General features: G+C 73.2%; 46 protein-coding genes and 2 riboswitches. Of the genes, 22 read left to right on the top strand and 24 right to left on the bottom strand.

From position 1 onward, the window contains the following. Positions 1-189: 189 nt before the first annotated feature. Positions 190-273: riboswitch (cobalamin riboswitch) on the bottom strand. A gap of 70 nt (positions 274-343) precedes the next feature. Genes ACFU74_RS10195 through ACFU74_RS10175 form a run of 5 tightly spaced genes read right to left on the bottom strand, consistent with a single transcriptional unit; the run spans position 344 to position 5,497 of the window. Further along, positions 344-1,093, bottom strand: coding sequence for a class I SAM-dependent methyltransferase (locus ACFU74_RS10195; protein WP_380754645.1), 750 nt, complete (start codon positions 1,091-1,093; stop codon positions 344-346). Continuing rightward, positions 1,062-2,339, bottom strand: a complete 1,278-nt coding sequence (locus ACFU74_RS10190) for an MFS transporter (RefSeq protein WP_380754643.1) — start codon at positions 2,337-2,339, stop codon at positions 1,062-1,064. Before ACFU74_RS10190 ends, ACFU74_RS10195 begins: the two co-directional genes overlap by 32 nt. After that, positions 2,332-3,582, bottom strand: coding sequence for an ATP-grasp domain-containing protein (locus ACFU74_RS10185; protein WP_380754641.1), 1,251 nt, complete (start codon positions 3,580-3,582; stop codon positions 2,332-2,334). Before ACFU74_RS10185 ends, ACFU74_RS10190 begins: the two co-directional genes overlap by 8 nt. After that, positions 3,579-4,601: a cysteine synthase family protein gene (locus ACFU74_RS10180; protein WP_380754639.1), complete on the bottom strand. Its 1,023-nt coding sequence runs from the start codon at positions 4,599-4,601 to the stop codon at positions 3,579-3,581. Before ACFU74_RS10180 ends, ACFU74_RS10185 begins: the two co-directional genes overlap by 4 nt. After that, complete coding sequence (locus ACFU74_RS10175) at positions 4,598-5,497, bottom strand: hypothetical protein (protein ID WP_380754637.1); 900 nt, start codon at positions 5,495-5,497, stop codon at positions 4,598-4,600. Before ACFU74_RS10175 ends, ACFU74_RS10180 begins: the two co-directional genes overlap by 4 nt. 200 nt (positions 5,498-5,697) lie before the next feature. Continuing rightward, a riboswitch (cobalamin riboswitch) is annotated at positions 5,698-5,853 on the bottom strand. Positions 5,854-6,136: 283 nt separating this feature from the next. On the opposite strand from ACFU74_RS10175, the gene ACFU74_RS10170 reads away from it, so the two are divergent. Then, complete coding sequence (locus ACFU74_RS10170; protein WP_380754635.1) at positions 6,137-7,123, top strand: ferric reductase-like transmembrane domain-containing protein; 987 nt, start codon at positions 6,137-6,139, stop codon at positions 7,121-7,123. A 136-nt stretch (positions 7,124-7,259) separates the two neighbouring features. Here the strand turns inward: ACFU74_RS10170 and hisD are convergent, their stop codons facing one another. Both hisD and ACFU74_RS10160 read right to left on the bottom strand, forming a co-directional pair. Then, complete coding sequence (hisD, locus tag ACFU74_RS10165; protein WP_380754633.1) at positions 7,260-8,582, bottom strand: histidinol dehydrogenase; 1,323 nt, start codon at positions 8,580-8,582, stop codon at positions 7,260-7,262. 133 nt (positions 8,583-8,715) lie between these two features. Next, positions 8,716-9,684: a LacI family DNA-binding transcriptional regulator gene (locus ACFU74_RS10160; RefSeq protein WP_380754630.1), complete on the bottom strand. Its 969-nt coding sequence runs from the start codon at positions 9,682-9,684 to the stop codon at positions 8,716-8,718. Between the two features lie 314 nt (positions 9,685-9,998). Between ACFU74_RS10160 and ACFU74_RS10155 the strand changes: the two genes are divergently transcribed. The 10 genes from ACFU74_RS10155 to aceB all read left to right on the top strand — a co-directional run bounded on the left by ACFU74_RS10155 (position 9,999) and on the right by aceB (position 20,743). Next, the gene (locus ACFU74_RS10155) at positions 9,999-10,916 is read left to right on the top strand and encodes an ABC transporter permease (protein WP_380754628.1); all 918 of its coding nucleotides are present in this window, start codon (positions 9,999-10,001) and stop codon (positions 10,914-10,916) included. Between the two features lie 82 nt (positions 10,917-10,998). Next, the gene (locus ACFU74_RS10150; protein ID WP_380754625.1) at positions 10,999-11,796 is read left to right on the top strand and encodes an ABC transporter permease; all 798 of its coding nucleotides are present in this window, start codon (positions 10,999-11,001) and stop codon (positions 11,794-11,796) included. A gap of 21 nt (positions 11,797-11,817) precedes the next feature. Then, positions 11,818-12,771: an ABC transporter ATP-binding protein gene (locus ACFU74_RS10145; protein ID WP_380754623.1), complete on the top strand. Its 954-nt coding sequence runs from the start codon at positions 11,818-11,820 to the stop codon at positions 12,769-12,771. Continuing rightward, a complete protein-coding gene (locus tag ACFU74_RS10140) occupies positions 12,768-13,598 on the top strand; it encodes an ATP-binding cassette domain-containing protein (RefSeq protein ID WP_380754620.1) in 831 nt (276 codons plus the stop codon). Before ACFU74_RS10145 ends, ACFU74_RS10140 begins: the two co-directional genes overlap by 4 nt. A gap of 68 nt (positions 13,599-13,666) precedes the next feature. Next, entirely contained in the window at positions 13,667-15,202 is a 1,536-nt protein-coding gene (locus ACFU74_RS10135; RefSeq protein WP_380754618.1) for an ABC transporter substrate-binding protein, read from the top strand. A 69-nt stretch (positions 15,203-15,271) separates the two neighbouring features. Beyond that, complete coding sequence (locus tag ACFU74_RS10130; protein ID WP_380754615.1) at positions 15,272-16,084, top strand: IclR family transcriptional regulator; 813 nt, start codon at positions 15,272-15,274, stop codon at positions 16,082-16,084. Then, entirely contained in the window at positions 16,081-17,226 is a 1,146-nt protein-coding gene (locus ACFU74_RS10125; protein WP_380754612.1) for an NAD(P)/FAD-dependent oxidoreductase, read from the top strand. The genes ACFU74_RS10130 and ACFU74_RS10125 overlap by 4 nt, the downstream gene beginning before the upstream one ends. Beyond that, positions 17,226-18,203, top strand: a complete 978-nt coding sequence (locus tag ACFU74_RS10120; RefSeq protein ID WP_380754609.1) for an alpha/beta fold hydrolase — start codon at positions 17,226-17,228, stop codon at positions 18,201-18,203. Before ACFU74_RS10125 ends, ACFU74_RS10120 begins: the two co-directional genes overlap by 1 nt. Before the next feature lie 147 nt (positions 18,204-18,350). Then, entirely contained in the window at positions 18,351-18,953 is a 603-nt protein-coding gene (locus ACFU74_RS10115) for an isochorismatase family protein (RefSeq protein WP_380754606.1), read from the top strand. 137 nt (positions 18,954-19,090) lie between these two features. After that, entirely contained in the window at positions 19,091-20,743 is a 1,653-nt protein-coding gene (aceB, locus tag ACFU74_RS10110; RefSeq protein ID WP_380754603.1) for a malate synthase A, read from the top strand. A gap of 260 nt (positions 20,744-21,003) precedes the next feature. On the opposite strand, the gene ACFU74_RS10105 is transcribed toward aceB, so the two are convergent. Next, positions 21,004-21,168, bottom strand: a complete 165-nt coding sequence (locus tag ACFU74_RS10105) for a hypothetical protein (RefSeq protein WP_380754600.1) — start codon at positions 21,166-21,168, stop codon at positions 21,004-21,006. A gap of 265 nt (positions 21,169-21,433) precedes the next feature. Between ACFU74_RS10105 and ACFU74_RS10100 the strand changes: the two genes are divergently transcribed. Continuing rightward, positions 21,434-22,150 (top strand): hypothetical protein, encoded by a 717-nt coding sequence (locus tag ACFU74_RS10100; protein WP_380754597.1) that lies wholly within the window; start codon positions 21,434-21,436, stop codon positions 22,148-22,150. A gap of 17 nt (positions 22,151-22,167) precedes the next feature. On the opposite strand, the gene ACFU74_RS10095 is transcribed toward ACFU74_RS10100, so the two are convergent. The 4 genes from ACFU74_RS10095 to ACFU74_RS10080 form a co-directional block, all read right to left on the bottom strand. Further along, positions 22,168-23,541 carry an erythromycin esterase family protein gene (locus ACFU74_RS10095; protein WP_380754594.1) on the bottom strand — a complete coding sequence of 458 codons (1,374 nt, stop codon included), beginning with the start codon at positions 23,539-23,541 and terminating at the stop codon, positions 22,168-22,170. A gap of 156 nt (positions 23,542-23,697) precedes the next feature. Continuing rightward, the gene (locus ACFU74_RS10090) at positions 23,698-24,945 is read right to left on the bottom strand and encodes an ATP-grasp domain-containing protein (RefSeq protein ID WP_380754591.1); all 1,248 of its coding nucleotides are present in this window, start codon (positions 24,943-24,945) and stop codon (positions 23,698-23,700) included. An 11-nt stretch (positions 24,946-24,956) separates the two neighbouring features. Further along, positions 24,957-26,267 carry a hypothetical protein gene (locus ACFU74_RS10085; RefSeq protein ID WP_380754588.1) on the bottom strand — a complete coding sequence of 437 codons (1,311 nt, stop codon included), beginning with the start codon at positions 26,265-26,267 and terminating at the stop codon, positions 24,957-24,959. Positions 26,268-26,313: 46 nt separating this feature from the next. After that, positions 26,314-26,700: a hypothetical protein gene (locus tag ACFU74_RS10080; protein ID WP_380754585.1), complete on the bottom strand. Its 387-nt coding sequence runs from the start codon at positions 26,698-26,700 to the stop codon at positions 26,314-26,316. A 49-nt stretch (positions 26,701-26,749) separates the two neighbouring features. Between ACFU74_RS10080 and ACFU74_RS10075 the strand changes: the two genes are divergently transcribed. Beyond that, positions 26,750-27,166 (top strand): hypothetical protein, encoded by a 417-nt coding sequence (locus ACFU74_RS10075; RefSeq protein WP_380754582.1) that lies wholly within the window; start codon positions 26,750-26,752, stop codon positions 27,164-27,166. 34 nt (positions 27,167-27,200) lie between these two features. On the opposite strand, the gene ACFU74_RS10070 is transcribed toward ACFU74_RS10075, so the two are convergent. Then, a complete protein-coding gene (locus ACFU74_RS10070; RefSeq protein ID WP_380754579.1) occupies positions 27,201-27,845 on the bottom strand; it encodes a hypothetical protein in 645 nt (214 codons plus the stop codon). Between the two features lie 295 nt (positions 27,846-28,140). Here ACFU74_RS10070 and ACFU74_RS10065 point away from each other — a divergent pair, with 295 nt between their 5' ends. After that, on the top strand, positions 28,141-28,308 hold the full coding sequence (locus ACFU74_RS10065) for a hypothetical protein (protein ID WP_380754576.1): 168 nt from the start codon (positions 28,141-28,143) through the stop codon (positions 28,306-28,308). 10 nt (positions 28,309-28,318) lie between these two features. Here the strand turns inward: ACFU74_RS10065 and ACFU74_RS10060 are convergent, their stop codons facing one another. After that, entirely contained in the window at positions 28,319-29,377 is a 1,059-nt protein-coding gene (locus ACFU74_RS10060; protein ID WP_380754573.1) for an ArsR/SmtB family transcription factor, read from the bottom strand. A 203-nt stretch (positions 29,378-29,580) separates the two neighbouring features. Between ACFU74_RS10060 and ACFU74_RS10055 the strand changes: the two genes are divergently transcribed. Further along, positions 29,581-29,991, top strand: coding sequence for a hypothetical protein (locus tag ACFU74_RS10055; protein WP_380754570.1), 411 nt, complete (start codon positions 29,581-29,583; stop codon positions 29,989-29,991). Between the two features lie 126 nt (positions 29,992-30,117). Here the strand turns inward: ACFU74_RS10055 and ACFU74_RS10050 are convergent, their stop codons facing one another. The 10 genes from ACFU74_RS10050 to ACFU74_RS10005 form a co-directional block, all read right to left on the bottom strand. Further along, complete coding sequence (locus ACFU74_RS10050; protein ID WP_380754568.1) at positions 30,118-31,122, bottom strand: substrate-binding domain-containing protein; 1,005 nt, start codon at positions 31,120-31,122, stop codon at positions 30,118-30,120. Positions 31,123-31,522: 400 nt separating this feature from the next. Next, entirely contained in the window at positions 31,523-33,589 is a 2,067-nt protein-coding gene (locus tag ACFU74_RS10045) for an iron ABC transporter permease (protein ID WP_380754566.1), read from the bottom strand. A gap of 4 nt (positions 33,590-33,593) precedes the next feature. After that, positions 33,594-34,571, bottom strand: a complete 978-nt coding sequence (locus ACFU74_RS10040) for an ABC transporter substrate-binding protein (protein ID WP_380754563.1) — start codon at positions 34,569-34,571, stop codon at positions 33,594-33,596. Then, on the bottom strand, positions 34,568-35,428 hold the full coding sequence (locus ACFU74_RS10035; protein ID WP_380754561.1) for an ABC transporter ATP-binding protein: 861 nt from the start codon (positions 35,426-35,428) through the stop codon (positions 34,568-34,570). Before ACFU74_RS10035 ends, ACFU74_RS10040 begins: the two co-directional genes overlap by 4 nt. A gap of 85 nt (positions 35,429-35,513) precedes the next feature. Continuing rightward, on the bottom strand, positions 35,514-36,542 hold the full coding sequence (locus ACFU74_RS10030; protein ID WP_380754558.1) for a hypothetical protein: 1,029 nt from the start codon (positions 36,540-36,542) through the stop codon (positions 35,514-35,516). Next, on the bottom strand, positions 36,539-36,955 hold the full coding sequence (locus ACFU74_RS10025; protein WP_380754556.1) for a hypothetical protein: 417 nt from the start codon (positions 36,953-36,955) through the stop codon (positions 36,539-36,541). Before ACFU74_RS10025 ends, ACFU74_RS10030 begins: the two co-directional genes overlap by 4 nt. A gap of 58 nt (positions 36,956-37,013) precedes the next feature. Beyond that, positions 37,014-40,658: a CHAT domain-containing protein gene (locus tag ACFU74_RS10020; protein WP_380754553.1), complete on the bottom strand. Its 3,645-nt coding sequence runs from the start codon at positions 40,656-40,658 to the stop codon at positions 37,014-37,016. 105 nt (positions 40,659-40,763) lie between these two features. Next, entirely contained in the window at positions 40,764-42,119 is a 1,356-nt protein-coding gene (locus ACFU74_RS10015) for an MFS transporter (RefSeq protein WP_380754551.1), read from the bottom strand. A gap of 232 nt (positions 42,120-42,351) precedes the next feature. Next, positions 42,352-43,521: an acyl-CoA dehydrogenase family protein gene (locus ACFU74_RS10010; protein ID WP_380754550.1), complete on the bottom strand. Its 1,170-nt coding sequence runs from the start codon at positions 43,519-43,521 to the stop codon at positions 42,352-42,354. Between the two features lie 44 nt (positions 43,522-43,565). Continuing rightward, complete coding sequence (locus tag ACFU74_RS10005; protein ID WP_380754548.1) at positions 43,566-45,122, bottom strand: long-chain fatty acid--CoA ligase; 1,557 nt, start codon at positions 45,120-45,122, stop codon at positions 43,566-43,568. Positions 45,123-45,233: 111 nt separating this feature from the next. Here ACFU74_RS10005 and ACFU74_RS10000 point away from each other — a divergent pair, with 111 nt between their 5' ends. The 7 genes from ACFU74_RS10000 to ACFU74_RS09970 all read left to right on the top strand — a co-directional run bounded on the left by ACFU74_RS10000 (position 45,234) and on the right by ACFU74_RS09970 (position 53,937). Next, positions 45,234-45,866: a TetR/AcrR family transcriptional regulator gene (locus ACFU74_RS10000; protein WP_380754546.1), complete on the top strand. Its 633-nt coding sequence runs from the start codon at positions 45,234-45,236 to the stop codon at positions 45,864-45,866. A 107-nt stretch (positions 45,867-45,973) separates the two neighbouring features. Then, the gene (locus ACFU74_RS09995) at positions 45,974-47,185 is read left to right on the top strand and encodes a serine hydrolase domain-containing protein (RefSeq protein WP_380754544.1); all 1,212 of its coding nucleotides are present in this window, start codon (positions 45,974-45,976) and stop codon (positions 47,183-47,185) included. 404 nt (positions 47,186-47,589) lie between these two features. Further along, positions 47,590-49,254 carry a PxKF domain-containing protein gene (locus ACFU74_RS09990; RefSeq protein WP_380754542.1) on the top strand — a complete coding sequence of 555 codons (1,665 nt, stop codon included), beginning with the start codon at positions 47,590-47,592 and terminating at the stop codon, positions 49,252-49,254. A gap of 490 nt (positions 49,255-49,744) precedes the next feature. Continuing rightward, on the top strand, positions 49,745-50,104 hold the full coding sequence (locus ACFU74_RS09985; protein WP_380754540.1) for a hypothetical protein: 360 nt from the start codon (positions 49,745-49,747) through the stop codon (positions 50,102-50,104). Continuing rightward, the gene (locus ACFU74_RS09980; protein WP_380754538.1) at positions 50,101-51,213 is read left to right on the top strand and encodes a hypothetical protein; all 1,113 of its coding nucleotides are present in this window, start codon (positions 50,101-50,103) and stop codon (positions 51,211-51,213) included. Before ACFU74_RS09985 ends, ACFU74_RS09980 begins: the two co-directional genes overlap by 4 nt. Further along, the gene (locus tag ACFU74_RS09975; RefSeq protein WP_380754536.1) at positions 51,185-52,978 is read left to right on the top strand and encodes a hypothetical protein; all 1,794 of its coding nucleotides are present in this window, start codon (positions 51,185-51,187) and stop codon (positions 52,976-52,978) included. Before ACFU74_RS09980 ends, ACFU74_RS09975 begins: the two co-directional genes overlap by 29 nt. Then, positions 52,864-53,937, top strand: coding sequence for a tetratricopeptide repeat protein (locus tag ACFU74_RS09970; RefSeq protein ID WP_380754647.1), 1,074 nt, complete (start codon positions 52,864-52,866; stop codon positions 53,935-53,937). Before ACFU74_RS09975 ends, ACFU74_RS09970 begins: the two co-directional genes overlap by 115 nt. Positions 53,938-54,059: the final 122 nt, after the last annotated feature.

Raw genomic sequence — 54,059 nt, 5'->3', positions numbered from 1 at the left:
GGGCCGGGGCGCCGCAGCCGGCGGCCGGCAGCGCGGTCAGCAGCGCGGCCAGGGCGAGGGCCGCGGCGGAGCGCCCGGCGCGGCGTGCGCGGGCCGGCCGCGCGGGGCGGTCGGGACGGGTGGAACGGTCGTCGTGCACAGCAAGCCTCCTGGGGAGTCCGCGCTCCTCGGAACGGGCCCGCGACGGGCCAGTGTCCTGACTCCCGGAGCGGCGCGCAGCTCCCTCCCCGGTCACAGTGGCGGGACCGTGCCGGACTCGCACCGGCTTCCTGTCCCCGTCGCGGCGGTGTCGTGGTGGTGGTGCCCGGTCGGGGCCGGGAAGCGCGCGCCCCCGGCCGCGCCGTCACGCCGGGCGGAACGCCCGCAGCACCAACCGCTCGGCGTCCTCGTCGTACGGGCGGCCGTCGAAGCCGCCGAACACCTCGATCCGCTCGAACCCCGCCTCCTCGGCCATCCGGCGCAGCTCCACCGCGCTGTAGACGAACCACACCAGGGTCGCCCGGGTGACGCGCTCGCCGCGCACCATCACCCAGTCACTGCGCAGCCGTGCCCAGTCGTCCAGCACCGTGTCGGTCTGGACGACGAGGTCCTCGCCGCGCCGGACCACCTTCGGCGGGGTGACCCGGCGGGCCAGCAACTCCTTGCCGGCCAGGTCGAGGACGAGCGTGCCGCCGGGCGTCAGGCTGTCGTGCATGGTGCGCAGCACCCGGGCGTTGTCGGCGGGGTCCTCGAAGTATCCGAAGGAGGTGAACATGTTGAGGACCACGTCGAACTCGCCCGGCGCCTCGTACGCGCGCGCGTCGGCCTGCACGAAGGTCGCCTTGGCGCCGGTCGCGTCGGCCAGTTGCCGGGCCCGTTCCAGCATCGGCCGGCTGAGGTCGACGCCGGTCACGGCGTGGCCGCGCCGCGCCAGCGGGACGCTGAACACGCCGGGTCCGCAGCACAGGTCGAGCACCCGGGAGCCGGCCGGGAAGTCCAGCAGCGGGGAGGAGCCGAGCAGTTCCTCGGCCTGCGCGTGGCGCTGCTCGGAGAACAGGAAGTCGTGGAACCCGGTCCAGAAGTCATCGTCCTGGAACCCGCCCGTTCGTGTCATGCGGCCTCAGTGCTCCTTCGTCGTCGTGCGGTTGGGGGTGGTGGGGCCCGGCGGCGCGGGAGCGCAGCGCGAGCAGCAGCGGGGGCAGCAACAGGCACTGCGCGGCGGCCAGCAGCCAGAACAGCCCGGTGTGGCCGCCCCGTTCGGAGAGTCCGTAGAGCTGTCCGCCGAGGACGCCGCTGGCGCAGGCGCCGATTCCGGCGCCGAGCCGCTGCTGCCCGAAGACCACGGCGTCCGAGCGCGGGCTGCGCGCCAGCGCCTCCAGGTCGTTCTTGAGGAACAGCACGATGTCGCCCAGGGTGATCAGCGCCCCGCCCGCCAGCAGCGCGGGCCGGGTGCCGAGGGCGAGCACGGCGAGCCCGGCGGCGAGCCCGGCGAAGCCGGCCGCCAGGGCGACCGGGTAGGGCATCCGCCGGATCGCGTCGGAGGCGAGCGGCTGCACCACGACGACCAGCGTGAAGCAGAGCAGCAGCACCAGGCTGTAGAAGGTGCCCGAGGCCCGCTCGACCGCGTACATCGCCAGGAAGTGCTGGAAGTGGAAGTAGAGGTAGAAGGCGAGTGCGTTGGCCGCGAACGGCAGGACCGCGGTCCCGGCCAGCAGGCCCCGCCCGGCCCCCGGTCCCTCCGGCCCCTCCGCCCGCTCCGGCGCGGCCCCGGCGGGCAGCCCCGCGTGGCCGGCGGTGACCAGCACGAACAGCGCCGTGGCGGCGAGGAACAGGTAGCCGGGCGAGGAGAGCACGAACGGGCCGGCGATCAGCGGTCCCACCGCCATGCCCGCGTTGAGGGCGGCGTTGCCCGCCGACAGGAACGCCGGGCGGCGCGCGTCGTCGACGCCCCGCACCAGGTACGCCTTGTTGGCGGGCAGGTACAGCGCGGCCCCGCAGCAGGTCAGCACGAGCGCGCCGACCGCCAGCGGCGGCCAGCGCAGCGCGAGCAGCAGGCCGACGAAGCCGGCCGTGCGGACGGTCAGCGCCCACAGCATGGTGCGCCGCAGCCCGATCCGCTCGGCCAGCGCGCCGCCCGCGATCCCGCCGGAGAACTGCACCAGGGAGGCCGCCGCCAGTACGACGCCGACCGTGCCGAGGCCCATGCCGAGCCGCTCGTGCAGGAAGACCGACATGAACGGCAGCACCATGAAGCTGCCGAGCGGGATCAGGAACGAGCTGAGCAGCAGGAACCGCAGCGGCCCGTCGAGTGTTCCGAGCGCGGCCCGCAGCCCCGCCGGGCCGGCGGGGCGGTCAGCCACCGTCGGCCCCGGACGCGGATGGTGCGACCGGTACGGTGAGCACCCGCAGGGCGTTGGCGGCGGCGACCGCGTGGTGGGTGGCCAGTTCGGCGGTCTCGCCCTCCGCGTAGACGATGCCCGCGTAGCCGCGGCTGTCGGCCAGGTGCTCGACCAGGTCGCCCGCCGACCTGACCGGGTACCAGGCGGGCGAGCCGGGCAGGCCGGCCAGCCGTTCCAGCCCGGCGACGCCGGTGAACACCCCGGGCGCGGCCGGGTAGCCGAGGACGAAGGCGACGGCCGGGCCGCCGGGCGGTTCGGCGTCCATCAGGGCGGGACGGCGGCCGAGCGCGGCCTCGACCAGCGCCTCGTACACGTTGACGCCGAGCGCGCGGCACAGGCCCTCGCCGACCAGCGCGCCGCCGATCCGCGGGTTGATCTCGACGACCTCCGGGCCGTCGGCGGTCAGCACGAACTCCACGTGCGCGAAGCGGTCGGTGTAGCCGACGGCGGCGAGGACGTCGCCGAGCCACCGCTCCAGCGCGGCGCGGCGCGGCTGCGGGAACGCCACCGGGAACGCCGTGATCTCCTCCCGGAAGTACGGCTCGGGGGACATCAGCCTGCTGGAGACGCCCAGCAGCCTGGTCCGGCCGTCCCAGCCGAGCGTCTCGGCGCTGTACACCGGCCCGCCGAAGTACGGTTCGGCGAACAGCCGGCCGCGCAACTCCCGCCCGGCGGCCTCGGCGAGGACGGCGTCCAGCTCGGCCGGGTCGCGCACCAGCCAGACGTTCTGGCTGCCGGTGCCCGCGGTGTCCTTGAGGACGGCGGGCAGGCCGGGCTCCTTGAGGAGTGCCGCCACCGCCTCCGGGCCGGCTCCGGTGACCGGCACCGCCCGGCCGCGGCTCAGCCCGGCCTCGCACAGCCGGCGGCGCACCGCCGACTTGTCGCGGGTCAGCCGCAGTACGGCCGGGTCGAGACCGGGCAGGCCGAGCCGTTCGGCGAGTTCGGCGGCGACCAGCGTCCAGGTGTCGGTGGAGCTGATCAGGCCGCGCGGCCGGGGGGAGCGCTCCAGCAGCGCGGTGAGCCCGTCCACGTCGAAGGTGTCGGTCTCCACGACGTCCAGCGCGTGCGCCGGCAGCCGTTCCAACTCGTAGGCGTAGTAGGACCGGTCGCGGGTGAGCAGGGTCAGCCGCTCGCCGAGCGCGTCGGCGGCCCGCACCAGGTGGCCGAGGCCGAAGGTGAGCGATTCCAGGCAGACGACGCTCATGCCGCCCGCTCGTTCCCGTGCGGGGGGCACGCGGTGCGCCGCCAGGCCATCGTGGACCAGGGCATGGACATCTCCTCGGGGGCGGAGACCTCGACCGGTTTCAGCGCGGCCGGGTCGGGGGCTTCGGCGTGCCGGGCGAAGACGCGCTCGACGTAGCGGTGGCCGGTGTCGGCACCGATCACCAGGTGCAGGCGGTCGGGGTGGCGGCGCTTCTCGTAGCACGCGGCCAGGTAGCCGGCCCCGGTGGACAGCCCGGCGAAGACGGCGTGGTCGCGCAGCAGGGCGACGGTGCCCGCCATGGCGTGGGTGAAGTCCAGCCAGTGGATGCCGTCGTAGAGGTGGTGGCGGACGTTGTCGAAGGCGATGGACGAGCCGATCCCGGCGATGATCGCCTCCGGGTCGTGGTGTCCCTGGCTGCCGAAGGTGACGCTGCCGAAGGGCTGTACGCCGACCAGTCGCACCGACGGGTCGAAGGCGCGCAGCCGGGTCGCCACCCCGCCGGTCGAGGCACCGGAGCCGACGCCGCCGACGACGGTCAGCGCGGCGCCGGGGAAGGCGGCCGTGATCCGGTCGGCGACCTCGTGGTAGCCGAGGTAGTGGACGTCGTCGTGGTACTGCCGCATCCAGTGCCAGTCCGGGTGCGCGGCGAGCAGCTCGCGCACCCGCCGCACCCGCAGCTCCTGGTCCAGTTTGAGGTCGCGGGAGGGCACGACCTGCTCCACGGCGGCGCCGAGGATCTCCAACTGGGCGCGGGTGGTGGCGTCGACGGTGGTGGAGGCGACGATGTGGCAGCGCATGCCGTGCCGGTGGCAGGCGAGCGCCAGCGCGTAGGCGTAGATGCCGCTGGAACTGTCCACCAGGGTCTGCCCGGGGCGGACGGTGCCGCGCTCCAGCAGGTGGCGGACGGCGGCGAGCGCCGAGTAGATCTTCATCGACTCGAACCGGACCAGCACGAGGCCGTCGGCGAGCCGGACGAGATCGGGGACCTTCAGGGCGTCGGCGATGTGGGGGTGTATCACCTGTAGCCTCCTTGGGCGAAGGAACACTGGTGGCCGAGCGAGTGGAAGAACGCGGACAGGTCCGACTTGAGCGCGGCGTCGGGGCGTCCGGGGAGCAGGTAGCCGATCAGGCAGCCGGTGTGGGCGACGAAGATCCCGTCGGCGCCGAACTCCTCGCGGTGGGTGAGCAGCGCGTCGAACGTGGCCTTGGGGAGCACCTGTTGGGAGAGCGCGGCGCTCACCGTGGCCGTCCGCGCGACGGCGGCCGGGTCGCCCGCGGCGAAGCCCTTCAGCAGGCCGGCCAGGCAGCGCCGGTACTCCTCGCCGTGGCGCCGGTAGTGCCCGAGCAGCAGGTCGGTGACGGCGGCGGTGTCCACCGTCCCGGGCTCGGTGATGTACGCGGTGTGGAAGCCGATGTCGGTGCCCAGCCGCCGCACCACCCGGTGCCGGCCGCTCAGGTGCAGGGCGAACTCGTCGAGGAAGACGCTGTCGGCCCGCTCGATCTCGCGCAGCACGGCGAGCACCACCCCGGTGTCGTACGGCAGCGCGAAGATCCGGAACAGGCAGCGCAGCGTCGCCACGATGTCGGCGGTCGAACTCGCCATCCCCACCCCGACGGTGAGGTCGGAGTGCACGCACCAGCGGCCCGGCGGCAGGGTCAGCCCGAAGCGCTCCAGGAACAGCCGGGCCGCCGTCGCGGCCTTCGTCCCGAGCGGCAGCGGGCCCGGCGGGTCCGTCCCCGGGGTGAAGTGCACCCAGGAGTGGCGGTCGACGGGGAACGACACCACCGCGATGTCGGGGCGGGAGGATGCGCACAGCGGTCCCTGGTACAGCTCGCCCAGGGTGCCGTGGCAGACACCGGAGACCGTGCCGCCCGGCGGCGGGGCGGGCCGGGCCCCTCCGGTGGGGGTCACCATCGCGCCGGTCGGCGCCCGGTGCGGGCGGGTGGAACTCGCGCGGTCACGGACACGTCCTCCTCCTCGTTCCGAGCCCCGCGTCACGACCCGGAGGAGGAGGGCACGGCGCGTCGTCGCACGCCGCGCAGCCGTCCGTACCGCCGACCCAGTCCACGAGGTCACCGTGCACAGCCCGCACGTGGGGGTGCGGGCGCAGCGGCAGGTCTTCGGACTCGTGGGCCGGTGCGCCGGGGACGGCACACACCTACCGGCCGTCGCTTCCCGGGCCGGGGCGGAGCCAGGCCCAGTGCTGTTGACGGCTTTCGTTCCCACTCACCGCTGCGGGACAGTCCCGGTTTCCCACCGGGTTCCCTCTTGCGTCGCGCCGCCGAAGTCCGGTCGGTCGGGAGGCGCGAACCGGCTGCGGGCATCAGCATACGGGGGCGTGCGCTCCGGTGGCAGGGCACGTGCGGACGGTTGTCCGAATGCCGTCGTTCGGCGGGCCGGGGCGTCGGGACGCTGCGGCGGAAGGGCCGTCGGTCCACGTGTCACTCTGGCCGGATACGGGCTCGGCAAGCCGGAACCCCTCCGCCACACTTGTTCGACCCATCGTCTGCTGTACACCGTCAAGCGGTGTCCCGCCGTTCCGGAAGGTCCACGATGCTGCCTGAGACGACACCGGGGGTCGACGGTCCGGACGCCCGGCCCGCCGCCGGGAGGCGGCCCGCCGAACGCATCGCCCTCCGCGCCGACCTGCGGGCCGCGCTGCCCGACGCGAGCGCGGCGGTCGGCGTCACCGCGGCGGTGTTCGTGCTGCTGTACGTCCGGATGGAGGCGGGCACCTCGGCGACGGTCGGGGTCATGCCGTTCATGGACGACGCCGGCACGTACTGGATGTACCTGCTGAGCCAGGCGTTCGGCTGGTCGGGGCTGCTGTGGGCCTGGGGGACGGTGGTGCTCGGGCTGCTGCTGTCCGGGCCGCGGCCCGGCCGGCTGCCGGTCGCCCGGCAGACCCTGGAGCGCTGGCACCGCACGACGAGCCTGACCACGACGGCCCTGATGTTCGCGCACGCGCTGATGTTCGCGGCCGAACTCGTGCGCTACGAGGCCGAGTCGGCGTGGGGCGACCGGCTCTGGTCGGGGTTCGCCGACACCTTCGTGCCCGGCTGGTACGACTCCGGCACCGGCCGGATCGCCATCCCGCTCGGGCAGGGTGCGCTCTACCTGGCCGTGCCGCTCGGCCTGCTGTTCTACGTGCGGCACCGGTTCGGGCCGAACACCTGGCGCCGACTGCACCGCTTCGTGCTCGTCGTCTACGTGCTGAGCGTCTGGCACACCCTGCTCTACGGGACCAACGTGTGGTTCGGCGAGTGGCCGCGCACCGTCCTGTGGCTGCTTCAAGTCCCGCTCGCCGTCCTGCTGTTGGTCCGTCTGATGCGGCCGGCCCGGCGGGCCGAGCGGCTGGGGGCGCCGGGGCGCGGCGGAGTCCGGTCGCTGCCGGCCTGGGTGGCGCGGGCGCTCGGACGGGTGGCCGTGGCGGCCGTCGTGGTCGGCCTGATCGCGGTGGCGGCGTCCCGTCACGACGGCGGGCGGGCGCGTCCGCCGGCGCCGCCGGCCTCGGCCGGGCAGGCCGACGGCACCGGGTGAGCCGCCGTCCGCGTGGGCGCCGCCGACCGGCGGGCCGGCGCGCGAGCCGGTTCGGCGGGCTCGGTTCGACGGGCCCGGACGTGCACGCTCGGCCGGCCCGGCCGAGGACGCGTAGGGCGGGGGAGCCGTTGGACGGTCAGGCGCGGTCCGCACCCGCGTAGTGGTCGGTCCACGCCAGCGGGGCGCCGGCGTACTTGGCGGCACGGACGTCGCCCGAGCGGGCGTGCCCCTCGAAGAGCTCGACGCGGGCGGCGCGGCCGCACAACTCCCCGAGCGCGGCTGACGACTTCGGGTCGCGGACCTCCTGGTACGTGACGGTGCGCAGGTACATGCCCACCCACAGCCCGCCGGTGTAGCGGGCCGCGCCGCGGGTCGGCAGGACGTGGTTGGTGCCGATGACCTTGTCCCCGTAGGACACGCAGGTGCCCTCTCCGAGGAAGAGGGCGCCGTAGGTGTGCATCCTGTCCAGGGCCTCGCGGGGGTTCTCGGTGAGGACCTGGACGTGCTCGTAGGCGAAGGCGTCGGCGATGCGGTAGGCCTCGTCGAGGTCCTCGGCCAGGATGATCTGGCCGTGGTCGCGCCAGGCGGGGCCGGCGATGTCGCCGGTCCCCAGCCCGGGCAGGATCTCCTCGATGTGCCGCTGCACGGCGGTGGCGACCCGTTCGCTGGTGGTGACCAGGACGGCGGGCGAGTCCGGGCCGTGCTCGGCCTGCGAGAGCAGGTCGACCGCCGCGATGAACGGGTCGGCCGTGTCGTCGGCGACGACGAGGATCTCGGTCGGACCGGCGAACAGGTCGATGCCGACCTCGCCGAACAGTTGGCGCTTGGCCTCGGCCACGTAGGCGTTGCCGGGGCCGGCCAGCATGTCGACGGGCGTCATGGTCCCGGTGCCGACGCTCATCGCGGCGATGGCCTGGACACCACCGAGGATGTGGATCTCGTCCGCGCCGGCGAGGTGCATCGCGGCGACGGTGGCGGCGGGAATCTCGCCGCGGATCGGCGGGGTGCAGGCGACCACGCGCGGGACGCCGGCCGCCTTGGCGGTCACGACGGTCATGTGCGCGGAGGCGGTCAGCGGGTAGCGGCCGCCGGGGACGTACGCGCCGACCGACCGGATCGGCACGTGGCGGTGGCCGAGGAAGACGCCGGGCTCGGTCTCGATCTCGATCTCGGACATCGAGGCGCGCTGGGCCTCGGCGAACCGGCGGACGTTGGCCTGGACGGTCCTGATGTCCTCGACGACCTGCGGGTCGAGTCCGTTCATGATCTCGGCGAGCTGGTCCTCGTCCAGCCGGAAGGACTCCGGCTCCCAGTGGTCGAAGCGCGCGGAGAGCTCACGGACCGCTTCGTCGCCGCGGCTGCGGACATCGGCGATCAGCTCGCGGACGGTCCGCGCGACGGCGTCGTCGTCCGAGGGGGCGGTGGACCGGGTGGCAGCGGCCTTGATGGTGCGGGACACGCCGAGCTCCTCAATCGTGAATGGATACGTATCCATTGGATACGTATCCACAGCATGGAAGGCGGATGACTCGATGGTCAAGGGGTGATTCATGGGCAGTTCGGAATCCGTTCACGCCCGAAGGGTGCGAACGTCAGGCGGGAGGCGCCGTGGTGGAGCGCTGGACGAACTCCACCGGCAGCACCTCGTGCCGGTGGGGCAGGTCCGGGTGCTCAAGCCGGTCCAGGAGCAGTTCCACGCCCGTGCGGGCGATCCGCTCCAGTGGCTGACGCACCGTCGTCAGGTCGATGCGCTCCCACGCGGACAGCGGCACGTCGTCGCAGCCCACCACGCTGAGCTCCGCCGGCACCGCGACGCCCGCCGCGGCGGCGGCGTTCAGTGCGGCGTACGCCATCACGTCGTTGTGGCAGAACAGCGCCGTGGGCGGCTCGGCGCTCGCCAGCAGGGCGCGCACCGCCTCGTACGCGGTGGCGTAGTCGTAGGCTCCGTCGACCTCCGTGAGGGCGACGCCCTCCGCCGCGACCGTCCGGCGGAAGGCGAGGGCGCGCTGCCGGGCGGTGCTCGTCCCGGCCGGGCCGCACACCATCGCGATCCGGCGGTGCCCCAGATCCAGCAGGTGCGCCGCCGCGAGTTCGCCGGCGGTCGTGTTGTCGGCCTCGACCTGGTCGGCCGGGAAGCCGTCGAGCGTGCGGTGGCACAGCACCACCGGGATCCCGTGCCCCACCATCCGGTGCGCGAGCGGCTCCCGTTCGACCGCCGAGGTGAACACCACGCCGTCGACGCCTTCGCGGCGCAGCAGCGCCAGCCCCTCCTCGGCCGACATCACATCGGTGACCAGCGACAGGCGCAGGCCGCGCTCGTGCAGGACGCGCTCCACGGCCTTGACCATCACCGGGTAGAACGGATTCGTCAGATCGCGGATCACCACGCCGATCAGACCGGACCGCGCGCCCACCAGGCTCCGCGCCGCCTGGCTGGGCTGGAAGTCGTACTTCGCGACCACGTCGAGTACTCTGCGCCGGGTCTCCGGGGCGACGCTCCCGCCGTTCAGCACGCGCGAGACCGTCGACTGCGCGACTCCCGCCTCCCGTGCGATCTGCACGCTCGTGACAGTGGGCCGTCGCGCCATGGGTTCCTACCTCCGGGTCAAGTCGAGCCAAGCATAGGGACGCCCGCCGGACGGCCGCTTCCACGGCCGGGCCCCGGGCGTGGGCGTGTCGTCCGGACCGTTGTTCAACTCCTGTGCCGCCATGGGGGGTTGAGGCCGGGTGTGGCGAGTCGGTGCCGGCGCTGCGGACTGCGGGTCCGGCCTTTCCGCATCGTGGAAAAGCATTGACGCATGATGGAAAAGCCTGCTAAACGTTTCCCCCCCGGCATCAAGCCGCTCACCACGATGTACCCGAATGAGGAGGATCGTTGGGCTACTATGTCGGACGACGTCTGCTTGAAGTCGTCCCCACCCTCTTCCTGATCGTGACGATCGTCTTCTTCCTCGTATACATCGTGGGGGATCCGGTCGCGCTGATGCTCGGCGAGAACGCCACGCCCGAGCGGATCGCGGCGATTCGCGACGCGATGGGGCTGGACGATCCGCTGCCGGTCCAGTACTGGCATTACATTGTTTCGGCCGTCACCGGCGACTTCGGCGACTCGTACCAATACCATGAGCCTGCTCTGGCAATCGTTCTGGAGCGCCTTCCCGCTACACTGACGCTCGCCTTCGGATCGATTGTCCTGGCGCTGGTCATCGCCATTCCGATGGGCGTTTGGGCGGCGATGCACCGGGGCGGTGCCGTCGACCACCTGGTCTCCTCGATATCGGTGGTCGCCAAGGCGGTGCCCACCTTCTGGCTGGGCATCATGCTGATCATGCTCGTCTCCGTGAACCTGGGCTGGCTCCCGGTTTCCGGCAGCGGCAGCTGGGCTCACCTGGTACTTCCCATGGTCACGCTCGGCACGGGCACCGCGGCCGAGATCACCCGGCTCGTGCGGTCGAGCATGGTGGAGATCCTCGGGCAGGACTACATCCGGACCGCTCACGGAAAAGGCCTGCGAGAATCCTTCGTCGTTTTCAAGCACGGCTTCAGCAACGCTTTCATTCCGGTCGCGTCGATCACCGTGCTCCAGTTCTCGGCACTGCTCGGCGGCGCGCTGGTCACCGAGTCCGTATTCGCTTGGCCGGGGCTCGGACAGCTCCTGGTCAAGGCAGTGACACAGCGGGACATGCCCATCGTGCAGGCGGCGGTATTCGTCGTGGCGGTGATGGTCATCGGGCTGAGCATTCTGTCCGACATTTCGTTCAAGCTCGTCGACAGGCGGATCAACCTTGACTGAGTCCATCGGCCTTCCGCGGGCGGGCACCCCCGCGCGGAGCAGAAAGGCCCTCCGGAGCATTCCCCTCCCGGCGATCGTCGGAATGGTTCTCCTGATCGTGCCGGCATTCGTCGCGATATTCGCACCGTGGATAATGCCGCACGACCCCGCGGCGATCGACCCGGCGCGGGCGCTCGTTCCGCCGCTCCCGTTCGAGGGAAGCGACCCGGCCCACCTGCTGGGCACCGACAACCTCGGCCGCGACATGCTCAGCCGCCTCATCGACGGTTCGCGCATCTCGCTGCTGGTCGGGGTGCTGGGCGTGGTCCTGGCCGGAACGATCGGCCTGGTGGCCGGCCTGCTCGCCGGCTACTACGGCCGGTTCGTCGACGCGGCGATCATGCGCCTGGTCGACGCGCTCCTCGCCATCCCCGGCATCCTGTTGATCCTCGTCATCCTCGGCGTGGTGAAGCCCGGTCTGACGACGCTCGTCGTCGTGCTCGGCCTGACGAACTGGGTGGTCTACGCCCGGCAGATCCGTGCGGAGGTGCTGGAGATCCGCGAGCGCCTGTTCGTCGAGGCGGCGAAGAACTTCGGGGTCCCGCACACCCGGATCCTCCTGCGGCACATCATGCCGAACGTCATGCCGACGTTCATCGTCCTCTCCACGCTGAGCGTGGCGACCATCATCATCACGGAGTCGTCGCTCAGCTTCCTGGGCCTGGGCGTGCAGCCCCCCGACGTCTCCTGGGGCCTGATGCTCACCAGCGGCCGCGACTACATCACCAACGCGTGGTGGCTCAGCACGCTGCCGGGTCTGGCGATCGCGGGCACGGTGCTCGGGATCCTCCTCCTCGGCGACTGGCTGAGGGACACGCTCGACCCGCGACTGGGGGTGTGAACCATGCACGGAAACGAACCCATGCTCAGCATCCGGGACCTCCGCGTGACGGCGGAGAAGCGTGACCTCACGCTCGTCGACGGCGTCTCGCTCGACATCCACGCCGGCGAACGGACGGCCCTGGTGGGCGAGTCCGGCTCCGGCAAGAGCCTCACCTGCATGTCGGTCATCAACCTGCTGGCGAGGGGCCTGCGGGTCTCGGGCGGCGAGATCCTCTGGCAGGGCGAGGACATCTCCCGGGTGTCCGCGGGCCGGATGCGGCAGCTGCGGGGCCGCGAGATCTCGATGATCTACCAGGAGCCGCTGACTTCGCTCAACCCGGTCCTCTCGATCGGGAACCAGCTGGGCGAGGCCGCCAAGCACGTCTCCGCCTCGCGAGCCGATGTGCTGTCGATGCTCGACCGGGTCGGATTCGACAAGCCGGAGCGGGTGCTGCGCCGGCGCCCCCACGAGCTGTCGGGCGGGATGCGCCAGCGCGTCATGATCGCGATGGCCCTGCTGGGCAGGCCCCGGCTGCTCCTCGCCGACGAACCGACGACGGCTCTCGACGTCACGGTCCAGGACCAGGTGCTGAAGCTCATCTACGACATCACCGTCGAGACGGGCACCGCCCTGCTGCTGGTGAGCCACGACCTGAACGTCGTGCGCCGGATCGCGGACACGGTCGCCGTGCTGTACACCGGGCGGATCGCCGAGAGCGGACCGACCGAGCGGGTGCTGTCCGAGCCCAGGCACCCGTACACCGACGCCCTGCTGCGCTCGGTCCCCTCCCTCGGGGTGAAGACCGACCGGCTCACCGCCATCCCCGGACGCGTGCCGACGCCCGACGAGTGGACCGACGGCTGCCGGTTCGCCTCGCGCTGCGGGTTCGCCACCGCCGCCTGCGTCGACAAGCCGCCGTTCGCGCAGTCCCGGGGGCAGGCCTCGGCCTGCTGGCACACCGACCGTCTGATCGAGTCGAAGGGCGCAAGATGACCGCCGACACCGCGCTGCCCGGCACCGCCCCGGACACGGCCGTCCGCGTCACGGCGCTGTGCAAGACCTTCCGGGTCGCCGACGGGTTCTTCGGACGCAAGAAGGACTTCGCCGCGGTGCGCGACGTCACCCTGTCCGTGCCCGAGGGGGCGACGCTGGGCATCATCGGGGAGTCCGGCTCCGGGAAGACGACGGTCGCCCGGATGCTGGCGGGCCTGCTGAGGCCGACGTCGGGCGACATCCTGATCACGGGCGCACCCGTCTTCGACGCCAAGGGACGCACGACGGCCGAGGGGCGCACCGCGGCGCAGATGGTGTTCCAGGACCCGTACTCCGCGCTGAACCCGCGGATGAACGTCCGCTCCATCCTCGCGGAGCCGCTGACCGTGGCGCCGCGCGCGAGCCGGCCGGAGATCGCCCGGCGGGTGGCCGAGCTCGCCGACCAGGTCGGCATGTCGGCCGCGGCGCTGGAGAAGTACCCGCACGAGTTCTCCGGCGGGCAGCGGCAGCGTCTGGTGATCGCCCGCGCACTGGCGAGGAAGCCCCAGGTGCTGATCTGCGACGAGCCGGTCTCCGCGCTCGACGTCTCGATCCAGAGCCAGATCCTCAACCTCCTCAAGGACCTCCAGGAGGAGATGGGCCTGACCTACGTCTTCATCGGCCACGGGCTGGAGAGCGTCCACTTCATGAGCGACCGGATCAGCGTCATGTACCAGGGCGCGGTCGTCGAGCACGGCACGGCGGACGACATCCTCCACCGCCCCGGCCACGCGTACACGCAGCGGCTCATCGAGTCGTCGCGGGCGCAGCCCTTCAAGTCGCGTTGACCGCCCGGCCGCAACCGGGTCCGCCGGCCCCGGCGGGAGCAGACGAACCGTTCGTGAAAGGACCGACCATGAAGAAGAGACTCACCGCGGCCATGGCTGTGGCGGCCCTGCCGCTGGCCGGGTGCATGCCCGTGTCGAGCGGTGCGGCGGAGGGCGGTGCGCAGAAGGACACCCTGGTGTTCGCGCAGAACGTCGATCCGCGCAACCTCGACCCGCAGAACGCCGTGCAGACGTCGGCGGACCGGGTCAACCGGAACATCTACGACCGCCTGTTCACCAGGGACGAGTCGATGAAGATCGTTCCTCAGCTGGTGACCGACTACCAGCAGGTGGACGACGAGACCTGGACGTTCCAGCTCCGCAAGGACGTCAAGTTCCAGGACGGGTCGCCGCTGACCGCCAAGGACGTCGTGTTCACCATCCACCGGCTGAAGGACCCCGCACTGCTGGAGGCCCGGTGGTTCGAGCAGATCGCCGACGCCACGGCGGTCGGCGACCACGAGGTCCGGATCACGACCAAGGGCGCGATGCCCACCCTGCTGGCGGTGCTGGCGAAGAGCGGCGCCGACATCGTCCCGTCGGCCTTCATCGAGAAGAACGGCATCGAGGAGTTCGTCAAGGCCCCCTTCGGTTCCGGGCCGTACAAGTTCGTGGAGTGGAAGCGCGACGACCGTGTCACCCTGGAGCGCAACGACGACTACTGGGGCGGCGCCCCGAAGTGGAAGCGCGTCGAGGTCCGCACCATTCCCGAGAACTCCACCCGGGTCTCCGAACTCCTCACCGGCGGCGTCGACATCGCGACCGAGGTCCCGGTGATCGACTGGAAGCGCGTCGACGCCGGCAGGACCGCGATGGAGCTCGGTGAGACGACCCGGGTGATGCTGCTCGTGCTGCGCCTGGACGACCAGTACGCGACGAAGGACCCCCGGATCCGCGAGGCGATAGACCTCGCGATCGACAAGAAGGCGATCGTCGACACGCTCTTCGGCGGCAAGGCGACGCCGGTGCGCACGCGCGCTCCCAAGACGGTGTTCGGCGGGGACCCGTCCCTCTACAACACCGCCGCGTACGACCCCGAGCGGGCGAAGGAACTGGTGAAGCAGGCCGTCGCGGACGGGCGCAGCGTGAAGCTGCACTACAGCGCCTCGCGCGGGACCTACCCGATGGACGCCGAGCTCGCGGAGATGGTGACCGCGATGCTCAAGAAGGCCGGCTTCAACGTCGAGCTGGAGATCCTCGAAGGCGGTGCCTTCGGCGACATCTACAGCAAGTACACCAACAAGGACGTCTACCAGGTCGCCTTCGCGGACGGCCTGATGGACTCCTCGTACGCGCTCCAGGGCTTCTCCACCGTGCTGGGCAAGCCCCGGATGGGATACAGCAACCCGAAGGTCGACGAGCTGCTCGCCCAGGCGAACCGGACGATGGACGAGGCCGCGCGCAGGACGGCGTACTTCGAGGTGCAGAAGATCATCGCCGACACGGACCGGCCGATGGTGTCCCTGTACACGCAGCCCGCGGCGTTCGGCGTCTCGAAGGACGTGAAGTTCACGCCGCGTGCCGACGACGGGTTCGTGTTCGACGACGTGGCGCTCGCGAAGTAGCGCGCGGGAGATCCGGGCGGCGCGGGTGCCGCCCGGACCCCGCCGAATCGATGGGAAGGAGGAATCACCATGGGGGCCGTTGATTCGAACGGTGGTGGGCAGCGGACAGCCGGTGCCGTGCAGTCGCTCCGCAGGGCGTTCACGGTCCTGGAGGCCGTGGTCGACAGCGACGACCCGATCGGGGTCTCCGAGCTGGCCCGGCGCAGCGATCTCCCGGTCGGAACGGTCCACCGCCTGGCGCAGACCCTCCACGAACTCGGCTACGTCCGCAAGGACGGGCACAGCAAGTACCTGCCGGGGCCGCGCCTGCTGAAGCTGGCCAAGAACAACCAGAAGGCGATCGCGGTCGTCGCGCAGCCCTACCTCGACCAACTCGCCAAGCGCTACGGGGAGTCGGTCGCCGTCGGGACGCTGAGCGGGGACTACGTCGTGTACCTGGCCAAGACGCCGGGGTCACGGTCGATCAGGATCTACACGAGCCTCGACGAGCCCGTGTACCCGCATTCCTCGGCCATCGGGAAGATGCTGCTCAGCGGGCTCCCCGACGAGCGGGTCCGCACCGTCCTCGACCACACCAGGATGCCGCGCTTCACCGATTCGACCCATACGGATCCGGACGGCCTGCTCGCCGAGCTGGCCGCGGTGCGTGAGCGCGGATTCGCCGTGAACGAGGGGGAGCAGGAAGCGGGGATGCGGTGCGTCTCGGTGGCCATCCCCCTCAAGGGGGAGCACCTCGGGTTCTCCCTCTCCGCCCCGACGCTGCGGATGTCCGACGCGGTGCTCGCCGAGACCGTCACGGGGCTGAAGCGGGCCGCCGTCGCCCTCGCCGCGGAACTGGACGGCACACGAGGCCTTTCACAGAAGGAGATCCACGGGAAGTGAACAACGTCAAGAACTCGTCCATCGCCGTCATCGGCGCAGGGATCGCCGGTGTGACCACCGCCTTCCACCTGGCGCGCCGCGGAGCCCGGGTCACCCTCGTCGACGACGGCGGGTTCGGCCAGGCGACCGCGGCCAGTGCGGGGATCATCGCGCCCTGGGTGTCGTCCTCCGAGGGCGGCTTCTACGAGGCCTACGCCGCCGGCGGCAACTACTACCCGGAGTTCCTGTCGCAGCTGGATGCGCTCGGGATCCCCGAACTCGGGTACCGCCGCTCGGGCGCGCTCATGGTGAGCGCGGACGCCGCCGAGGTCGACGCCGTCGAGGAGCGGACAGCCCGCCGCGTGCGCGACGCCGGACCGGTGGCGGGAACCCTCCAACGCGTGGACAGCGCCCGTGCACTGGAGCTCTTCCCGGCGCTCGCGCCCGGGCTGAGCGGGCTGCTCGTCTCGGGCGGCGGCCGCGTCGACGGCCGGGTGCTCCGCGACGCGGCCCTGAGCGGGGCGGTCGCGTACGGCGCCCGGCACGTGGTCGACGCGGTCGTCGGGCTCGACTCCTCGGGTACCGGCTGGCGGATCCGGACCACCACGGCGGATCTCGACGCCGACGCGGTCGTGGTGGCCGCGGGTGCGCGCGTCACCGACCTGCTCGGCCGGCTCGACCTCCGGGTCGGGGTCAGCCCGCAGCGCGGGCAGATAGTCCACCTGGAGCTGCGCGGCGTCAACACCTCGCCGTGGCCGACCCTCCACCCGTTCGCCGACCACTACATGACGCCCTTCGACGGCGGAAGGATCGCCGTCGGGGCCACCCGCGAGACCGGCAGCGGATTCGACGCGAGGGTGACCGCGGCCGGACAACTGTCGGTCCTGCGGAACGCCCTTGAGCTCGCACCGGGCCTCGCGGACGCGACCGTGCTGGAGACCAGGGTGGGCATCCGCCCCATGGCGGACGGCCAACTGCCGCTGGTCGGCCGGGTGCCCGGCGCCGACGGCCTCTGGCTGGTCGCCGGGTACGGCGCGGCCGGGCTCACCATGGCGCCGCTGCTCGGCGACGCCGTCGCCCGCGACGTGCTGGGCGAGGCGGCTCCCGAGCTCGCCGCCTTCACCGTGGCGGTCGAGCGGCGGTCCCGTGGGGGCGGGGCCTGATGACGGCCGCCTCCCACGAGTACCGGCGGTCCCGGGTCGAGGTCGCGGGCGGCCGGTCCACGGTCGGCGTGTGGGAGCCGGTGGCACCCCCGCCCGGGCCGGTCCCCACCGTCTGCGCGATCCACGGCATCACCTCGAACCACCTCTTCCTCGCCGGCCTCGCCGCCGCACTGCCGGGCGTCCGGGTCATCGCGCCCGACCTGCGCGGGCGGGCGGGTTCGCGCCACCTCGGGGCTCCGTACGGGATGCGGGCGCACGCACAGGACGTGCTGGCCGCGGTCGAGGCCTTCGCCGAGCCCGGGGAGGTGACCCTGGTCGGCCACTCCCTCGGGGGGTTCGTCGCGATGACCCTGGCGGGGCTCCTCGACGGGGACCGCGCGCCGGCGGAGCACCGCTTCCGCGGGCTCGTCCTCATCGACGGGGGGCTTCCCCGGCCGCCCCGGCCAGCCCGGCCGCCCCGGACCCCCGGGCCGGCCGACCCGGACGACCTGCTCGCCGCCGTGGGGCCGGCTGCCCGCCTCGCCATGGTGTTCGACGGCGTCGAGGAGTACCTGGACTTCTTCCGCGCCCACCCGGCGTTCGCCGACGGGGTCGACCCGGTGGCGGGGGAGAGCTTCCGCTACGACCTGGTCGCCGACGGGGCCGGCGGCTTCCGCGCCTCCACCTCGGCCGAGGCGATGCAGGCGGACTCCGACGACGTGTACGGCGCACCGGACTTCGGCCTCGGCGTCGAGCGCGTCATGGGCGATCCCGCACGCCGGCGCGACGTCCACCTGGTCGTCGCGGAAGGCGACCTGGTCGCCGCCCGTCCGGGCCTCTACACGGCCGGGATCCTCGACGAGTACCGGCGCCGGTGGCCCGGTGTGCGGATCACCGAGGTCGCGGACACCAACCACTACGACATCCTGCTCTCCGGCCACGGCATCCTCGCGTGCGCCGAAGCGGTGCTCGCCGCTCTCGGCTCCGACCGCCGCTGATCGCCCGGTCCCCACCGGGCGCCGCGGGCCCCGTCGCCGGCACGCCACGTCCGTGCCGGCCGGCCCCGCGCCCTCGCCCCGATCCTCCGGCGACACCCGCCGGAACACCGCGGCGGACAACGCCGCCCAGCCACAGGAAAGGCACACATGAAGCTCCTCGATCCCGCCACCACCGCCCTCGTCTGCATCGACCTCCAGGGCGCGAACCTCTCGCACGGCGCCGAGCCGTACTCCCCGGAGGAGGTGCTCGACCAGAGTCTGCGACTGCTGGAGGCCGCGCGCGACGCCGGATCGCTGGTGGTCCACGTCCGCACCTCCTTCCTCCCCGACGAGTCGGACTCGCTGCAGCCGCTGCGCATCGAGCAGATGCGCCCGGCGCGGCCCCACCGCGAGCCGGGCTGGGACGAGCTGCTTCCGCAGGTCGCGCCCCGGCCGAACGAGCCGGTGATCGCGAAGCGCAGCTGGAACGCGTTCCACGGGTCCGACCTGGACGTGCAGCTGCGCCGGCACGGCATCACCACGATCGTCCTGCTGGGGATGTCCACCAACTTCGGCGTCGAGGGCACCGGTCGGGCCGCGTACGAGAACTACTACAACGTGGTGTTCGCGAACGGGGCCATGTCCTCGGTCACGGCTGAGGGCCACGAGTTCTCGGTGGCGAACATCCTGCCGCTGATCGGCGTGGTGCGCTCGGTCGACGAGATCGCCGGGGCGTTCGCGGGCGCGCCGAACGACCGGGTCGCCGTCTGACCCCGACCCCCGCCGGTGCGGGCATCCCCTTCGGGGCCGCTCGCCGCTGACTGAGCCGCGCCCGGTCGACGCACCCCACCGGGCGCGGCTCGCCCCCTCCCTTCACCAGGCTCAACCGTCTTAGGAGTGTCCTGTTCATGGCTGCATACCAGGGGCCCGTCGGCTCCCCGCCCGTCGCTCCGGTCGTCACCGTCGCCGGTCCGCCCGTCCACCGCGGCGAGGAGGTGCTCACCCCGGAGGCGCTGGCCTTCGTCGCCGGCCTGCACCGCGCCTTCGAGGGCCGCCGGCAGGAGCTCCTCGCCGGGCGGAAGGCCCGCCGCGCCGAGATCGCCCGGACCGGCGTGCTGGACTTCCTCCCCGGGACGGCCGCCGTCCGCGCCGCCGAGTGGCGCGTCGCCGAGGCCCCCAGGGCGCTCCAGGACCGCCGGGTCGAGATCACCGGCCCCACCGACCGCAAGATGGTCATCAACGCGCTCAACTCCGGGGCCAGGATCTGGCTCGCCGACTTCGAGGACGCCACCTCGCCGACCTGGGAGAACGTGGTCGGCGGCCAGGTCAACCTGATCGACGCCTTCGAGGGCCGGATCGACTTCACCACCCCCGCCGGCCGGGCCTACACCCTGAAGCCCGCCGCCGAACTCGCCACCGTCGTGGTCCGCCCGCGCGGGTGGCACCTCGACGAGAACCACCTGCTGGTCGACGGCGTCCCGGTGGCCGGCGCGTTCGTCGACTTCGGCCTGTACTTCTTCCACAACGCGGCCCGGCTGCTCGCCAAGGGCGCCGAGGACCCGAACTCCGGTCCGTACTTCTACCTGCCGAAGACCGAGAGCCACCTCGAAGCCCGGCTGTGGAACGACGTGTTCACCCACGCCCAGGCCGAACTGGGCATCCCGCACGGCACCGTCCGCGCCACCGTGCTGATCGAGACCGTCACCGCGGCGTTCGAGATGGACGAGATCCTCTACGAGCTGCGCGACCACGCCGCCGGGCTCAACGCCGGGCGCTGGGACTACCTGTTCTCGATCGTCAAGAACTTCCGCGACGCCGGCGAGCAGTACGTCCTGCCGGACCGCAACACCGTCACCATGACCTCCCCGTTCATGGCCGCCTACACCCGGCTGCTGGTGCGGACCTGCCACCGGCGCGGCGCCCACGCCATCGGCGGCATGGCCGCGTTCGTCCCCAGCCGCAGGGACCCGGAGGCCAACGCCGCCGCCCTGGAGAAGGTCAGGGCCGACAAGGACCGCGAGGCCGGCCAGGGCTTCGACGGCTCGTGGGTCGCCCACCCGGACCTGGTGCCGGTCGCCCGCGCCTGCTTCGACGCGGTGCTCGGCGAGCGCCCGCACCAGAAGGACGATCCCGGAACGGCCGAACCGGTCACCGCCGCGCAACTGCTCGACATCGCCGGCGCCGGCGGCAGCTGCACCCGCACCGGGCTGCACAACGCCGTCCAGGTCGGCATCCGCTACCTGGAGGCGTGGCTGCGCGGGCTCGGCGCGGTCGGCATCTTCAACATGATGGAAGACGTCGCCACCGCCGAGATCTCCCGCTCGCAGGTCTGGCAGTGGGTCCACAACGGAGTCGTGCTCGCCGACACGGGCGAGCGGGCCACCGCCGAACTGGTCCGCACCCTGGTCGCCGCCGAGCTGGCGGAACTCCGCGCCGATCTGGGGGAGGAGGCGTACCGGGCCGGCCGCTGGCAGGAGGCCGCCCAGGTCTTCGAACAGGTGGTCCTGGCCGAGGACTTCGCGGACTTCCTGACCCTGCCGGCGCTTCCCCTGCTGGGCTGAGCAGCAACCGGCGCGCCCGGATGGCCCGCTCCAGTTCCCGCAGGAAGTCCCCGAGGAGGCCGGCGGAGGTGATCCCGGCGGCGAGGTCCACGGTGTGCACCAGCAGCTTCCGGGCGCGCAGGTAGGGGCTCTCGGACGCCGGCACCGTGCGGCCGTGCGCGGTGGCCACCGGGGCGCGCCAGGCCTCCTCGGACAGGGCCGACATCGCGGTGGCCAGGTCCGCGGCCGAGCCGGTGAACCACAGGGGCCGGGTGGCGGGGTCAGCGGGCGAAGCTCAGGAAGCCGATGATCGGACTCGCTCCTGCGACGAGGCAGACGAGGATCGCGGCCACCCATGTTCCGGGGCCGGCCGGCGGGCGCGCCTCGTCGGCCGGGCGCTCGGCCGGCCCGGCCAGCGGGGGGAGGCCGATCCGGGATGTTTCCATGACGGGGTCCTTCGAGGAGAGCACAGCGGGTGGTGACGTCTGCAATAGTTGCAGATGCACTATACCAATGCTCGCATGATAGTGGCGAACGAAAGAGTGGGGCGGTGGGCCCGGCTCCGCCCCACTTTCGCGAAGCCGCTTCCCCGCGGCGGACCGTTGGCGCATCCTGGTCCCACGGCCGAGCCGGTCCGGTCCGCGTGCGCCCGGACCGCCGCGGACCGCGGTGTCCGAAGCACCGACCCGCCGACGGCTGCCAGGAGTCGCCATGAACGCTCGGACCAGGGGGACCGGGCCCGCGGCCCGCCTCCGGTTCCTCCGACCGGTCGACCTCCCACTGGTGCCGTGCCTGCTCGTCCTGGCAGGCCTGGTCGGCACCGTGGTCGGCTTCGTCTGGTTCGCCGAGGCCGACATCCGGACCTACGCCTACCGAAAGGCCCCCGTGTGCGGCACGGCGGCGCACCGGCCCGGTGCGGACTGCGTGCGGCACGAGACGGGCACGGTGACGGCCAAGTTCCGCCACCGTGGCGCCGGTCCCGCCGCGGCCGACCCCACGGCCGGTCACGCGGTCACCGTGGCGCGTGTGGCCGCCCCGACCCGGGACTACGAGGTCGCCGAGGCGTTCTACAACAGGGTGAGGATCGGCGCGGACGTCGATCTGACGGTCTTCCGGGGGAGGGTGGCCGCGCTCACCTACGAGGGGCACCGGGTGGACAACCTGGACGTGTCCTTCGTCGTCTCCCTGGGAGTCCCCCTCCTGGTCGCCCTGGGATCGGCGCTCACCACCCACGGCCTGACCTGGTCACGGCTGGAACCGGAGGCCGCCCGCTCCGCCGTCGTCGGCGCGGTCGCCCTCGTCGTCGCGTTCATCTCCTCCCTCGTCCTCATGTCGCTGCCGATGCCGCCCGCCCTCCTCCTGGCCGTCGCCGTCCTCCTTTGGCTGGGGGTGACCGCCGCCTCCACGGCGGTCACCTGGAACCTCTGACACCCGGTGGAGCGGGCCTAGTTGAGCATGCGGGCCGCTTCGACCTGCTGGAGGTGGATGAGGACGTCATGGGTCTGGGTGAGGCGGATCTGCGGGGCGTCGGCGATGCCGGGGTAGGTGGCGCCGATGTTCTTGATCGTGTGCGGTGCGGCGAGCCAGCTGCGGGCCGCGGCCGGGGCGTCGCGCAGGTCGACGACGAAGTCGCGGTAGCGGACCTTGTCGAGGGTGTGCTCGGCGGTGCCGGGGGCCGCCGGGCCGGTGGTGAAGCGCTCCGGGGCGCCGTCGTGGTTGAAGGCGTTGAACGTGCCGTGGTCGAAGGCGAGGCCGATGCTCAGGTAGCCGGCGCCGAGCCGCTCGCGCAGGAATTCGCCCTGGACCTTCGGGTGGCTGGCGGGGGCGTAGGTCTTGAGGGCGACGTGGCCGTTGTGGGCGCCGACCAGGATCCTGTCGCCGGTCCGCTGCCGCCACCAGGCGACGTTCTCCGCCATGACCTGGTCGCGGTAGCGCATGGCGTCGGGGATGCTCTGCGGGTCGTCGAAGTCGAAGGCGTAGAGGGTGGTCATCTGGTGGATCGCGGTGGCGTGCTGGACGGCCCAGGCGTGCGCCTCGGCGTCGGCGCCGGGCCGCTGCTTCAGCAGCTCCACCGCCCGGCCGGTCCGCTCGGCGATCGCCTTGCGTTCGGTGATCGGCTTCGAGAGGTAGTCGTCGACGTACGTCGCGGCGTCGGTGGCGGGCCGCAGGCCCCGGTACAGCTCGCCGAGCTGCGGGGCGAGTTCGGGGCGGGCGGCGGCCGCGTAGGCGCCGACCTTGTCGTACAGCTCGGCCCCGGCGAACCCGTTGTCGTCGCCGACGAAGCGGACCGGGTCGCCGGGGTGGCCGACGTTGTAGGCGCGCATCCACTGGAGCAGGTCGCGGTACTCGGCGTTGTTCCACCACCGGTAGGTGCCCTGGAACTCCTCGTCCATGATCTGCTTCAAGTCGCCCTCGCCGCGCAGGAGGTAGGCGTCGATCCGCAGCCCGCTGCTCCAGGCGGCTTCGAGGGCGAAGGTCCGGAAGCCCTTCTCCTCCACCAGGTAGCGGAAGACGCGGTGCTTGACGGTGAAGAACTCGTGCGAGCTGTGGGTGGCCTCGCCCAGGCCCACCACGGTGGCGTCGCCGACCATCCGGCCGAGCGGACGCAGGTCGGCCAGGCCGCCGTACGGCTCGGTGGTGCGCAGCGGGTGCGCCACCCGGCCGAGGGCGGCGTCGGGGGAGTGGAACGCGGCGGCCTCGGCGGAGGCCGACGCGGACGGCGGGGCGGGCGGGGCGGCGGCGGAGGCGGCCGGGGCGAGGGCCAGGGTGGCGCCGAGCGGGACGAGCAGGGTGGTGAGCAGGAACTTTCGTGTGTTCATGGCCCCAACCCTCGCCGCCCCGGGGTTACTCGGACCATCCGCTGCGCCCCCCGATCGGCCCGGGGGTTTGCCTCACCCGCCGATGGGCGGGGCACCGGGACCACGGTCCCAGTCCGCGGTGGGCCCCGCGAGGCGGTCGGCCGGAGGGCGAACCCGTCAACCGGCCGCCGGGGTGATCTCGTACATCCCGGGGCCGTCCAGGTAGCGCACCGTGTTGAGGTCGCGCTGCAGGACGGCGTCCACCGGGTGGCTGAGCGTCAGGGTGGCCGGGTACTCGCGATCGTAGGTCGTCGCGGTGATCGCGTCGCCGGGCCTCACCAGTACGGTGAGGGAGCGGAAGCTCGCCAGCCGCTCGACCCGGTCCAGCGCGCGGTAGCACCGCAGCCGTCCCGAGGCCGGGGCGACCAGCGCCGCCCAGGCGAACGCGTGCCGCCGCCGGTAGGGCCGGCCGGCCCGGGCGCGGAACCGCTCGGGCCGGACGTAGGCGTCGACGGCCCACTCCAGTTGGCCCTCGCCCAGGACCTCGGCCGTGTAGTAGGGCAGCCCCGATACGCGGGCGCCCGCCTCGACCAGCCGTGGGCCGTCCGGCGTCAGCTTGATCTCCAGGTGTGCCGCGCCGTACCGGATGCCGAGGGCGTCCAGCACCCGGCGGCCGTAGTCGAAGAGCTCGCCGACCGGCTGGTCGTCGGAGCGCAGCAGCACCTGCGCGGTCATCAGGTCCCGCACCCCGTTGGCCTCGATCCGCTCGGTGCGCCAGGCGTCGGTCAGCTGGTGCACACCCGCGCAACTGACCGTGTTCACGATGTACTCGGCGCCCACCAGGTACTCCTGGGCGACGACCTCGGTGACCGGCTCGCCCAGCACCGCACGACGGCCGAGCAGCCTGCGCAGCGCGGCGGCCGAGTCCTGCGGCCGGTCGCAGAACGACACGCCGTCACCCCAGTAGCCGCGCAGGGGCTTGACGACCACGGTCCCGCCCACTTCCTCGTGCCAGGCGAGCAGTTCGGCCTCGTCACCGGTGCGCAGCTGCCGCATGCCGGGGACGCCCCGCGCCTTGACCGTCTCGATCTGCGCGTACTTGTCGCGCCGCGCGCTGCTCAGGGCCGTGCCGTTGGACGCCAGCCCCAGCCGCTCGGAGAGGGCGTCGGCGAGCTCCACCCCGGTCTCGCGACCGGCCAGGACCGCGACCGGTCCCAGTGCGGCGAGCCGGGCGGCCAGGACGTCCAACTCGCCGTCGTGGACCAGTACGTGACCGAAGGCCCGGTCGTCCACCGGGTCGACGCCGACCGGTGGGAGGGGCGTGCTCCGGACCTGGACCACCTCGCCGCCCAGCGCGCCGAACGCGCCGGTGAACCCGAACGACGAGCCGAACGCGTCGACGACCGCGACACGGAATGCTGACATCGTTTGCCTGCCTACTGGTTGGCCGGAGCGGAGCCGGGGTGGGCGAGGTCGGCGCGGAGCGCCAGGAGGCGGTACACCGCGTTGGTGAGCACGTGCCGGACGCTGAACCCCGACGTGCCGGGGTCCCGTCCGTCCAGGACGCCGTGCTCGCCGCCCTGCTCGCGGATGCCGCGACGGGTCAGCCCGGTCCGGTCCCGGAAGGCCTCGGGGAGCGCGTGCCGGGTGACGCCCAGGTGTGCCATCCGGAAGTCCACGAACCTGTCGATCACCCTGACCAGCCGGTCGCGGTCCGCGCGGTCGAGCACCAGCCGCCCGTCCCGCAGCCGCTGGTGCACGTTCGCCCCGCGGACGGAGTCGCCGCGCCACCGCGCGATGACGGGCCGGGACCACGAGGGGAAGTAGGACATCGACTGGTCCAGGAAGATGCCGTACTCCTCCGACGGCGGCAGCAGGGCCAGTTCGAGGAGGTGGACACTGGGCATGAACGCACCGCTCGCGCCGCGCGGGCCGCCGGGATGCCCCATGTGGTAGGGGCGGAACCGGTTGAACGCCTGCTGTGACAGCCTGCGGTACCTGGCCATGTACCGCGTGAACTCCACAAGGGACTCGGCGACGTCGTCGAGGACCGCGGCCGGTCGGGCGGCAGCCGCCGGCAGCAGCAGCGAACGCAGGCCGTAGGCGGCCGATCTGGCCCAGGGCTCGGACAGGTGGTGGCCGAGGTAGAAGTCCCGTTCGAGGGCGGCGTCCCGGCCCGCGGAGAACACCCGGACGTCCCCGCTGCGCCGGTACTCCTCGCAGTTGACGTCGATCAGGAGCTCGTAGCTCAGATGGGGGTCCAGGGCGGGGAACCTGCCGCACTGGGCGGACACCAGCCCGGTCAGGGCGAGGGGCGCGGCCTGCGGCCCCGCGGGCGCATAGCCGTTGAGCAGGAAGAGCAGGTCGAGCTGGAGGAGGCGCGCGGTCCCCTCGTCGTCCTCGGAGAGGCACCGCGGAGTGATGTCGCGGAGCATCTGTTCCTGAAAGTCTGCTAATTGATGATGTGTCAGGTTTCCGTTCGAGAGGTCGTCGAGGGCGGTGGGAAGGCTGTGCAGGACGTAGTCGCGCAGCGGTGAACCCGAGCGGCGCGGGATGGGAACGGTGGGCTGACGGCGGTGCGCGACACCGTCGAAGAGTCGGCTGCTGTCCACGTCCGCTCCGTTCGGCCGGTCCTCGTCCGCCGCCTGGCCGGTCAGGCCGCTGTTGGCGTGTCCGGCGTTGTCCACCACGGCCTCCGGTCGACCGAAGTCCTGGGCCGCGCCGGTGATTGACCACGTGTGAGTCATGTCAAGCCCTCGTGTGCTTGTGCTCTGTCGTGAGACCCGTCGATCATCACTGTCGGGTGCGGTGCATCCCTCTCGCATCAGTCATATGACGCTGAGTCCGTGACGGCGGCCGGGCCGGGAGCGGTGGCGGGGCGACGTACTCGGTGTGCGCGGTGGGGAAGGCCGGCCGCGACCCGTGCCGTTCGCGCACGACCGCGATCGCGTCCAGCGCCGTCCTGGTCGACGCGTCCCCGGCCTCCGGCCCGTGGGTGGAGCAGGCGTGCGGGAGACAGGGGGCCGGCATCCCGACGGCCGCGAGCTTCTCCGTGGCCGGCGAACCGACGAGGCCGCCGGTGATCCACTCGTCCGGCCCCGGTGTCGCCGCGTGCGCCGCGACGGCCCGGCAGACGTCCTCGGGGGAGCAGCGCGGCGGGGTCGGGAGGTCCCAGGCCACCGACGCCCCGCCCGGCGCGAGCAACGGAGTTCTCGCTCAGGAGGACGGCGTGACCGCGGCGCCCGGGCTGTACGTCCTCGGCCGCCCCGTCGGGCGAGCCCCGGTTCGCGACGTCTTCGCAGGTCGGGGAATCTCCCTCGTCGGGCTCGCCGGACTCCTCCTCGCCGGTCCGGTGCACTCGGGCACGGTCGCGGCGATCGCCGCGGTGAGTGCCGCACTGCTCGTACTGGGCTGGGGGATCGGCATGGCGTGGCCCCATCTGCTCACCAGGGTCCTGCAGTTGACGCCGGACGAGGACCAGGACCTCGCGGGCTCCTCGGTCACGACGGTCCAGCTCACCGCGACCGCGTTCGGATCGGCGCTCGCGGGGGCGGTCGCCAATGTCGTCGGGTTCTCCGACGGCGCGGGCACCGGGGACCTGCAGAGCACCGCACGCCGGATGTTCGCCCTGTATGCCCGCCGCTGACGCACCGGGCAGGCCCGCTTCGTTGCGCCCGCCGTCACGGTGCCGTCGGCTGCGGGCTCATCGGGCGCTCGTACAGCTTCTCCAGCGTCCGCTTGAGCAGTTCGGCGGCCTTCTTCCGCGACGCCTCCTCCGCCTTGTCGAGCGCGCCCGGGTAGTCTGCGGACATCCCCGAGCCCGCGCCGTAGTCGACACTGACCGTCAGGCGCAGGTTCCCGTCGCAAACACCCGAATCGAAGCTCAGTTGGTTGACCGGCCCGGGGATGGTGTCGGTGAGCGGGTGCCGGACCGACAACTGGTAGCCCTCCTGGCCGAGCCCCCCGCCGTCGGTCGTCTCGAACTTCCGCGTCTCGGTCGGCTTGGGACCGCCGAGCGGGGACCTGGCGCTGCTCGCCTCGACCGCCAGCCAGTGACAGCCACGGGCCGCCTTGAAGACCATCGCGCTGATGCCCACCCGCCAGTCCTCCGTGCCGGGACCGCCGGTGTAGCTGCAGCTGAACGCGTTGGACGGGTCGCTCGTGATCCCGTCGCTCGTCACCGGTGTGGTGCTCCTCAGCTCCCCCGGCAGGCCGGGGTCGCCCACCACCGCGCAGAGGTTGTCGACCGTGCGGTACCAGCCGACCTGTCTCGTCTTGCCGTCGCCGCCCCCGCAGGCGGTGAGGAGCACGAGGCCGGTGGCCACAACGGCAGCGGCGCCTGTTCGGGAGGTTCGAGTTCGACTCGTCACGGCGTCAGGCTAGAGCCCGTGTCCCGCCGGTGTCCGGGAGATGCAGAACCCCGATCTGCGACGGACCGGGGTTCTGCCGTGACCGATTCCTCGGCAGCTCCCCGCCCTCCCACGACGGCTCGCGGTCGGGCCGACTCCGGCCTCCCGCAGCTGCCCGCCGAGGTGCCCTGCCGGTCCCCCGCCCGGCCGTCGCGGGGGATCGGCGCGCGGCCGGGCCGCCCTGTCGGACCCGGCCGGTAGGTTCCTGGCCATGACCTCAGTGAACACCGTGGCCGCCAACATCCGGACCGGCCGTCGGGCCGCCGTCCCCGGGACCTCCGCCGAGAGCGCCTCGCGCGGCACCGCCGCCGTCGTCGAGGTGATCCCCCTGTGGGCCGCGCCCTCCGCGCCCGTGCTGCCGGTGACGCGCAGGCGGTGAGCCGGGTGCGTCAGCCGGGCCGGGCGCCGGGGCGGGCGCCGGGTCGGGCGGCAGTGGCAGCCCCGGGGCCTCGGGCGGCCGAGTCGAGCAGGTCGCTACCGAGCGGCGTGATGGTGTGCAGCACGGTGGAGCGCTGGCGGTGGCTGGTGAGCAGCCCCGCGCGGCGCAGTACGGCGGCGTGTTCGGACGCGGTGGCGAGCGAGACCCCGAGGGTGCGGGCGAGTGAGCCGGTGGTGGCGCCCGGGCCGGCGGCGACCTCCCGCAGCACCGCGGCCCGGGTGCGGCCCAGGACGGCGGCGAGGCCGCCGTCGTCCTGGCGCGGGGGCATGAACGGGTCGGTCCTGAGCGGGTCGTACGGCAGCGGGTAGGCGACGGTCGGCCGGTCGACCGGGTTGATCAGCGCGCGCGGGGCGGGCCCGCAGAAGAACAGTGGGACCAGTGCCAGGCCGCGTCCCTCCAGATGGGCGTCCCGCTCACCGGCGGAGGGCAGTTCGAGGACGGGCGGACGCCAGCGGACGCCCGGGTGCAGCTCCGCCAGCAGGGCGTCGACGCCCCGGGTGGCCATGGTGCGGGTCCGGGCCGCCCAGTCGGCCTCCAGGAGGGCCCGGATACCGCGTTCGTACGGGGCGACGGCGTGTGCGTGGTACGCGGTGAGCGCCCGGACGACGGCGTCGAGCGCGTCCCGGTCGCCGTCGGCCAGCCGCCGGGTCCAGGCGGGCGGGCGGGTGCCGGGGCGGCGGTGGCGGTGGTCGAGTCCGGCGAGGTCGGTGGCGATCCGGCGGGCCGGGGTCGCGGCGATCGCCTCGACGCCCTCCGGACCGGTCCGGTCGCGGAGCGGGGTGAGGAGGTCGGGCACCCAGTCGGCGGGCGGCACGAGCGCGCGGAGCAGGTGGAGTTCGGGGCCGCGCCGGCGGAGCACCCGCCGGCGCCAGTGGTCGAAGCGCAGCGGCTGGTCGGTGCGCCGGAGCAGTTGCAGGCTCAGCACGGTCTCGCCCAGCATCGGCCCGCCCGGCGGGATCAGGACCACCCGGGCCAGGTCCTCGGCGGTGAAGTGGATCCGCAGCACCATCCGACTCGTTCCCCTCCTCCGCCACATCTTGTTGCTCCGTCAACTGACGTGAACACCACATGGTTGAGGATTGTCGAATCGGATCAGTGGCGCTACCAGTGGGTTTCGGTTCTGGCCGAAACCTGGTGCGGGACGGGCAGGAGCTGACCAATAGTCGATTCGTCGCCCGAGTCACGGGCACTGACGACGAGGAGTCATTACCGATGGGCATCTTCGCAAAGGCCGGCCGGACGGCCGCCGCAGCCCTGATGGGCGCCGCGCTCTCCGCCGGTGTCGTCGGTCTCGGGGCCGGCAGTGCAGCCGCCGCGCCCCTCGACTTCACCACCCCGATCACCACCCCGACCTGGGCGACGGGCCCGAGCTACGGCACGAACATCGGCGGGAGCCCGGTCGGCGTGCTCTACGCCAACGCGAGCACCTACTCGTACTGCCAGGCCAAGGGCGAATCGTACCACGACCTCGGCTACTCGAACAACTGGTGGGTGAACACCGACGACGACTCCGGCAACGCCCGTGTCTGGGTGAGCGCGGTGTACTTCTCCGGCGGCCCGAACTGGGGCCCGATCCCCGGCCTGCCCTACTGCTGGCCGGGCGGCACGAACCCGGCCGGCTGACACCCGACGGGCCGTTGCCACGACGAGCCCCGTGAGGGCCCCCGGGCCGGCCGGCCGCCACTCGCGAGCGGTCGGCCGGCCCTGTTGCCGCGCCGTGGGAGGGGAAGGGCGTGCCCCGGTCACGGCTCAGAGGCTGATGCCCGTGGCGTAGACGGTGGTGCCGCAGTTGGGGGTCGTGAGGAACCCGTAGCCGGTGATCGCGGCCGGGTGGCCGCAGATCCAGCCGGTGGTGGCGGAGACGGGGCCGAAGATCTTGCGCAGGGCGATGCCGCGGGCGGTGGTGGCGGTGTAGTCGGCGGTGCGGAAGGCGTGCCACAGCACGCGACCGTGGACGGTGCCGGCGAAGGCGGGGTTGATGCTGTTCGTCGTGCTGTCGACGGGCGCGATTCCGTTGACGGCGCGGAGGGTGAGCGGGCCGGGCGAGTCCATCGCGGTGCCGTGGCCGCGGTACACCTGGTCGACGTAGGCGCCGACCGAGTACGGGAACACCACGTCGTCGTCGTTGAGCAGCGGGTCGGTGCCGCGGTCGTTGCGCGGACCGGAGGTCACGCAGGCGCCCGGGGTCACCGGCGTGCCGCCGCCGATGGCCTTCAGGAACGCGGCGCGGGTGTCCGAGTTCGCCTGCGGGAGCACCGGCCTGATGGTGGCGTTGATCCACGACGGGTCGAGCTGGTTCCAGGTGGTGGCGGTGCACTGGTAGATGCTATTGAGCTGGCTGGGGGTCAGGTTGGCCGGCGCGTGGCCGCCGGCCTTGGCCGCCCAGGTGACCGCGTCGCGCGCGAACGGTACGAAGATGTACGGCTGGGGGTTGGGGCCGGCCGCCGGCTGGCGTGCGGAGCGGACGTAGTCCACGGTCGAACCGGTGAGGAGCGCCAGCGCGTTGAACCCGGCCAGGCTGCCGTCGGGACGCGTGATGACCGCCGCTCCGGCCTTGGTCGTGATCGGGCTGGTCCCGATCGCGTCCCAGCTGTAGAGCCGCGGCTGCCCGGGCAGGACGGTGGCGTCGTAGTCGTCGGACGTCTGGTTCATGAACCCCTGCGTGGTGTCCGCCCCGACCCCCACCAGGTCGGTGGCGGCCGGCACCACCCCGGTCGGCGGATCGGCCATCGCCGCCGGCGCCGGTACCGCCACCGCACACAGCGCAACCGCGAGACCCGTCATCACACGGGCAGCCGTCGAACGCATCGAAGATCCCTCCCGGGCATCACCCACCCGGCCCCACCGGCCGGAGGTGCGCCCATCCTCACCACCCGGCCACGCCGCGACAACGGCGAGCGTTCTGCAACTCACCATGTTTACGGGGTTGTTGGATGCTCCGGCCAGCCGGTATCCGGCCCGGGCGGCGCCCCGCCCCCCAAGAGTTCTTCCCCCGGCCACCCGGCCACCCGGCCACCCGGCCACCACGCCGCGGGGGCCGCTCTCCACCGCCTCCACCCGGAACGGCCGACGCCGGGGAGCCCGCTTCGGGTTCCCCGGCGCCGTTCGCGTGGTGCCGTTCGCGTGGCGCCGTTCGCGTGGTGCCGTGCGCGGCCTACCGGCGGCCGCGGACGAGCAGGTGGAGGAAGTACGGCGTGCCGATCACCGCGGTCATCAGGCCGGCGCCCAGCTGGGCCGGCGCGATCACGGTTCGGCCCAGCAGGTCCGCGGCGCAGACCAGCACGGCGCCCAGCAGCACCGCGACCGGAACCACCCGTGCGTGCGGCCGGCCGACCAGTGCGCGGGCCGCGTGCGGAGCCACCAGGCCCACGAAGCCGATCGTCCCCGCGGCTGCCACGGCGGTCGCACTGAGCAGGACGCTCAGCACGAGGAAGCCCAGGCGCCCCCGGGACAGGTCGAGTCCCAGGAGCTTCGGGGTGTCCTCGTCGAGCGAGACGAGGTCGAGCTCGGTGCGCCGTACCACCGCGACGAACACGCCGACGGTGAGGACGATCGCGAGCGGCACGACATCCGGCAGGGTCCGCCCGTAGGTGGAACCCGACAGCCAGGTGAGGGCCTTCGTCGCGTTGAACGGGTCGGTGAGGACGATGAGCAGGCTGATCAGTGCGGAGGTCCCGGTGGCGACGCCGAACCCGACGAGGACGAGCCGGTTCTGCTGGTACCCGCCGCGCGCGGCGAGCCCGAAGACGAGCAGGGAACTGGCCGCGGCGCCCGCGAAGGCGGCACCGGCGACGCTCCACGAGCCGGCCTGCGGAACCGTCGTCACCAGCAGCACGGCGCCGAGCGCGGCCCCGCCGGAGACACCCAGGACACCGGGCTCCGCGAGCGGATTGCGGGTCACGGCCTGGACCGTCGTTCCGGCCAGGGCGAGCGCCGCCCCCGCCAGGAGTGCCGCGAGGACCCGGGGCGTGCGGGTGTCCAGGACGAAGCCGACGGCCCGGCCGGCCCTGCCCTGGGCCCAGTTCGCCACGTCGCCCAGCAGCAGCTTGCTGTCGCCCAGCAGCACGGCGGCGACGGTCACGCAGACGAGCACGGCCACCAGTACGGCCGTGGTGGCGAGGAAGACGGTGCGGCTCCTGATGCGCAGTCGTTCGGCAGCGGCGGCTCCCGCGGTGTCCCGGACGCGGGTGGCCATGACGATCAGGAAGACGGCGCCGACGAGGCTGGTGGCGACGCCCGTCGGCACGGCGACCGCGACGTCCGCCGGCACGCAGGTGCGCAGCAGCACGTCCGATCCCAGGACCAGCGCGGCACCGGCCAGGCCCGCGAGCGGAAGGGCCGCCCGTGCCCGGGTGAACGCGCGGAGCCGGCGGGCGAGGAAGCGGACCAGGACGGGGGCGCACAGGCCGACGAAGCCGATCGGCCCGGCGAGCGTGACGGCCGCCGCGGAGAGCAGCGCTGCGAGCACGACCACCGTGATCCGGGTGGTCCGGACGGGGACGCCGAGGCCGCGGGCGGCGTCGTCGCCGAGGGCCAGGGCGTCGACCCGGCGGGCGACGAGGAGCAGCCCGGCGAGGGAGAGGACGGCGACCGGGGCCAGCTGCAGCACACCGTTGAAGCCGCTCTGGGCGATGCTGCCCTGGTTCCACTGGTAGAGGCCCGCCGTCTGCTGGGGGAACAGCAGGAGCAGCCCCTCGGTGACGGCGGTGAGGCCGAGCGTCAGGGCGCTGCCGGCGAGGACGAGTCGGACGGTGCCGGCGCCCAGGCCGGACAGGCCGAGGACGACGGCCGCCGCCGCGAGGCCGCCGCCGAACGCCACGCCGGAGGAGGCGAACAGCGGCAGCGAGACACCGGTGACGGCGACCGTGCTGAGGGCGAGGTAGGAGCCGGCGTTGACCGCAAGGGTGTCGGGTGAGGCGATCACGTTGCGGCTGACGGCTTGCAGGGCGGCGCCCGCCGTGCCGAGCACGGCCCCGACGAGCAGCCCCGCCGTCATCCTCGGCAGTCGCGAGGCGACGACGACGGAGGCGTCGGCGGGGTCGGCCCGGCCGGTGAGCGCCTTCCAGACCTCGGGCGCGCCGACCGCGGCGGTGCCCTGGGTGAGGTCGACGAGGGCGAGGGCCGTGACGAGGAGGACCACGGTGACCGTCACCGCGGCCGTTCCCGTCCGGGACGTGGCCGCCGACGGGCGGGTGGCGGGAGTGGTTGCGGTGACGGCCATCGGGTTACTTCTTCAGCGCCTTCACGACGGAGTCGACGTACTTGTTCATCGACTCGGGGCCGCCGAACATCCAGATGCCGTCGGGCAGCCGGTGCACGTTGCCCTTCGCCACGAACGGAAGGGAGGTCCAGACGGAGTCCTTGGCCAGGAACCCGGTGAACGGCGTGCTGTCCTTGTCCTCCTCGTTGCCGATGTAGGCGAAGTGCACGTCGCCGAGCTTGGTGAGGCCCTCGACGTCGGTGGTGCCGAGGCCGTAGAGCTCGTCGCCCTTGACGCCCCAGGCGTCCTTCAGACCGAGCTTCTCGTTGACCGCGCCGATCAGCGAACCGCCGGTGTACGGCCTGACCGAGACCTGGTTGGCGACGACGTAGCCGTCGGCGAAGGCGAACTGCGCGCCGCCGAGACCGGCGTCGGCGAGGGCCTTCCTGCCCTCGTCGAGCTTCGCCTGGAAGCCCTTCTTGAGCTTCTCGGCCTCCTGGGTGGTGCCGGTGGCCCGGGCGATGAGGTCGAGGTTCAGGGTCATTCGGCCGATCGGGTCCGCGGCGTCGGCGGCCTTCAGCTCCAGGACCGGGGCGACCTTGCGCAGTTGCGTCACGGCAGCCGGCGGCAGGTCGTTGGTGGCGACGATGAGGTCCGGCGCCAGGGACGCGATGGCGTCCATGCTCGGCTCGCCGCGCGTTCCGATGTCCTTGGGCTCGTTCTTGAGCGGTACGGCGGTGTCCCAGCTCCGGTAGCCCTTGACGTCGGCGACGCCGACGGGGGCGACGCCGAGCGAGACGAGGCTCTCGACGACGTTCCACTCGGTGCCGACGACCTTCTTCGCCGGTCCGTCGAGCTCGACCTCGGTTCCGGTCGAGTCGGTGAGGGTGATGCGTTCGGCACTGTTCCTGGTGTCGCCGGCGGTCGGCTCGGTGGTCCCGCACGCGGTCAGGGCAAGAGCTGCGGCGGCGATGGCGGCCGTGGTCACGGCGAGGTGCTTCATGGGGTGGTGCTGAGCCTTTCGATCCGGGTGTGGTGCCGGCCGATCGCGCGGGTGCGCAGCCGGCCGGTGAGGGGGTCGGTGTCGACCTCGATGCGGATGCCGTACGCGTCGGTCAGGCGCCGCGCTGTCAGGACGTCCTCGGGGCTGCCGTCGGCGACGACCCGCCCCGCGTGGAGCAGCACGATCCGGTCGGCGACGGCCGCGGCCTGGTCGAGGTCGTGCAGGACGGCGCCGACGGCGATCCCGTGGTCGTCCGCCAGGTCCCGGAGGAGGTCCAGGAGTTCGATCTGGTACCGCAGGTCGAGGTAGGTCGTGGGCTCGTCGAGGAGCAGCACACCGGTCTCCTGGGCGAGGCAGCCGGCCAGCCAGACGCGCTGGAGCTGCCCTCCGGACAGGTGCTCGGCGCCGCGCTCGGCGAGGTCCGCGACGCCGGTCAGTCCGAGCGCGCGGTCCACGGCGGCCCGGCCGTCCGGGTCCGTCCTGCCCCAGCGGCCCCGGTGCGGGTAGCGGCCGAAGTCGACGACGTCCCGGACGGTCAGCCCGCTCGGGGTCGGGCGACCCTGGGTCAGCAGGGCCACCCGGCGCGAGAACTCGCGGGGGGACAGGGCGAGGCCATCGGTGTCCTGGTCGATGACGATCGCGGCGGTCCGCGGCCGCTGAAGCCGCGCGAGCGTCCGCAGCAGCGTCGACTTGCCGCTGCCGTTCGGACCCACGAGCACGGTCACTTCGCCGGCCCGCAGCGTCAACGACGCGTCGTGCACGACGTCGACTCCGTCGTACGCCACGGTGACACCCGTGGCCGACAGGTCATGGCCGCGGGGACGATCGGCCGCGGGGATCTCTTCACCGGCATTCACGCCGATGAGGTTAGCCTAACCTTACCTAGAATCGAAAAGCGCCGGACTCCGCCGAACGCGGGGCGGCTTCTCGGCGAGCGCGCCGCTACCACCCCGCCGTGGCACCCGGCTCACCGGCCTGCGGCGGCACCGGTGCGGGGGCGGGCGGTGCGGCCGGCGGGGTCGTCGGCGGGGCGGCGGGATCGGGCGTGGCGGGAGCGGGGTGCTCGTAGGGAAGGCCCAGCCGGCCGTTCTGGAGGAGGAACCTCGTGAGCCGCCTGTTCTGGGCGACCTCCGCGACGATGTCCGGCGGCAGCGGAAGGTGGAGTGCCCTCGGCAGGTCGAGGTGGTGCAGGTGGACGGCTGACACGACGCACTCGCCGAACGCCAGGGCCGCCTGCACGGCCGCGAGGTAGGCCAGGCGCGACAGTGCCACCAGACCCGCTGCCAACAGCAGCCACCACCCCGACCGCCAGAGCAGCCAGAGCGAGAGCGGCACGAGCAGCGCGCTGGTGACGCTCAACCGTGCCAGCGCGTCCATCGAGTCCCGGCGGTCCGCGACTGCTGCCCGGACCTTGTCGTCCAGCAGTGGCTCCAGCAGCGGCCAGACGGTGACGGCGTCCAGACCGTACGGCCTCCCGGCCCGCAGCTCGGTGGCGGTGAGGACGTTGCCGAGCGCGGTCGGCCGGAGCAGGTGGTCCTCGTGGGGGCGGGGGTAGCGGCGGGCGGCGAGCACCACGTTCAGGCCGGACCGGTGGACGACCTCGGGCGTGGAGCCCGCCGGGACCCGGGCGTCCACGTCGCCCCGCTTGGTTCTCTGCCGATGGACGCACCAGTCGGTCAGCCGGCGCAGCCGGTGCGGCCACGCGCCCTCCAGCCAGCGCAGCACCACCAGTTGGAACGGCTCGGAGATCTTCGCGGCGATGGCGACCAGCAGGACCAGGGCGACGATCCCGCCGGCCCCGGTCCTGCCGAGCGCCGACCACGCCCGGCCGAACTCCACCGGCCCCGGGGCACCGGCCTTCCACAGCACCAGGAGGTAGAGGGCCGCCGCGCTGGTCGGCAGGACGGAGACCACGAAGAAGCGACCGGAGAACAGCGAGGTGACCGGTTTGGCGAACGCGCCGATGGTCATTCCGCGCAGTCCGTCCAGCCGCCGCAGACCTCGCAGACCGGCAGCGGGTCGTCGACGTAGTTCACGTACTGCTCGGCGGCGCAGTTCACGTCCGCGCAGACCAGCCGGATCGCCGAGACGGCGCCCGGGTGCCCCGCCAGCCCGAGCATCGCCGAGTCGCCGCCCACCGCTCGGTGCCCGCCGTCCGGGTCGGCGGCTTCGTCACCGCGGACCTTCCCGACGAACTCCGCCCCTGCGAGCAGCCGGACGAATCCGGCGTCCGGGTGCTCCTCGAAGGCCCGGCGGACCTGCTCGCGCACGTCGAACCGGGCAGGTGCTCCGGACACGTCGACGGCCGGGGTCCCTTCACCCGGGTCGGTGCGGTCCGGGTCGAGCAGGGTGCGGTAGCGGGCGTACAGCTCGTCGGGGGTCATGGCGTGGCTCTCTTCGCTCGGGTGGTCGCCGGTCCGGGGCCGGCGGCGGTGCGGACGGTCATGGTCCGAGGTGCAGGTAGGGCGCCCACAGGTCCGGGCGGTCCGGGCGGTCCCGGCGCAGCGCCCGCACGGCGGCGTCGAGGGCCGTCGCCGGCCCGCCGGCCGGGTCGGCCGCCAACTGCTCGTGGAAGGCCCGGGCGGTCGCGAACGCGGGCCGGTCGAACACCCGCCACAGCGTGCCCACCACGTCCCGGTACCCGGCGAGGTGCAGGGCCGCGGTCACGTGCACCGACTCGTCGGGCAGCGCCCCCGTACCGCGTGCCGTTCCGCAGCCGGAGAGGTACGCCAGCTCTGCGGCGGGCAGGTCCAGGGAGTCGACGGTCTGCGGTGTGAGCCGACTGCCGTCGCCCAGCAGCAGCGCACCGATGCCCGGCCGGTCCGGGTCGGCGGGCGGTGCGAGGGCGTGTCCGGAGAAGTGCAGCCACGGGTGGGACCGCAGCCCCGACAGCACCGCGCCCAGCGACGCCTGCTCACGTACCAGGGCCGTCCCCTCGCCCACCAGGTCCAGCACGTCCAGGACCTCGTCCTCGGCCAACTGCAGGGACGGTGCCCCAGGTTGGCCCGGCGCGGCGACGCCCAGCACCCCGGCGGGACCGCCCGGACGCGGCGGCCGGTGCCGCGCCTGCCGCAGGGCACGCAGGCTCGGTGTGTACGAGGAGACGACCAGATCCAGCACGTTCTGCCCGGGAAGCTGTCCGTCCTCCCCGCCGTCCGCGCCGAACCGTCCCGCCGCATGCAGGGGCAGGAAGGCCGCCGGCCCGGCCGGCAGCCACCACAGGCGCGGTCGGTCGGCCGGGTCCGTCGGCGCGTCGAGCAGGCCGAGGGCGCCGAGCACCGGCTCCGCCACCGTCGGCCACAACTCCCACAGCACCGATCGGACCGCTCCCTGGCGGGCCGCGCCAGCCGCGTCGCCGTCGGCGAGCGCGAGCCGGTCCAGCCAGTCCCGCACCACGGGCTCGGTCACACCCGGCAGCCGGACCGCCTCCACACCGTCCGCGGCGGCCAGTACGGCGTACGTCCCGGCGTGGTGCGGGCTGACCGCCACCACCGGGCCGCACGCCGCGAGACGGCGCAGGTCCGCGGTGTCCGGAACCTCCAGGAACCGCGCGAAGCCCGGCAAGCGCCGGATCGCGGCCAGCTCCGTCTCCCAGCGATCGGCCGCCCGGTGCTTGCGGTCCGTGCGGGCATCGCCGCGCCGGCGCATCAGCGCGTCCGGGGCCCGGTTGGCCCGCTCCAACTCCTCGGTGGCCTCCGTGAATCGGGCCGAGATCTGCGGGAACACCCTTCTCAGGGCTTCGAGTTCGGTCAGGGACCCGAGACGGACGGTCGGCAGCAGCCCCCGGCCCGCCTCCAACAGGCCCAGCGCGTCCGCTGGTTGGAAACCGGCCAGCAGAGCGGCGACACAGGCGTCCGCGCCCAGGGTCCGCGCGTGCCGTCCGAGCAGCCGTTCACGATCCTCGATCGAGAGCCGCTGGGAGGCCAGTCCGGTGAGCCCACGCACCACGAGGGCGAGCAACGGCGCGCAGGCCGGCCAGTCGGCGCGCTGCTCGGCCAGCGTGACCGCCAGGGCGGCGAGCCCCGCCGTCTCGGCGGGCGCGGCCAGCGGGTGGCTCGCGTAGCGCTCCGCATCGGCCAACCCCTGCTGCCAGGCGTCGGCCGCAGCCGACCGCCAGGGCTCGCCCGCCGCCCAGGTGGCCTTCGCCCGCGTGAGCCGGGACTTCGCCAGTCCGTGCAGGGCCTGCGCGTGCTCGGGGACGTCCGGCGGCAGTCCGGCCAGCAGGTCCTGGTAGAGCTGTTCGGCCTCCCGCTGCTCCCCGGCACCGGCCAGGAAGTCGGCCCGCACCAGGCGCTGTGCGGTATCCGTCTGCGGGAGGTGCTCGGCCAGCGGGTCCAGCGCCTGGACCAGACGGCCCCCGATGGCGCGCAGCTGCTCCACCGCCATGGTCTCGGCCGGCGTCCCGCCCGGTTCCGCCGTGAGCTCGCGTTGCACCCCGGTGATCTCGGCCATCGCTGAACGGATTTCGGCCGCGCCCGGGAGCAGCGACTCGAACGGTGCGAGATCGTCTGCGACTCGCTGCAGGCGGGCGGTGATCTCGGCGATCTCGGCGGGGCCGAGGTGCTCGGTGTCCTGGGCCGTTTGGAGCTTGCGCACGACCGGGTCGAGGCCGCCCAGCGCGCCGAGGGCGCCGTGCAGCCGCCCCAGCAGGGTGTCGGGATCGGGTCGGCCCGGTTCCTGCGGCGGTGCGGGGGCGGACGGCGGATGCGGGGCGGGACCCCGGGCCTCGCCGAGATCCTGGCTGTCCCCGCTGAGGGTGCCGCGGAGTGCCAGTAGCCGGGCCAGCCGCGCCTGCGCCTCCGTGCGGGCCTTCCGCCGGCGCTGCTCCTGTTCCGGGGACTCCCCGGGGCGCGGTCCGGCCCCGTCGCGGAGCACCTCGCGGCAGATCGCGATCGCCTCGGTGGCCGGTGCGAGGTCCCGCCGACGCTCCGCGGTGACCCGCAGCGCGTCGGCGAGCAGCACGGCCGCGGCGTCCCGCAGCGCCGAACCGGCCGGGGCTGCCGCGAGCGCTGCCCGGGCGAGGGCCTGCCACTCCTCCAGCAGTTCTCCCGGGTTGTCCGTGGCGAGCGTCGTGAAGTGCTCGGCGAAGTTCAACGCCGCCAGCGCGGCCTCGTCGGCGGAGTCCCGGGGCTGTGCGACGGACAGCCGCCCGCGCGCCAGGTAGCGGTCAGCCCAGCGGCGTTCGCCCGGGTTCCGGACAGCGAGGAAGTACGCCGTCCCCAGGTCGTCGATCAGCTGCAGGCGGTGCGGGTGGTCGTCCGCGACGACCCGCACCAACTCGTCGTCGGCGGCCAGTACCTCGGCCACCTCGTCCTCGTCGACCGTCCAGGCAGGACCCCAGGAGGTCCGCAGCAGGTTGACCAGTGCGTAGAGGATGTCGGCCCGGTAGGGATGGTCCGGGCCGGTGCGGGCCGCCGCCTCCCGGGCCAGTGCCAGGGCATCGGCGGCGTTCGCCGCCCACCGCCCCTGGCGGACCAGGGCCGTGGCAAGGGCGGTCAGCGCCCAGGGGCGCCACCAGTGGTCCGGCGGCAGCAGCTCGACCGACCGGCGCAGCGCCGGGATCGCCGTCACCTCGTCCCCGGCTTCCGGGCCGTCACCGAGGCCGGCCAGCAGACCGACCGCCTCGACCTCCTCGGGCGTGCTTCCCCAGCCGAGGCCGTCGCCCACCAGCGCGGCGAGCGTCGTCAGCGCGAGGAACGCCCGCAGCGGGTTCGCCCTCGACTGCCGCATCATCTCCGCCGGATCGGTCACCTCCGGCGGAGGCAGCAGGATCGCCGGGACCAGTTCCTCGCCGAAGCGCCGGACATGGCGCAGCACTTCCACCCCGCGCGCCAGCCGCTCGGTGTCGCCGAGTCCGATGCCCCGGCACCAGAGCGAGAGCCCGAGCAACTGGGCGGTCCGGACGTCGGGGTGCCATCGCAGTGCGGGCCAGGCGTCCAGCAGCATCGCCTGGCGCTGTTCGACCTCGGGACGCAGCAGCACGCCCTGCGAGTCGCCCGTCTGGTCTGCGAGGAAGTCGATGACGGCGAGGCGGAGCATCTTCTGCTCCTGCGTGACCGTGGGAATCCAGGCCTCGTGATCCAGCATGCGACCGATGATGCATCAGCGCGTGTCGTCCGCGCAGCCGTGCTGCAACACTGTTTCAGAACAAGGACGTTGGGGGCTCGGGTGTCCCCGGCGCACGTCGTGCCGTCAGTGTCCGGGACCGGTCGGGGCCGGTGCCCGCTCCGGTTCCAGGCCCAGGCGCCGGGCGTCGTGTTCGGGGCGGACGGTGATGACGGCGAGCGCTCCCGCCGCCGTCATCACGAGAGCGGCGACGAGGAAGGCGGTGCGGTAGCCCGTTCCGGGATCGCCCGCGGTGTCGAGGAGGCGGCCGGTGAGGAAGGGGGCGGCGAGCCCCGGGAGGGTTCCGGTGGCGGCGACGATGCCGAAGAGGGCGCCGCGCTGGGCGGTGGGGACGACCTCGGCGGCGGTCATGTAGTGCAGGGGGATGGCGACGGCGACGGTACCGAAGGCGAGCGCGATCAGGAGCAGGCGGGGAGCGGCGGCGTCGGTGAAGGGGAAGGCGGCCATCGCGCAGCCGGCCACGCAGACCGCGATGCCCTGGGTGGCGCCGGCCGACCAGCGGCTGGAGACGCGGCGGGACTTGAGCGCGTCCATGAGCGGGGAGACGGTCAGCAGCAGGACGAGGCTGACGGCGGAGACGGCGCTGATGGTGGTGGCGGTGGCGTTCGGGGTCATGCCGAGTTCGGTGCGCAGGTAGGCGGGGAGCCAGGCGTGGCTGAGGGAGAGCGCCCAGGCGGCGCCGAAGGCGCTGGAGATGCTGCCGAGGACGGTGCCGGTGGTGAGGAGCCGTCGGTAGGGCAGGCGGTGCGGGCCGGTTCCCGGGGCGGCGTCGGCGGGGGTGGCGCGGGTGTGGTCGAAGGGGCCGTCGTGGCCGACGCGCCACCAGAGCAGTCCCCAGAGTGCGCTGACGACGGCGAGGGCGGCGAAGGCCGAGCGCCAGCCGTGGCCGGTGATGATCCAGGTGAGGACGGGGGCCGCGATGAGGGTGCCGAGGGCGGCGCCGCCGATCTGGAGGGCGGAGGGCAGGCCGCGGCGGTGCGGGGGGAACCACTTGTAGAGCGCGTGCATGGACATGGAGGCGGCGGGCCCCTCGGCCGCGCCGAGGAGGGCGCGGCCGGCGATCAGCGCCGGAACGGTGGCGGCGATCAGGACGGGCAACTGGGCGACGGCCCACAGCAGGGTCATGGCGAACAGGAGCGTCCGGCTGGATATCCGGGTGGAGAGGAAGCCGACGAGGAGGCCGGAGAGGCTGAAGAGCAGGGAGAAGGCGCTGGAGATCAGTCCGTAGGTGCTGTTGTCGATGCCCAGCTCGTCCATGATCGGGACGGCGGCGAGGCCCAGGACGGACTTGTCGGCGAAGTTGATGACCATGAAGGCGACGATCATGGCGGTGATCAGCCAGGCGCGGCGGCGGTCGTACGGGGGGTCGGCGGCCGGGGCGCCGGTGCGGTCGAGCGGGGGCACGAGGGGGCGGGGTGCCATGGGTGACTCCTGCGGGTGGGGGAGGGGCAGGGGGTCGTGACGCCGGCGGGCCCGGTACGGGGGCAAGGGGCGGGCGGCGTCGGGCGGAGGAGGGGCGGCCGTGGTGGTGGCGGCCCGTTGCCGGGGGCGCCGGCCGTCAGGCGTACGGGCGGCGGTCCCGGCCTGCGGGCGCGGGCCGGGCGGCATGCCGGTGAGCGGGTCTCGACGGCATGCCGCCGGGTGGCGGGACCGGTCAGACGAGTGCCTTGGCGATGGCGTTCTTGTGGATCTCGGTGGTGCCGGTGACGATCCGGAACATCCGCAGGGTCCGGAAGATCTGCTCGACCTCGTGGCCCCGGGTCAGGCCGTCCTTGCCGTGGATCTGGACGGCCTGGTCCGCCACGCGGAAGCACGCCTCGGAGGTGAACAGCTTGCACATGTTGGCCTCCACCGCGATGTTCGCGCCGTTGTCGGCCCGGGCGGCGGTGGCCATGACCATGGAACGGGCCGCGTAGATGTCGGTGGCCATCTCGGCGAGCTTGTGCTGGATGGCCTGGAGCCCGAGCAGCGGGCGGCCGAACGCGATCCGGCTCTTGGAGCGGGCCACGGAGAGGTCCCAGGCACGCCGGGCGGCGCCGATCAGCGAGGGGCAGTGGAGCAGCCGGTTGAGGGTGACCCGGCCGATGCCGATGCGCAGGCCCTCGCCGATCTCGCCGAGCAGGTTGGCCGCCGGGACGCGGCAGTCTTCCAGGACCACGTCCCCCTCCATCTGCTGGCCGGACATCGGGACCTCGCCGTCGAGGACCCGGCAGCCGGGGGAGTCGAGGTCGACCAGGAAGGCGCTGTAGGCCTCGTCCGTGCCGGCCATCCGGGCGACGACGATCGCGAAGTCGGCGAAGGGCGCGGCGGAGCTGAAGACCTTGTGCCCGTTGAGGACGTAGCCGTCGCCGTCGGGGGTGGCCGTGGTGGTCATGCGCCGGACGTCGGAGCCGGCGTCCTGCTCGGTGAGGGAGAAGCAGCAGGCGCGTTCGCCGCGGATGACCGGCAGGAGGTAGCGCTCCAGTTGGTACTCGGTGGCGTACTTGACGACGGCACCCACCCGCAGCGGCCCGCCCAGGTCGCCGAGGACGGAGTGCGACAGGGCGGCCCCGGAGGCGGTCAGCTCCTCCTTCAGGGCGCACAGTTCGGTGAGGCCCAGGCCCCGGCCGCCGAGTTCCGGCGGCAGGCTGATGCCGTAGAAGCCGAGTTCGGCGCTGCGCTTCCAGACGTGTTCGAGGGTGGCCCGGTCGAGCCTGCTCTCGGGGGTGATGCCGTGCTCGCGTTCGTAGGGGACCAACTCGTCCGCGAGGTAGCCGCGCAGCCGCACGACCAGGTCCTGGAGGCGGGGGTTGTCGTCGTAGGAGGGGGTGAGGGTGTAGGGCATGGGGGGTTCCTGTTCCTGGTGCGGTGGCTGCTGCTGCGGGCGGGTCAGTGGACGCGGCGCTCGGCGCCCGCCCAGTACGGCTCGCGGATCGCGCGGCGGTCTATCTTGCCGTTGGGGTTGTGGGGCAGGGCGGTGACGAAGTCGACGGAGCGGGGCTTCTTCATGCGGGCGAGGCGCTCGGAGCAGAACGCGGTGAGCTGCTCCTCGGTGAGTCCGGCCCCGTCCCGCAGGACGACCACGGCCTTGACGGCCTCGCCCCACTGCTCGTCGGGGACGCCGACGACGGCGGCCTCGTGGACGTCCGGGTGCTGGTGGAGGACGGATTCCACCTCGACGGCGTAGATGTTGAAACCGCCGGAGATGATCATGTCCTTGCGGCGGTCGACGATGAAGACGTAGCCGTCCGGCCGGCGGCGGGCGAGGTCCCCGGTGAGGAACCAGCCGTCGCGGAAGGACTCGGCGCTCAGTGCGGGCTCGTTGTGGTAACGGGGGACGACGTCGGGGCCGCGGACGGCGATCTCGCCGATCACGCCGTCGGGCACCTGGGCGCCGCTCTCGTCGACGATCCGCACGTCCGCCTCGGCGAGCGGGCGCCCGCAGGACAGGAGCAGTTCCTCGTCCTCCCCGTCGATCGCCCGCCGGTGGTCCTCGGTGGACAGGAACAGGACACCGGAGGTGGTCTCCCCGCAGCCGTACCCCTGGGAGAGCACGGGCCCGAACAGGTCCCAGGCGGCGCGGATGCGGGCCGGTGACATCGGCGCGGCGCCGTAGATCAGCTGGCGCAGGCTGGAGAGGTCGTAGTCGCGGGCGTTGGGGAGCGCGAGCACCGTGTTGACCATCGTGGGGACGACGAAGGCGTGGGTGGCGCGCTCCCGCTGGACGGTGGCGAGGAACTCCTCGGCGTCCCAGCGCGGCAGGACGATCGCGCAGCCGCCGGCGAAGAAGACGCCCATCAGGGGCATGCCGGAGGCGTGGGTGACGGGACCGGCGAGGATCTGGCGCCCGCCCGGGCCGACGCGGGTGTCCGCGTTCATCACCGACTTGCGCATCAGGGCCAGCCGGTTGCCGTAGGTCTGGACCGCCGCCTTGAGGCGGCCGGTGGAGCCGGAGGTGAAGTGGAGCACGGCGGTGTCGTGCTCGCCGCACTCGACGTCGACGGCCTCGGGGGCGGTGTCGGCCAGCGTCCGCGCGTAGCCCGGGCCCAGCTCCCCGGGGCCGTCGTAGCACAGGACCGTCTTCACGCTCGTTCCGGGGAGCACCGCCCGGACCGTGTCCTGGTGGCCGGCGTCGGTCAGCAGGACCCGGGCCCCGGACTCCCGCAGCAGGTGCGCCACCTCCGCCTCGCCCAGGCGGGCGTTGACGGGTACGCGGGCCAGTCCCGCCTTGTACAGCGCCACCTCGGTGACGACCAGTTCGGCGCGGTTGGCCGCGAGCGTCGCGACCCGGTCGCCCCGCTCCAGCCCCATCCCGCGCAGCGCGGTCGCCAGCCGGTCGCTCCGGTCGTCGAGTTCCGCGTAGGTCAGCCGGACCGGGCCGCAGACCACGGCCTCCGCGTCCGGGTGATGGCCGGCCGTCCGGCGCACGTACCGCCCGAGGTTCATGGGCACCTCCACAGAGATTCCGAACACTTAGTTCGGAAAGTAGTTTGGTGTCCGGCAACCTAAGGGCAGCGTTAGGGTCAGGTCAACGGTCCGGAGCAGAAGGAAGACAACGTGGAAACGAAGCCCGCAGGAGACCGCCGCGTCCGCCGCACGCGCGCCGCGCTGCGCCGGGCCCTGGTGGAACTCACCCTGGAGAAGGGGTTCCAGGCGATCACGGTCGAGGACATCACCGAGCGCGCGGACGTCGGCCGCGCCACCTTCTACGCGCACTGCCGCGACAAGGAGGACCTGCTCGTCGGCATCGTCCGCGACCTCGCCGAGGACCGCGAGCGCCTGCTGCCGGCGGTGCGCCAGGCGCACGCCCAGGGCTTCACCGGGCTGCCGGTGAAGTACATCTTCGAGCACGCCGAGCAGGAGCGGCCGGTCTACCGGGTGATCCTGCGGGGGGAGGGCGACGGGCGGGCGCTGCGGGAGTTCACCGAGCTCATCCGCACCCGCGCCGAGGCCGCGTTCCGCGACCGCGCCGCGCAGCTCGGGGCGACGCCGCGGATCCCGCTCGACCTCGTCGCGCGGGCCTGGACCGGCGAACTCGTCGGCCTGCTGTCCTGGTGGGTGGAGGGCGACACCGGCTACAGCGCCGCCGAGATCACCGCCCACCTGCGCGACCTGTCCGTCTACGGCCGGGTGTGGGCCACCGGACTGGCCCCCTCGGACGCCCCGGGGGCCCTGGACCTGACGCCGTAGGCGCCCGCCCCTTCCGGGGGCCGCTCCGGGTGACTCTGGTCGATTTACCGAACACGATGTACGGTAACGGCCTCTGGAAGGCGCGCCTGAGTGAGCGGAGCTGCCGTATGACCACCATGCCACCCCTGTCCGACCTGACGTGGGCCCGCGGATTCACCGATCCGGCCTGGGCCCGCCGCCACACCACGTCGGGCCGGGAGACCGTTCCGAGCCGCGCCGTCTGGCGAGGCGGCGACGGTCCCCGGGAACTGCCCACCGCACCGCCCGGGGCCCTCGACGGCTTCTCCTTCACCGGCCCCGGCGGCCGCACGCTCGGCCTCGGGCAACTGCTCGCCGAGGCCGAGACCGACGCCCTGCTGGTGCTGCACCGGGGCAGGCTCGTCCACGAGCAGTACCTGCACGGCTACGAGCCCCACGTGCCCCACTTCAACGCCTCGGCCGCCAAGTCCTACCTCGGCCTGCTCGCGGCCACCCTCGTCCACGAAGGTCACCTCGACCGCGACACCGAGGTGGTGAAGTACGTCCCCGAACTCGCGGGCACCGCCTTCGGCGAGGCCACCGTCGACCACCTCCTCCACATGGGCACCCGGATGAGCTACGCCGGCCGCCGCTACGACAAGGCCCTGGAGGCCCAGCGCTACTTCGCCGTCCTGGCACCCCAGTTGCGGCCCTTCGGCTACAGCGGGCCCGCCAGCATCCGCGAGCACCTCGCGACGGCCCGGTCCACCGGTGCGCCCGGCGTCGAGTTCCGCTACGAGAACGGCAACGTCGAGGCGCTCGCCGAGGTCCTGCGCCGGGTCACCGGCACCACCACCTCGGCGCACCTGTCCGACACGGTGTGGTCCCGGCTCGGCGCGCAGGAGGACGCCTACTACATCGTCGACGCCGAGGGGGCCGAGGCCGCCTGCGGCGGGTTCAGCGCCACCGCGCGCGACGTGGCCAGGCTCGGCGAGATGATCCGCTGCGGCGGCGCCGTCGGCGACCGGCAGGTGATCCCCGAGGCCGTCGCCTCGACCATCGTCTCGGGCGTCCCGGACGGCTACCCCCGCCGCGTCCGCTTCCCCGCCGCACCCGCCGCCGCGCCGGCCACCCTCTCGTACCACGACCTGTGGTGGATCCCCAACGACCCGTACGGTTCGTTCATGGCGGGCGGAATCCACGGCCAGCGCCTCTTCATCTGCCCCGCACTGGACCTGGTGGTCGTGCACTACGCCTCCCAGGTCGTCTCGCCGGCCGTCCCCCAGGTGCCCCTCGTCCAGGCCTTCCTGGCGATCGGGAGCCACCTGAAGGCCCAGGACCTGTCGGCCCCGTCCAGGTGACGGTCACCCGCGCGGGTGGTCCGAGGCCGCGGTCGGCAGCGCGGTGGCCTCCTCGCCCTCCGCTGCCGCCCGGGCGGCAGCCCGCCTTCCCGGCATCCGGTCAGGGTTCCAGGCCGTACGCCACGGTCACGGCGCATGGCCGCTCCACCGTTCGGCCCGCACTCCCGGCTGAGCGGCCCGCGCCTGCGTGACGGGCGCGGCGACCCCGGCAGGGGCGCGCGCCCGGCGCACGCCACCGGTCTCGCGCGCCCTGGTGTGGTCCGGCCCGGGCGGTCAAGCTTCCCGGGGCGGCCCGGAGGCCGACCGGCTCATCGTCAGACTGATGCGCACGCCGATCGGCGAGCGGCGGCCTCTCGCGCGGGACGGGCCGCCGGCCGGTGTGTCACGCGGAGAGGTGGATTCGCATGACAGTGGTCCGCAGTGGACCGGACGCACCCCCGCGGACGGGGCGTCACCGGCGGTCGCGGCGCCGGGCGGTGGCCGCCTCGGTGGCCGGCGCGCTCGCCGCCCTGGGCGTGCTCGCGCCCGCCGCGCCCGCGTCCCCGGCGCCCGCCGCCGACAGCCCCGCGCACCGGCTGGTCTACGTCGCCAACCTGCGCGGCAACTCGGTCACGGCGTACGACCCGTCGACCAACGCGGCCGTGGCGACCATTCCGGTCGGCACCGCCCCCCAGGGAGTGGCGGTCTCCCCGGACGGCGCCCAGGCCTACGTCGTCAACGACGGCAGCAACACCGTGTCGGTGATCGACACCGCCTCCAACACGGTCGCCGCGACCATCCCGGTCGGCCGGCTGCCCGGCCCGGTGGCGTTCTCCCCGGACGGCTCGCGCGCCTACGTCGGGCACTACGTCAACCCGCGCACCGGCGGCGTGGACGTCATCGACACCGCCACCAGGACGGTCACCACGACCGTCCTGGTCGGCAGCCAGCCGTTCGGCATCGCGCTGACGCCCGACGGCGCACGCGCCTACGTCGCGAACCTCCTCGGCGACTCCGTCTCGGTGATCGACACGGCCACCAACACGCTGACCGCCTCCATCGCCGGCCCCGGCGTCCGCAGTCCGGCCGCCGTGGCGGTCACCCCCGACGGCAGCCGCGCCTACACCGCCAACTTCAACAGCGGAAACGTGTCCGTCATCGACACCGCCAGCAACACGATCACCGGCAACATCCCCGTCGGGTCCGGCCCCGGGAGCGTGTCGATCGCCCCCGACGGCGCCCGTGCCTACGTGGCGAACCAGAGCGCCAACACGGTGTCGGTGATCGACACCGCGACCGGGACCGTCAGCGACACCGTCGCGGTCGGCGCCACGCCCGTCGGCGTGCTGGCCGACCCGGCCGGCGGCGCCGCCTACGTGACCAGCGGCCGGGCCGACACGGTCTCGGTGATCGACACCGCCACCAACACCGTCACCGCGACCGCCGCCACGGGGCGGAACCCGTACGGCCTGGCCACGGCCACCGTCGCGCCCGCCGTCACCGGGGTGCGCCCCGGCCACGGCCCGGCGGCCGGCGGCGGCACCGTCACGATCACCGGCACCCACCTGGCCGGCACCAGGACGGTCCTGTTCGGCACCGCGCCGGCGACCGGCGTCACCGTCGTCGACGACTTCACCGTCCGGGCGACCGTTCCGCCGGGCGCCGGCGGCGCGGTGGACGTCACGGTGGCCACCCCCGCCGGCGCCAGTCCCGCCACCCGCGCGGCCCGGTACACCTACGAGTACCCCTTCAGCGGCTTCCGGCCGCCGGTCGCCGACCCGCCCGCCGTCAACCAGGGCCGCGCCGGAAGGGCGTTCCCGATGAAGTTCTCGCTGGGCGGCGACCGCGGCCCGGACGTCATCGCCCGCGGCTACCCGACCGTGCGGGAGACCGACTGCACCACCGGGGAACCCCTCGGCCCGCCCACCGCCGCCGACACCCCCGGGAGCAGCGGACTGCGCTACGAGGCGGCGACCGACACCTACACCTACGTGTGGAAGACCTCGGCCTCCCACGCCGGGACCTGTCGGCTGTTCACCCTGGGCCTGAACGACGGCACCACCCACACCGCCCTGTTCCGCCTCGCCTGAGCGACCGCAACGGCACGACGGCACGACGGCACCGCCCGCCGGTGCCGTCGTGCCCACGGCCGGAGCGTCCGTCGCCGGGCGGCGAACGGGTCGGTGACCAGGTCCTGGTCCCGCCGTCGCCGGAAGAAGGCGCAGACACGCATCGGACATGGCCAATTCCCTTTCCTGGTCGGCAGTTGACCGTAGGATCGGGCGGACCTCGGCGTGCCCGTCGGCGGCTTCGAGGAGTACCTCGTCGCCCCACCCGTCCGCACCGTCGACGAACTCATGCGGCGACTGGACCAGCCAGACGAGCCGCTCGGCCTGGTCATGATCCGCTGCCACGGCTCCTACTCGCACTCCGCGAACGAGTTCACCATCGGCGGCCCCTCCCTGAACCGCTTCACGGGCTACTCGATGAAGACGCTCCGGGAGTTCCAGCCACCCGTCCTGCTCAACTCCTGCGCGTCCGGCCAAGCGATTTCAGGACGACCAACTGCCGGGCCGGCCGGTGCGCAGCTTCGTCGAACTGTTCCTCCGGTACGGGGCGAGCGGCGTGGTCGCGGTCATCGGCGACATCGACATCGACCACTCGCACGACTTCGCCACCCGACTGCTGGAGCACGCCGTGGACAAGCCCGTCAATCTCGCCGCCATGCTCCAGGAGCACCGCCGGTACTACTGCGCAGAGCTGACCCGCGAGCCGTCCGGCGGAGAGCAGCGGGACGTCGAGGAGGACTACAAGCACTTCCTGACCAGCTTCCTGTACGTCTACTACGGGCACCCGGACACCACCCTGCACCTCACCCAGCCCGGAGGCGGCGGTACCGGGTGCGACGGCGCAGACCCGGGGGAGGGGACGGCGTCATGACACCACCGTCGGTGCCGCTGCGCCCGCTGGTGAGCTGGCCGCACCTGGCGGAGCCGGGACGCAGCTACCTCGTCACCGTCGACGTCGAGATCGCGGGCAGCGATCCCGTGCCCGAGTGGCCGTACGACCAGGAGGAGTTCGCGATCGGGTGCATGCTCGCGGGCTGTCCCGGCATCGAGATCGAAGCCCTGGGCCCCACCGCCGTCGTCCTCCACCGGTTCGGCGGCACCTACGGTCCGGCACGCTTCGTGGCCCATGTCGCCGCCGAGCCACTGCCCTCGGCCTCCGACGCCGAAGCCGAGGAACCGGGACTCCAGCTCACCCTGGTCACTGCCGGCGGCATCCCGTTCCGCACGATCAACCTGCCGGTCGGCATCGACCGGAACGCGGGGGGCCCGGGGACGGAGGAGCCGCCCACCGTGCTGCTGCCGCCCCGGGAGCAGCGGTCGGCCGGACCGGGAGCCGCAGCACGGCCGCTCACGCCCCGGGCGAGCGAGCCTCGGACGCGGACCTGGCGGGAGCCGCGGCGCAGGCAGGTCGTCGCCGTCGCCCCGACGGGATCCTCGGCTGTCGCCTCGGGCTACGAGATCGCCCCCCGGCTGGTGCTGACCCTGCTTCCGGACGGAGCCGGCTACGGCACCGTGATGAGGGTGTTCCGGCCCGGGCGGCCCGGCACGCTGCACGGTACGGCCGTGTGGATCGGGACCGGCGCGGGCTCGGAGGGGCTCGCGCTGCTCCGCATCGAGGACCACGAGGCGGACTCCGTTCCCGAGGCCGCCTCCGTCCGGTGGGGGCGGTTGGTGACGGATTCGGTGGCGACGGACGCCGAGGCAGTGGGTGTGTTGTACCTGGTGCCGATCGGCGGCCCGGCGGCGGACGTCGTACACCTCGCCGGCGTTCTCCTGTCGGCCGGATCCGTGCGGGGCGGGCGCGCCTTCATGGTGTACGGGAACGCGTCGCCCGAGTGGCGCGAGGGGACGGGTCCGTCCTGGCCCGGGGTCGCAGGAAGCGCCGTGTTCTGCAACGGTCTGTTCACCGGTGTCATCGTGTCCCACTCCCCCCGGACGGGGCCGCTTCGACGTGGTGCTCGGGTCCCACCTGCTGGGTGACGCTTCTCTCCGTAGCACGCTGGCCCGGCACTGGCCGAACGCTCCGCTGGTCCTGGAACCCGTCGAATGGCAGGACCTGACCGACCACTTCCCCGGCCGGACCGAGCGCAGATGGAGGACGCCGGCCGCGTTGCTGCATGCCCGCTACCAGGTCCTCCCGTTCCGCGGCCGTGCGGAGCTGCTTGCGCAGCTCCGGGACTGGAGCAGGGAGCCGGACTTCGGCGCCCGCCTCGTCCACGGTGCCGGCGGCCAAGGGAAGACCAGGCTGGCGCTGGAGCTGGCCGGCCTCCTCGCAGCCGACGGCTGGGCCGTCCTGTGGTTGCGCGCGGGGGCAGCCGTCCGAGACCTGGAGGTCCTGAGGCGCGCGGCCGTGCCGACGCTGATCGTCGTCGACTACGCCGAGATGCGGGCCGCACAGATCACCGGATTGCTGGATGCCGTCAACCGGCGGGAGCCCGGCCCCGCGGTCAAACTGCTGCTCCTGGCCCGAACGGTGGGCGACTGGTGGCACGGACTGTCCCTCGGCAGCCGCGTTGCCGAATACCTTCTCGATGATGCCGCCGCCATCGAACTCCCGTCGCTGGAAACCGATTTCGGATCCTCCCGAGCGGAGGAGTACCTCCAGGCCGTCCACGGCTTCGCGGCCGGGCTGGCGGAGGTCGACGGCTGGGAACACCACGACTGGCCGGAGGCCGTGAACCGTCTGGTCGCCGCCCAGCGGCTCCGCGGCCACCCCGCCGCCAGGCCCGACGGAACGGTCCTCGCGCTCCACATGGCGGCGCTCGCCGATCTGCTGGACACCGCGGAGCAGATCGCCGCCGGTTCCGAATCCGAGGAACAAGCCTCGGGGGCAGACGAACTCGAAGACCGGCTGCTCGCGCACGAAGAGCGGTACTGGAGAGCACTCGCCGACTCGCGGGGGCTCCGTTCCTTCCTGTCGGAGCGCCGCCTCATGGACGCCCTGGCCGCCGCGTTCCTGTTCGGTGCCGAGGACGGTGTCGAGGCCGATGCGATCCTGCGCCACGTCCCCGGCCTGATGGACCTGAGCCGTGACCGGCGCTCGGCGGTGCGGTCCTGGATCTCCGCCGTGGCACCTTCCGCCCGGTCCCGCCCGTGGGATTCCCTCCAGCCCGACAGGCTGGCAGAGCGCTTCGTCGGACGCCGGCTGGAGTACAACCACACCATCCCCGATGCCGTGGTGCCCGCGGCATCCCCGGCGCAGCTCGCCCAGCTCCTGAGCGTCTACTCCAGGGTCGCCACCCACCGCGTCTTCGAGGGCGCGCTCTACCGACACCTTGTCGCCCTGTGCGTGCGCCACGCCGTTGCCCTCGGGCCGGTGGCCGTCGAGGTCGCGACCCAGACGGAGGCACCCGGGCCGCTGCTCGAAGCCCTGCACCGGATCACGGACGCGCCCGGCATTCCGCTCGCGGAGCTGGAACGGCTGGTCGAGCGGCTTCCGAAGCAGAGCGAGCGGCTCGCCTCCTGGGCGGCCCGGGTCACCGAACTCATCGTCAACGAGCACCGCGCTCTCGCCCGGGCCGACCCGCCCGACTGCCGCGCCTCGCCGACCACCTCAACGACCTCGGCCTCCGACTCGCCGGGACGGGCGCGCGCGTGGGCGCCCTGGAGGTCACGATGGATGCCGTCAGCATCCGGCGCGGCCTCGCCGAGGAGGACCCCGGCGCTCACCGGCCCGAACTCGCCACCGCTCTCAGCAACCTGGGCATCCAGCTCGCCGCACAGGGCCGTCCCCGGGAAGCCCTGAACGCCACGGAGGAGGCCGTCGGCATCCGGCGCAGCCTCGCCCGGGCGGACCCGGACGCCCACCTGCCCGAACTCGCCGCCGCTCTGAGCAATCTGGGCACCCGCTTTGCCGCCCTGGGCCGCCACGGGGAGGCGCTGCCCGTCAGCCGGGAGGCCGTCGAGATCTACCGGCGACTCGCCCGCGTCAGGCCTGAAGCCTTCCTGCCCGAGCTTGCCGGAAGTCTCGTCAACCTCAGCGGGGAGATGGGCGGGAGCACCATGCTCACCGAGGCCCTGGAAGCGGTATCGGAGGCCGTCGGCATCTACCGCGACCTGGCTTCCTCGGACCCCGACGCCTACCTGCCGAACCTCGCCACCGGTCTCGACAGCCTCTCGACCCGGCTCGCCGACCTCGGTCGCCACGAGGAGGCCCTGAGCGTCGGTCATGAGGCTGCGGAGATCCTCCGGCGGCTGGCCGCGGTGAATCCCGATGCGCATCGGCCCGATCTCGCGAGGAGTCTCAACAATCTCGCCGTGGGTCTGAGTCAGGTCGGCCGGCGCGAGTCCGCTCTTGCCGCCATCGAGGATGCCGTCCGTATTCTTCGCGAACTCGCCGCCGCCAACCCGGACGCACATGTGCCGGAGCTGGCCGTCGGTCTCGGCGTCCTCTCGGAAACCCTGCAGTCCCTCGGTCGGCACGAGGCCGCCCTTGCGGCGATCACCGAAGCCGTTCGGATCCGCCGACGGCTCGCGCAGGCGGATCCCGCCGCCCCTCAGCCGGAACTCGTAGCCGGCCTCCGTACCCTCGGTGCGCAGCTGGCCGCCCTCGGCCGGGACGAGGAGGCCGCCGCCGCGCTGGCAGAGGCGGCTGCCGTCGACCGTGGACCGGCCGGGTTGCAGGTGGCGGCGGACGACGGCCGGTTCGAGCAGCACACGCGATCCGCCGCCTGGCACGACCACGGAGGGACCAGTGCGGGCTGACGCGCCGGACAGAAGCCGTCAGCGCTGAGAAAGTGTTGGGTAATCGGGTGATCACTCGTTCTTGAGGTCGTCGGCGAGGCGGCGGGCTGCTTCGGTCTCGATGGGGCCGCGGGGTTCGATCG

Source organism: Kitasatospora sp. NPDC057500 (assembly GCF_042802195.1).
Lineage (GTDB): Bacteria > Actinomycetota > Actinomycetes > Streptomycetales > Streptomycetaceae > Kitasatospora.
This window is presented reverse-complemented; position numbering and strand designations above follow the sequence as displayed.

Excerpts from the sequence above, each read along its gene's own strand:
- ACFU74_RS10150 (WP_380754625.1), top strand. The coding sequence starts at position 10,999 with ATGGTTCTCCTGATCGTGCCGGCATTCGTCGCGATATTCGCACCGTGG.
- ACFU74_RS10095 (WP_380754594.1), bottom strand. The coding sequence starts at position 23,541 with ATGAACACACGAAAGTTCCTGCTCACCACCCTGCTCGTCCCGCTCGGC.
- ACFU74_RS10040 (WP_380754563.1), bottom strand. The coding sequence starts at position 34,571 with ATGAAGCACCTCGCCGTGACCACGGCCGCCATCGCCGCCGCAGCTCTT.
- ACFU74_RS10010 (WP_380754550.1), bottom strand. The coding sequence starts at position 43,521 with ATGCCCTACACCCTCACCCCCTCCTACGACGACAACCCCCGCCTCCAG.
- ACFU74_RS10100 (WP_380754597.1), top strand. The coding sequence starts at position 21,434 with ATGAACGCTCGGACCAGGGGGACCGGGCCCGCGGCCCGCCTCCGGTTC.
- ACFU74_RS10045 (WP_380754566.1), bottom strand. The coding sequence starts at position 33,589 with ATGGCCGTCACCGCAACCACTCCCGCCACCCGCCCGTCGGCGGCCACG.
- ACFU74_RS10005 (WP_380754548.1), bottom strand. The coding sequence starts at position 45,122 with ATGAACCTCGGGCGGTACGTGCGCCGGACGGCCGGCCATCACCCGGAC.
- ACFU74_RS09995 (WP_380754544.1), top strand. The coding sequence starts at position 45,974 with ATGACCACCATGCCACCCCTGTCCGACCTGACGTGGGCCCGCGGATTC.
- ACFU74_RS10145 (WP_380754623.1), top strand. The coding sequence starts at position 11,818 with ATGCTCAGCATCCGGGACCTCCGCGTGACGGCGGAGAAGCGTGACCTC.
- ACFU74_RS10185 (WP_380754641.1), bottom strand. The coding sequence starts at position 3,582 with ATGAGCGTCGTCTGCCTGGAATCGCTCACCTTCGGCCTCGGCCACCTG.
- ACFU74_RS10105 (WP_380754600.1), bottom strand. The coding sequence starts at position 21,168 with ATGGAAACATCCCGGATCGGCCTCCCCCCGCTGGCCGGGCCGGCCGAG.
- ACFU74_RS10120 (WP_380754609.1), top strand. The coding sequence starts at position 17,226 with ATGACGGCCGCCTCCCACGAGTACCGGCGGTCCCGGGTCGAGGTCGCG.
- ACFU74_RS09980 (WP_380754538.1), top strand. The coding sequence starts at position 50,101 with ATGACACCACCGTCGGTGCCGCTGCGCCCGCTGGTGAGCTGGCCGCAC.
- ACFU74_RS10085 (WP_380754588.1), bottom strand. The coding sequence starts at position 26,267 with ATGACTCACACGTGGTCAATCACCGGCGCGGCCCAGGACTTCGGTCGA.
- ACFU74_RS10195 (WP_380754645.1), bottom strand. The coding sequence starts at position 1,093 with ATGACACGAACGGGCGGGTTCCAGGACGATGACTTCTGGACCGGGTTC.
- ACFU74_RS10140 (WP_380754620.1), top strand. The coding sequence starts at position 12,768 with ATGACCGCCGACACCGCGCTGCCCGGCACCGCCCCGGACACGGCCGTC.
- ACFU74_RS10025 (WP_380754556.1), bottom strand. The coding sequence starts at position 36,955 with ATGACCCCCGACGAGCTGTACGCCCGCTACCGCACCCTGCTCGACCCG.
- ACFU74_RS10060 (WP_380754573.1), bottom strand. The coding sequence starts at position 29,377 with ATGGTGCTGCGGATCCACTTCACCGCCGAGGACCTGGCCCGGGTGGTC.
- ACFU74_RS10170 (WP_380754635.1), top strand. The coding sequence starts at position 6,137 with ATGCTGCCTGAGACGACACCGGGGGTCGACGGTCCGGACGCCCGGCCC.
- ACFU74_RS09990 (WP_380754542.1), top strand. The coding sequence starts at position 47,590 with ATGACAGTGGTCCGCAGTGGACCGGACGCACCCCCGCGGACGGGGCGT.
- ACFU74_RS10015 (WP_380754551.1), bottom strand. The coding sequence starts at position 42,119 with ATGGCACCCCGCCCCCTCGTGCCCCCGCTCGACCGCACCGGCGCCCCG.
- ACFU74_RS10055 (WP_380754570.1), top strand. The coding sequence starts at position 29,581 with ATGGGCATCTTCGCAAAGGCCGGCCGGACGGCCGCCGCAGCCCTGATG.
- ACFU74_RS10065 (WP_380754576.1), top strand. The coding sequence starts at position 28,141 with ATGACCTCAGTGAACACCGTGGCCGCCAACATCCGGACCGGCCGTCGG.
- aceB (WP_380754603.1), top strand. The coding sequence starts at position 19,091 with ATGGCTGCATACCAGGGGCCCGTCGGCTCCCCGCCCGTCGCTCCGGTC.
- ACFU74_RS10135 (WP_380754618.1), top strand. The coding sequence starts at position 13,667 with ATGAAGAAGAGACTCACCGCGGCCATGGCTGTGGCGGCCCTGCCGCTG.
- ACFU74_RS10175 (WP_380754637.1), bottom strand. The coding sequence starts at position 5,497 with ATGGTGACCCCCACCGGAGGGGCCCGGCCCGCCCCGCCGCCGGGCGGC.
- ACFU74_RS10130 (WP_380754615.1), top strand. The coding sequence starts at position 15,272 with ATGGGGGCCGTTGATTCGAACGGTGGTGGGCAGCGGACAGCCGGTGCC.
- ACFU74_RS10020 (WP_380754553.1), bottom strand. The coding sequence starts at position 40,658 with ATGCTGGATCACGAGGCCTGGATTCCCACGGTCACGCAGGAGCAGAAG.
- ACFU74_RS10115 (WP_380754606.1), top strand. The coding sequence starts at position 18,351 with ATGAAGCTCCTCGATCCCGCCACCACCGCCCTCGTCTGCATCGACCTC.
- ACFU74_RS10090 (WP_380754591.1), bottom strand. The coding sequence starts at position 24,945 with ATGTCAGCATTCCGTGTCGCGGTCGTCGACGCGTTCGGCTCGTCGTTC.
- ACFU74_RS10030 (WP_380754558.1), bottom strand. The coding sequence starts at position 36,542 with ATGACCATCGGCGCGTTCGCCAAACCGGTCACCTCGCTGTTCTCCGGT.